The organism is Streptomyces sp. NPDC059002 (genome assembly GCF_042740435.1).
In the GTDB taxonomy this organism is placed as follows: Bacteria; Actinomycetota; Actinomycetes; order Streptomycetales; family Streptomycetaceae; genus Streptomyces.
The window spans coordinates 1-43,783 of sequence record NZ_JBHYJI010000016.1 but is presented as its reverse complement, the minus strand read 5'-3'; the positions used below and the strand labels follow the sequence as shown (position 1 = coordinate 43,783).

Sequence of the window (43,783 nt, the reverse complement as noted above, 5' to 3'; positions counted from 1 at the left end):
CCGCCTCGGACTGCGGCACGGGCTCCGCCGCAGACACCTCACCCGCCTGGGGCTGCGGCGCGGCTGCCGCCGCAGGGACCCCACCCGCCTCGTGCTGCCGCACGAGCTCCGCCGCAGGGACCTCGCCCACCCCCGACTGCCGCACAGGCCCCTCCGCAAGGACCTCACCCGCAACGAGATACGCGGCGAGATGCGCGGCGAGCGCCTCCGCCGTAGGGTGCTCGAACAGTGCGGTCTGTGCGATCCCCCGCCCCAGCCGCTCCTCGAGCCGCCCCCGCAGCCGCATCAACTGCACGGAGGTCAGGCCAAGTTCGTAGAACGGCACCTGCGCCGCCCCCGGCCGCCCCAGCACGGCGGCCAGTTCCTCCCCCACCGCACGCGCCACGCCACCGTCCCGGTCTCCGGCACCGGCACCCGCGCCCGCACTCGCGCCACCACCGGCGGCCTCCCCCGGCCCCGCCCTCAACTCCCCCTCGACGAAACGATCCCGCAGCTCGGTGCGCCGCACCTTGCCTGCGGGTGTGCGCGGGAACCGGTCCTGCGGGACGGGCAGCACGTGCGTGGCGGTCAGGCCGAGGCGGGTGAACAGCTCCGCCTTGACCTGGCGCGCGATCCGGGCGTCCTCCTCGGCCGCCCCGCCGACGAAGAACACGGCGAGCCGTTCCGTGCCGCGCCCGGCGTCCGGTATCCCGCAGGCGGCCACCTCGCCGATGCGGACCCCGGCCACCGCCGCGGCGGCCGCCTCGATCTCGTGGGCGTACACGTTGTGGCCGTCGAGGATGATCACGTCCTTGCGGCGGCCGGTGACGACGACCTGGTCGTCGGCGAGGAACGCCAGGTCACCGGTGTCCAGCCAGTCGCGGCCCCGCGGATAGGCCGCGGCATCGGCGTCCGGGTCGTCGACGTATCCCGGCGTCAGCCGCAGCGGCGCGCTCACCTGCAACTGGCCGATCCTGCCGCCCTCCAGGGGCCGCCCTTCGCCGTCGACGACCCGCAGGGCCGCGCCGTGGGCGGGCGAACCGGCCGCGACGAAGGTCACGCGGTCGCTGTCCGGCGTGTCCGCGTCCGCGCTCCGCAGCTCCCCGCCGAGGCTGGACTTGACCAGGCGGTGCACGGTGCCCGGCCGGTCGAGGCGCCCGTAGGTGATCGCGGTGACCGTCTCGGCCATGCCCCAGACGGGGACGAGGTGCCGCTCGCGGACACCGAAGTCCGCCGTGCCGTCGAGGAAGGCCCGCAGGACCGGCAGGACGATCTGCTCCCCGCCGCACAGCAGCGAGGCCAGATGGCTCAAGTCCCAGCGTCTGTCCGGTTGTTCGGCGAGTGCGTCCACCACCAGCTGGTACGCGAAGGTGGGCGCCCAGCCGTGCTGGGCGCGGTACTCGTGGAGCAGGTCGAGCCAGCGCAGCGGGTCGGTGAGGACCGTCCGGGTGGGTGCGTGCACGTTGGTGCAGGCCGTGAACACCGGGAGTACGTGGTAGAGCAGGAACGCCCCGCTGTGGTCCACCGGCAGCCAGTTGACGAAGGTGTCGCCCGTCGCCACGGGCAGGATCCGGCGGGCGCTCGCCGCGAAGTCGGCGAGCCCGGCGTGCGTGAGCCGCACCGCCTTGGGCGCGCCCGTGCTGCCGGAGGAGAGCATGAGCAGTGCGGTGTCCGACGCCTGGGGTTCGTGGTGGTCGTACGACGGCGGGTGCCGGAGCACGTCGTCGGCGACGGCCACCCGCTCGTCCCCGTCGGCGGCCGCGAGATCCGTCGCTCCCAGGGCGTCGGTGAGTACGAGGGGGTCCTTGAGCAACGCGCGGGTGTGGCGCAGCCGTTGCGCGGCCACCGAGCCGGGGGCGGGCGGGTCGGTGACGGCCACGGGCACGGCACCGGCGAGGACGCAGCCCCAGAAGGCAGGGAAGAACACGTCGAGCGGCAGCCCGCACAGCACCACGGTGTCCCCGGGCCGCACCCCTCGCGCCCGCAGCCCGGTCAGGAACCGCCGTGCCCGGTCGAGGAGTTGGGGGTACGTCAGTGTGGCGGCCCGGCCCTCGGGGCCCACCGTGACCACTCCCGCGCCCCCGTCGGCGGCCGCCGCCCCGAGCAGGGCACGCACCGCGTCACGGGGGTCGTCCCCGCCGAGTTCCGGCTCAGGCCCCCGACAAAGGGCCTGCCCCCGTACGCGTGCCATGCGCGCCCCCTTCTCCTTGAGCTGTCAGTGGTGCGGTTCCTTCGTGTGCCGGTGGTGCGGTTCCTTCAGGCGTACGTGGTGCCGTTCCTTCAGACGTCAGTGGTGCCGTTCCTTGAGATGTCGCTGGCGCCGCCCCGCCGCCGCGACGGCGGGCCGCGGCGAACGCCAGCAGCGCCAACGCCCCGCACAGGGCCGTCCCGTGGAACGCGGCGACGACCGCGAGCACGGGGAGGCCCTCCAGCGCGGCGGCCGCGGCGACCATGCCGAGGGTGAACCCGGCGGTCTCCGCGGACGCCGAGATGCCGAGCAGGCGGCTGCGTTCCCGCTCGGGCGCGGCCTGCAGCCGCGAGACGTACACGATCTCGGTGCAGCCGTCGGCGAGCCCCGCCGCGAGGGCCGCCGCGATCAGGGCGGGGGCGGGGGACCCCGCGGACACCAGCACGAAGACCAGCACGAAGAAGACCGCCATGGCGGCGGTGCCGAGCGCGAACGCCCGCTCGCCGTAGGCCTCTTCGCGCCGGAACCGCTTGAGGACCTGGTGGGAGAGGAGCGCGCCCACGGCCCAGGCCGCCCAGAACCGGGTCATGAACAGCGCCGGATTGTCCGGGGACTCCAGGTCGGCCACGATCGGCAGGGCCACATTGTGCGAGGAGGAGGCGAACGCGTCGGCGCCGCGCAGCAGGAGCGCCCCGGCCAGCAGCGCGGGAATGCCCGCGATTCCCAGCCTCACGCCCCTCCCCCGCCGCCCCGTGACCGGCTCCTTCGAGGGCTCCTCGTACGTCGTGCCCTCGGCGTCGGTGCGGGGCCGCAGCACCAGCACCACCGCCGCCGAGACCACGAAACTGGCGCTGTTGACCGCGAACGCGAGCGCGTATCCGCCGGAGGCGATGACGGCCGCCGCCGAGCCGTAGCCGAGGACGGTGGCGGCCGAACGCCCCGCCACGAGCAGCCCGTTGGCCCGCGAGCGTTCGTCGTGCCCGACGAGCACCGGCACGGCGCTGCGCAGCGCCACCGTGAACAGCGTGTTCCCCGCGCCGAGGACGACGACCGCGCCCAGGAGCAGGACGAGCGAGGGGTCGTGGGCGCCGACCGCGAGCAGCGCCATCGCGAGCGCCTGCGCCACATCGGTGCCGATCATCACGGTGCGGCGGCCGAGGGCCGTGGTGAGCGCGCCCGCGCCCAGGCCCGCCAGCATCCCGGAGAACAGCCGGAGCGCCATCACCGCGCCGATACCGAAGGCGCTGCCCACGACTTCGTAGGTGAACAGGCTCAGGGCGATCAGATTGAGGAAGTTTCCATAGGCGGAAATGGCGTAGCCGGCCACAAGCGCCCGGAAACGCCAGCTGATCGACGCTAATTCGCCTCGCCGACCCGCCCTCACAAAACCCCTCATTCATGTGACCGCCCCCCGGAGTTCAGGTAGTCAACCCGCTGGACCAAATCGAGTCAACCATTCTTTGGTCAACGTTCCCCGCTGAAGCGGAACGTCCGCTTCGAGCCACGAGGTGCGCCTGGGGCGCGCACTTCCAGAGAAAGCGGCACCAAGAGGGAATTGACGGCGCCAACGAGGTCGAACGGCGCGACTTGCCCCAACTCGCCCATACGGCGCCCGTACCACCAGCGGGAATACAGGAACCGACCAGTCCGGGAACAACGCCCTACGGAACGAAGAAGAACTTCTTCGAACGGGGCGTCGATTCCCTGCTAGCCTTCCGGATGCATGCGAGCCATGGCGCGAATTGGACGTCGCGCGGAAGTACCGTGCCGCCTTCCGCCGCAGCCGCCCGACCGAACGGGCCGCCCTCTTCACCGGGCCGCCCCATCGAGGAAACCAAGAACGGAGAGCACCCTGAAATGACGGCCCCCGACAGCACCGCGGAGGGACTGGTCCGCCCCGGGCGGCCGGGCCGCCCCGTGCTCGGGGGAACAGCCGAATTCAGCGAGTTCTTCACCATTCGCCGCGCCAGCGCGAAGGGCGCCCCCTCCGTCGGAGCGCCCTTCGGTGACTTCTTCGACCTGACCGAGGAGGCGGGCACCACGTCGATCGCGTCGCGCCGCACCTGCTTCGACGACGCCCGGGTGTGACGGACCGACACGACGAGCCCCGCGCGTGCCTTAGCCGAAAGAGCGATGCCCCATGGACATGCACAGCCCCTATGCACGTGGTGAACGCATCGAACGCGTCATCGCCCACCACGCCGGGCGCACGCCCGAAGCGGTCGCCCTGCGCCAGGGCGACCGTGCGCTCACCTACGCGCAACTGCGGCAGCAGGCGGCCACCATGGCAGCGGGGCTCCACGCCGCGGGGGTGCGGCACGGCGACTGTGTCCCCGTACGCATGGAACGCTCACCGGAGTTGGTCGTGGCGCTCCTGGCCGTCCTCGAAGTGGGCGCGACCTACATCGCCGTCGACACCGCCTGGCCCGCGGCCCGCACCGACCTGATCATCCGGCGTTCCGGGGCGTCCGTGGTGGTGTCCGATGACACCTTCGCGGACCTCGCGGCCGGCCCGGCCGAGCCAGTCGCGCTGCACCCCTTCGAGGACGGCACCGAGGCGGCGTGCGTCTTCTTCACCTCCGGCTCCACCGGGCAGCCCAAGGGCGTGATGTCACCGCACCGCGGCACCATCCGCACCCTCGTCGACTGCCCGTCCATTCCCGTGGCCGCCGACAGCGTGTTCCTCCAGGCGGCGCCGCTGCCCTGGGACGGCATGTCCCTGGAGCTGTGGGCCCCGCTGCTGAACGGCGGCTGCTGCGTCCTGCTCGACCGCGACCACCCCGCCGTGGACGCGGCCACCCTGCGCGAACTGGTGGGGCGCGGGGTGAACAGCCTGTGGCTGACCAGCTCGCTGTTCAACGTGCTCACCGAGGAGGACGTCGAGGTCTTCCGCGGCATCCGGCTGCTGCTCGTCGGCGGCGAACGCGTCTCACCCGCCCATGTCCGCCGGGTCCTGACGGCCTTCCCCGACCTGCACGTCGTGAACGGCTACGGCCCCGCGGAGAGCACCATCTTCGCCACCACGCACGTCATCCGCGCCAAGGACGTCGACGAGACCTCCACCGAGGTCCCCATCGGCCGCCCGGTGCCCCGCACCGGCGTGACCCTGGTGACGCCCTCCGGGGACCGTGCGGAACCCGGCGACATCGGAGAGGTCGCCATCTCGGGCGACGGCCTCGCCCTGCGCTACCTCGCCGACCCCGAGGCCACGGCGAAGGCCTTCTTCGACCTGGACGGCGTCCGCCACTACCGCACCGGAGACCTGGCCGTACTCGACGAGGACGGCAACTACCGCTACCGGGGCCGCGCCGACCGCGAGTTCAAGATCCGGGGCGTGCGCATCGCCCCCGGCGAGGTCGAGAAGGCCCTGGAGGCACACCCCGCCGTCGCCACCAGCTGCGTACTGCGCATCGAGACCACGCCAGGGCGGCCCCAGCTCGCCTGCGCCTACACCACCCTCGACGGCGCGCCCCTCGACCCGCGCGAACTGCGCGACGTCGCGGCCCGTACGCTGCTCGACGCGATGGTGCCGAGCCGCCAACTCCACCTGCGGACCCTGCCGTTGAGCCCCACGGGCAAGGCCGACTACGCGGCGGTCCGCGCGCTGCTCGAACAGGACGCCGCCGCTTCGGCACCCGCCCCCGCCACCCCCGTCACGGACTCCCCCGACGCCCCCGACTCGGTCGCCCACCAGCTGCTCACCGAGATCGGAGAACTCCTCGGCCAGCCCGGACCCGCGTCCCACGACGACCTCTTCCGCGCCGGGCTCACCTCCCTGGACGCGGTGCGGCTCGCCTCCCGGATCAGCTCCCGCACCGGAGCCCATGTGACGGCGGCCGACGTCTACCGGCAGCGGACCCTCGACAAACTCCTTGCCCTGAGCGGCGACCGGGAGCAGTCGGCGGACGCGGGACCGGGTTCGCTCGGCGCCGACCACGGCGACGCCCCTCTGTCGCGCGCCCAGAAGCGGTTCTGGCTGTCCGAGGAGTTCACCCCCGGCGACGCCGACAACGTGATCGTCCTCGCCTACGCCCTGACGGGCCCCCTGGACACCCGCCGGTTCGAGGCGGCCCTCGGCCAACTCGTCGCGCGGCACGCGGTGTTGCGGACCGTGTACCCCTACGAGGGCAGCGGAGCGATACAGCGCCCCCTGCCCGCCGACGTCACCACCGTGCCCCTGGAACACACGACCGCGCCGCACCCCGCGGACGGGAACGGCCTGCGCGAGCTCGCCGAGGAGATCTCCGCGGACTGGTGGGGCTGGCCCACGGACCTGGAGAAGGAGCCGTCGCTCCGGCTGCGGCTGTGCCGCGTCGACGAGCAGACGCACCTCTTCTGCCTGCGCCTGCACCACCTGGCCTTCGACGGCTGGTCGGAAACCCTGTTCATGGAAGACCTCGCCGCCGCCATGGCCCCGGACGCACCGCTGCCCGAACCGCCGCGCGTCACCTACGCCGGGTTCAGCACCTGGGAGCAGGACCGCCTCGACTCCTGGCGGGAGCACGACCTGCCGTACTGGCAAGAGGTCCTCAGGGAGCCGCCGCACCCCTTCCTGCCCGGCCCCTCCGACGACTCCCAGGGCCGCCGCGTCGAATCCGTCCTGCGGGTGTCCCCCGAAACCGTCGCCCAACTGACCCGTGCCGCCGACGCGTTCGGCGGCCCACCGGTCGCCGCACTCCTTGCCGCGGCCGGACGGTCCCTGTCACGGCTCTTCGGCGTCGACGACCTCTGCCTCGGCACCGTGTCGCCCGGCCGCCACGACCCCGAGGTCGAACCGGTCATCGGCTGCTTCGTCAACTCCCTGCCGATTCCCCTGACGTCCGTCCCCGCCCAGGACGCCGCCGACCTCCTGACCACCTGCGCCCGCACCGTCGCCGCGGCCTTCCAGCACGCCCGCACCCCCTTCGACGAACTGGTCCGCACCCTGCAGCCCAAGCGGGACCGGCACCCCTGGTTCCAGACCTGGGTCATCCTGCAGAACCAGCCCCCACGCGTCCGTCTCGGCGAATCGGTGAACGCGGAACCCCTGCGCATCCGCCCCCCTCACACCGGTTTCGAGCTGCTGATCGAGGCCGTCCCCCAGCCCGACGGCGCCTGGGAACTCCTGGTGAGCAGGCGCGCGGACGGCATGTCGGACGCGCAGGCCGAGGAGCTTCTCGTACAACTGACGGACGCCCTGCGCGAGTTGTCGACCGCCGTCTGACGTACACCCGCTGGGTCCCACCAGGCCCACGGCCATTGCGGAGCCAGGCGACGGACACCGCTCACCTTGCGCGGCGGACCGCGTATGTGGTCCACCTCGACGACCTGGACCCCGTGGGAATGCTGCACAACTCCCGCTACGCCGCCCTCGCCGGGCGCGCGATCAACGCGTACTGGGCTCCAGGGCGCCGTCCACGGTCCGCAGGCGGGACGCCGTGCGGTCGATGACAGCACGCGACGTCACCGTCGCCACGTGCGGGATGCCGTCCCTGACCGGACGTACGCCCTGTTCCCGGAGTACGACAAGGGCCTCGGTGACCAGGAACGGGTTGCCGCCGCTCGCCGCGTGGCAGGCCCGCGCGGACCCGTCGTCCACCTCGTCGTCGAAGACCTGCCCGGCCAGTGCCGCGACGTCGGCCACCGCCAGGGGCGCCACCCGGCCAGCACGGTGACCGGGTGGCGTGCCGATCCGGGTCGCGACATGGTTGAGAAGGCGCAGCGAGGCGGTGTCGGCCCATTGGAGATCGTCGACGACCAGCAGAACGGGCTCGGCCGCGGCGATCTCCGCGACCCCGGCGAAGAGCGTCCGGATCGCCTCGAACGGAGCCTTGGCACTCGTCTGCAGCAGGGTTCCACCGAACTCCGGAAGCAGCTGACGTGCGACGCCGAAGGAGAACTCATGCTCCAGCACACTGGCGTTGGCCCGCCGGACGTGGACCCCTGTGGCCCGGCCGAGCTCACCGGCGTGCAGCAGCAACGTCGTCTTGCCGATGCCTGCCTCGCCCGACGGAACAACCACCCCGCCACGCCCCCCGCCAACTCCCCGACGGCGTCGGCCAGCACCCGGGCTCCGAGGCCCGTCCCAACAGCGATTCCCCCATGCCCAGCGTCATGGTTCCTTCTGCGGACCGGCCGCTCCGGAGCGGCCGGTCCGGTTGGCGCCTTACGCCCGAGTCGCATCCGTGCCGACGGTCCCGGCCGCCGCGGGTTCGGTGAGCCAGTCGTCGAGCGGGACCCGACAGGACCTGAGGATTCCGGCGATCATCGTGTAGACGCCGACCAGGGCGAGCAGCTCCAGCATCTGGGCCGTGGAGTAACGCGCGGCCAGCCGCTGCCAGGTGGCCGCGGACAGCGTGTGGTCCTCGTACAGCTCGTCGACGGCCCGCAGCAGCGCCCGGTCGGCCTCGCCCCAGCCCAAGCCGTCCGGCCCGAGCGGGACACGGGCGATCTCGGACCCGGTGAGCCCGGCGACGGCGCCGATGTGGGCATGGTGTTCCCACTCGTAGGTCGAGCCGGTGCGGTGCGCGGCCCGAAGAATCGCCAGTTCCCGTTCGCGGGCCGGGATCACCCCCTGGGCGAGACCGGCGAGCAGGGGCGCCAGGGCGACCAGCAGGTCGGGGTGGTTGCCGATGGTCGCCAGGATGTTGAGCACCGGACGACCGGCCAGCGGTCCTGTGCCGTCGTCGGCGAGCAGCCGCGCCGGGGGTCCGTCCAGACGTGCGGCCAGAGCAGCGATGTCGGCCGAGGGCCGCGGCGCGATACGTGGGGCGGTTCGGGGAACGGTTCGGACGGATCCCGGCGCGGCGTACTCGTCCAGGCAGCCCATCAGTTCCAGCTCCGCGGGTGTGCCGTCGCCGTTCAGTTCACGGTAGACGGCGCCGATGTTGAGCACGAGGCGTTCGGGGTCGTCCCAGTCGGCGAAGCCGTCCAGGTCCATCTGCTGGGCGGCCTGCGGCACGGGTATCCCCGCCCGGTGCGTGCGGACGGCGTGGTCGCGGACACGCTCCAGGTAGTCGCGGAAGGCACGCACCTCGCGCTTGCCGATGACCGGGCCGTGCCCGGGCACGATCGTCTCGACGTCAAGCCCGACGATCAGGTCACAGGCGGCGATCCAGTTCTGCACCGGGCCGCTGTGGATCACCGGGTGGCCGCCGATGAACAGCATGTCCCCGGCGAACAGGGCGGCGGCGTCCGGCACATGGACCAGCACGTCCCCGACGGTGTGGGCGGGGCCGACCTCGATCAGGCGGACGGTGCGACAGCCCACCGCCACCTCCAGTTCGCCGCGGAAGGTACGGCTCGGCAGTGTGGGAGTGATCCCGGTGAAGTCGAAGGCCTCGCGCATCCGCTCGGCGATGCGCGGCAGCGGAACCGCGCCCGGCGCGGCGAACACCTCATGCGTCCGGTCGCGGGCCATGACGGACGCGGCGGCCTCCGAGGCGATGATCGTGGCGTCCGCGACCAGTTGGTTGCCCCACCAGTGGTCCCCGTCGCTGTGACTGTTGACCACGGTGCCGATGCTGACACGGGGCAGGGCCTGGGCCATCACGCCGAGCATGTCGCAGGTCTGGGGAACGGTGAACAGCGTGTCGACCAGCAACCCCTGGTCGCCGGAGACGACAAGACCGGCGTTGCTCAAGCCCCAGGAGCCGTTCGGTTGCAGGTAGGCGTAGGTGTCCGTGGCGATCTCGTGCAGACCACGGGTGAAGGGGACGGCCATCACATGACCTCCTCATGAGTCGTAAGGGGATTCCAGTACCAACATGTACTCCAGTACATTGACGGATTCAAGTACACTCACGATGTGAGATCGACTGCGGCACAGGAACCGGGCGAGCCGACGACCGACCGGCGCGGACGGCGCCGCACCGCGACACGGGACCGGCTGCTGACCGCGGCCCTGGAGCTGTTCGCCACCCAGGGGTACGCGGCCACCACCTACGACCACATCGCCGAACGCGCCGACGTGGGACGCCAGACGGCGTTCAACCACTTCCGCCGCAAGGAGGACTTCGTGATCGCCTGGGTCCGCCAGCGCCACGAACTCCTCGACCGGCGGGAAGCGGCGGAAGCCTCCGACAGCGGGACCGCCGTCGAGGCCCTGGCAGGCGAACTGCGCGCACTGGCGGAGCTCAACGAGCGGGACTACACCCTGGCCAAGGAACTGCACGACAACGGAGTGCTGCACAGCGCCTTCGCCCTCGGCACGGCCACGCCCCGCGCATTCGTCGCCGCCGTCACCCGCGGCCACCAGAACGGCGAGATCCGCCACGACCTCGACCCCGAGAGCGTCGCCGACCTGATCTTCGACAGCTACGTCACCGCACTGAGCCGCTGGCTGCACAGCGACGGCAACTTCCCCCTCACCGAAGCCCTGCTCGACCGCCTCGCCATCCACACCACGGGCTTCACGCCCGCGCGCGTCACGCGTGCGTCACGACGTCACTCGTAACGCACGCTCCGACCCGGAAGGCGCCATATGGCATTAAAAATGCCATACTCGTGTCATGGCTGACGACGACACCGACTTCTTCCCCGGCGATGGACCCAGCAGCGGGATCTCCGTCACCCTCACCGCGGGCACCCTGCAGGCCATTCGTGAGCGGGTCGGCAAACGCGGCGTATCCGCGTACCTGGAGAAAGCCGCTCAACGCCAGATCGAGCGCGACAACCTGGACGAGCTGATCGCCGACTTCGACCAGGTCAACGGTCCGGCCGATGCAGAGGCCGTGGCCGCCAAGCGGGCCAAGCTCACCGGGAGTTCGCCCTCTTCCGGCGCCGGGGCTGCCGCGTGAGCGGCGCCCTCGTCCTGGACAGCGAGGGCCTGGCCAAGGCCGTTCAGCGCGACCGTGAGGTCCACGAGTGGCTCACCGCCGCCCGCGACGCCGACCTCCCCGTCATCACCTCCGCCGCGGTCCTCGTCGAGGTGATTCACCCAAAGATCAACGACGCCGCAGTGAAATGGACGCTGCCCCGGCTAAGAGTCGAGCCGGTCACCCAGGCCATCGCCCAGTCCGCCGCCACCCTGCTGCGCACCGCCGGACTGCACGGCCACAAATACGCCATCGACGCCATGCTCTGCGCCACAGCCCTCGCTCACCCTGGCCGTATCACCATCCTGACCTCAGACGTTGAAGACATTGCCATACTCACCGCCAGCCACACCCGAGTCGCAACCGAGAAGGTCTAGCACCAACAGCATCGAACCCTGCGGTGGGACTGAGCACCTTGGGCGGCACTCTCGACGAGAAGTGATGCTCTGCCTACCGTGAGTTGAAGAAGACGTGGGGTGTGCTGACCTCGGGGGGCGGGATGCAGCGCAAGGAGCGGATTCGGGGCATCGTCAGCGAGTTTGGAGCTACATGTAAGCGGGCGTTGCTGCACGGGCAGAAGGAAGCCGCGATCCGCCGAGCGGTAGAAACCCTTCTCGTTGACGCGGCAGGGGTGTTGGGACTGCAGGCGGTGTTACATGCCGAGGTGGCCATCGCCACGCACCGAATACGCCCTGACCTGGCGGTGCGGATTGGAAAGTTATCGCGCAACATCGTCGGCTATGTCGAGCTGAAAAGCCCCGACAAGAGCACGATCCATCCCGGCGGCCTGAATCAGCGTGACCGACGCCAATGGGAAGGCATGGCAAAACTGCCCAACCTGATCTACACGAACGGTCAGACCTGGATCATGTACCGCTCAGGTCGGCAGTACGGCGACACCATCCACTTCGAGGGTGATCTACGCAACGCCGGCTCACGCCTACGGCTGCCGGTCGCCAGTGAGGCCGCCTTCGAAGCCATGCTCGTCGCCTTCTTCGGCTGGCAACCCCGACCGCTGACGTCAATGCGGGAAGTGGTCGCCCAAGTCGCCCCGCTGTGCACTCTTCTGCGTGATGCCGTCCACGACCGTCTCGATGTCGAAGCGGGCCTTCCACGCCACCGGCGCCCGTTCACCGACCTGGCCTCCACACTTGAGGTTGACCTCTTCCCAACCACGGATGACCGGGACAAGCGTGCCACCTTCGCTGACCGCTACGCCCAGTCCGTCACCTTCGCCCTCCTGCTCGCCAGTTCAAACACCGCTGGCGGCAGAGGCAAGGCATTGATCGGCATGAGCTTGCACGAGGTAGGTCGACACCTTGGGGCTCAGCACTCCGTGATGGGCCGCGCCCTACAAATCCTCACCGACCAGGTCGAGGGAGAATTCCGCGACAGCCTGGACATGCTCGTCCGCGTCATCGACGCCATCAACTGGAAAAGCGCCCTCGCTGGGGAACCCAGCTTCCACGTCCATCTCTACGAACATTTCCTGCAGGAGTACGACGCCGACCTACGCAAGGACTCCGGCACCTATTACACGCCAGCCCCGCTGGTGACAGAGATGATCCGTCTGGTTGATGAGGTACTGGCGACCACTCTGGACTGCCCGGATGGCTTCGCTGACCCCGGTGTGTCCATCATCGACCCGTCGATGGGAACCGGCACCTTCCTCACCGGCATCATCGACCTCGTCGCCCGCAAGCAGTCCGAAGGTGGCAACGAAGGCTTCCGCGCCGAATCCGTGCAAGAACTCGCAAGCCGCCTGATTGGATTCGAAAAGCAGATGGGCGCCTTCGCTGTCGCTCAAATGCGCGTGGGACAGATGCTCCGGCACCTCAATGCCCGGGTGCGACTGCGTGACATGCGCCTGCATCTGGCCGACACTCTCGCCGACCCGTGGCGACCCAGTGAACTCTTCGATCGCTACGGCGCCTCGTGGGGGCCTTTGCGCGACGACGCCGAGGCGGCCAGCACTATCCAGCGCAACGAGCGCATCACCGTCGTCATCGGTAACCCTCCCCACCGTGAACAGGCCGAAGGCCAGGGTGGATGGATAGAGAACGGCTCACCGGGCCGCGGCGCCCCGCCCCTGGACGACTTCCGGCTGCGCGGTGCGGCAGGCGTGTACGAGAACAAACTGAAAAGCCTGTGCACCTACTTCTGGCGCTGGGCCACCCACAAGGTCTTCGACCAGCATGGCGATCACCGTCATGGCGTCGTCTGCTTCGTCAGCACCGGGGGCTTCATCCGCGGTGCCGGCTTCCAAGGCATGCGTTCCTACCTAAGGCGCACCTGTACGGAGGGTTGGGTCATCGACCTCACACCCGAGACTAAAAGGCCGCCGCTCAGCAGCCGCTTCTTCCCTGGAGTCCAGCAGGAGTTGGCCATCGCCATCTTCGTCCGCCGCCAGGGCGAGCGGCCGGAAGACTTGGCCCCCGTCCACTACGCGGCCGTTCATGGAAACCGACAGAGCAAAGAGGAGCAACTGCACAACCTGCACATCAACAGTCCCGGCTGGCGCACTTCTCGGCCTGTCGAGCCCGCCCCTTTCACACCTGCTTCCCAGAGCGGCTGGGATGCTTTCCCAGCCCTCACTGAGCTAATGCCCTGGTGCAAACCTGGCCTCAAGCCCAACCGGAACTGGGTAATCAGTCCGTCCAAAACCGTCCTGAGCCGACGCTGGGACCTCCTCGTCCAAGAACGCAACCCAGCAACAAAACAGGAACTGTTCAAAGAGACCCGAGACCGCACCTTGGACAAGGAAGCCCTCCAGATCCCGGGGCATCCCCACCCGTCGACCCGCCTGCGCATCGAGCAAGGCCCCTGCCCCGCTCCGATACGCATCGCCCGCAGAGCCCTGGACCGTCAGTGGCTCATCCCCGACGGCCGTGTCATCGACCGCTCCCGCCCCGAGCTGTGGCAGGCCGATATCGACGGCCAGATCTTCGTAGTCGAACAACACACCCAACGCCTGCAGACAGGTGCGGGACTGCTCTTCACTGCCCTGATCCCCGACATGCACTACTTCAACGGAAACGGTGGCCGCGTCCTACCGCTCATCCACCCCGACCGAACCCCCAACATGACACCAGGGCTCTTGCCCCACCTCGCCAACTCCTACGGCCTAGAGCAAGTCCTCCCCGAGGACTTGCTCGCCTATATCGCCGCTGTCACTGCCCACCCGGCCTTCACCGAGCGGTATGCGGACGACCTCAACTCCCTCGGCGTACGTATCCCCCTGACCTCCGATCGTGACCTCTGGCACGAGGCCATCAACGTTGGGCACCACGTTTTGTGGGCCTCAACGTTCGGCACACGCTGTATCGACCCCGACAACGGACGCCCGGCAGGCACATGGAACTGGTGGCGGCGCGTACACCCCGAGATCACGTACGCCCAGGAGATCGCATCCGACTGCCTCCCATCGGCTGTCGACTACGACGTCGAGCACCAGCATCTTGCTATCGAGGGCGGTATCTTCACCGGTGTCACTCCACGCATGCGCAGCTACTCCACAGGCGGGCGCAACGTGCTCGACAGCTGGCTCGCCTATCGGAGCGACCGCACCGCCGGCAAGATAACCAGCGAACTCGACCGTGAGCGCCCTGAGCGCTGGGAACCGGAATGGAGCCGGGAACTCGTCGAAGTCCTTGCTGTACTCAGGCATCTCACGGCCTTGGAACCTCAGCAGGCAGACCTTCTCGACCGCGTTGCCGCCGCCCCGATGATCGATGTCGCTGAACTCACCCGCCGCAATGTCCTCCCGGTGCCTGACCGCGCCCAGCACGCTCGCACCGGCCCGATTCATGTACTCCTGCCCGGCATGGACACAGTCGATGGCCAACCGCCAGGCCCCGTCGAGTCCCTGTCTCTCCCGAACGACCCCGCTGATACCACGCCGCCCAAGCCCCACTCACCAGCACACCCCGCCCCACGCGCCCGACGGCGTCGCGGTCCGACCTGATTGATGGCGCCCGGATTCCCGCGGCAGCGACGAGCATCGCCTCCGCGGCAACACCCCGGGACCACTGGAGGACCACAGGCGACAGGCCCTCAACGAGCGGCAGGAGGCCGTGCTCGACTGGGCGGGCCAGGAGTATCCCGACGGAGGCCGGCCGGACAGCAGGTACAAGGTCAGCGCGCAGGCCCTGCAAAACCGAGGACTCGTCAAAGTCACCAAACGCAGCGGGCATTGGAGCGCTCACCTCACCGACAAGGGGCGGCAGCATCTCACCAAACGCGGCATCCGCCCCGTGGAGCAGAACGCTGAACCTCCTGGACACCCCGGCCGAAATCCGGCACCGTCACACCCCAAGGCAGTACCGAAGGCTCGTACGAACTTCACGGACCACGCAACCAATTGGGCATCACGGCTCAACGCCGCCCGAAAGTCCGGCAAGATCCCCCGCACACAAGAGCTCTACGGATGCCGCGCGCACCGCGGCTACGAAATCAAGCTCGTCGACATCCTCGCCTGGCGCCTCGCCGAACTCACCCCGCTGTCCGTTCCGTCCAGACTCACCAAACCCCGCTCCGTCGTGGCCGCCCTCCAAAAGCAGCCTCAACCCATGGGCCCGACCAACCCTGTCCAAGGCTGAGCTCTGTGCATCATCCAGGCCCTCATCACCGCCGCTGAAACGCAAGGTCATAGGGCAGCACTCGGAACCACGCAGCGTCGGATTCCTCGTCCTCAAGAACTGGACCGCAGCGAACACGTCCCCACTGACAAGGAGCTCGCCGACGCCAAGAAGCACTCATGGATGCGCATCGCACGCTTCGACGGCACGCCCTCAGACCTCATGCGTTTCATGCTCCGTGGCGGCAACCCGCACCGTGCCCCTCCGTGACGAAGCCGCCATGCACGAAGCGCGCGCCATGTCGCTGTCACGGACGGGAGAAGACCGAGATCGAGGCGTGGCTCGCCTTCGCAGACGCCCGCCTTCAACATCTCGCCGAGGTCGCCTCGGCGCCGAAACTGCCCAGCTCGCCGAAGCCCAGCGGCGACGGCCTCAAGCCCTTCCTCGGCCGCTGGAACCCCTACGGGCCCTGCTCCTACTGAGCCTCGACTCTCCCGCGACTCATGGAAACCGCGGGTCAGCGCCCCTTCTCGGCAGGCTCCAAAATCGCCACGCACTCCACATGATGCGTCATAGGAAACAGATCAAACGCCCGCAACGTCCGCACCTTGTACCCGCCCTCCCGGAAGTACCCCAAGTCCCGCGCCAGCGCAGCGGGATCGCAGGCCACGTACGCGATGCGGCGGGCGCCGAGGCCCGCCAGATGGCGCACCGTCTGCTTGCCCGCGCCCGCGCGGGGCGGGTCGAGGACGATCAGGTCGACCTCGGTGATGCCGGTGCGGGGCAGGACCGATTCGACCTTGCCCTGTTCGATGCGGACGCGGTCGAAGGCCGCGAGGTTGTGGCGGGCGTCCTCCACCGCGCGCTTGCCGGACTCGATGCCGAGCACCGCGCCCTTGTCGCCGACGCGGTCGGCGAGCGCGCCCGCGAAGAGGCCGACGCCGCAGTAGAGGTCGAGGGCCGTCTCGCCCTTGCGGGGGGTGAGGCCCTGCATGACGGCGAGCATCAGGGTCTCCGCCGCCTTGGGGTGGACCTGCCAGAAGCCGCCGCTGCCGACGCGGTAGGTGCGGCCGTCGGCGCGTTCGCGGACGAAGGGGCGGCCGTGGACGCGGTGGATTCCGCCGTCCTGTTCGGCGACGCGCATCACCGAGACCGGCTTGTCGAGTTCCACGATGGGCAGGCGCGCGCCCGGCTTCGGGGCGAGGATCACCTGGCGGTCCTGGGAGCCGGTCGCCGCGATCGCCTCGATGGAGGCCATGCCGGACCAGTCGCGCTCCTCGATGCCGAGTTCGGAGACGCCGGGGGCGGCGATCATGCAGTGCTCGATCGGCTCGACCTCGTGGGAGCGGTGGCGGCGCAGGCCCGCATTGCCGTCGGCGTCCACGGCGTACTGGACGCGGGTGCGCCACTGCGGGACCTCGCCGGAGGGGAGCTTGTCGCCCTCCGCCGGCATGACGGTGCCGTCCCAGCCCGCCTCTTCCGGGGTGAGGCCCGCGAGGCGCTGCAGCTGCTCGGCGATGACCTCGCCCTTGAGGCGGCGCTGGGCGCCCGGCTTGGCGTGCTGCCAGTCGCAGCCGCCGCAGCGGCCGGGCCCCGCGTAGGGGCAGGGGGCCTCGACGCGGTCCTTCGACGCCTCCACCACCGTGACGGCGTCCGCACGCAGGAAGCGCGCGCCTTCCTCGCCCTCGGTCACGCGCGCGACGACCTTCTCGCCGGGCAGCGCGTGCCGTACGAAGAGGACCTGGCCCTCGGCCGTACGGGCGATGCAGTGGCCGCCGTGCGCCACGGGGCCGACCTCGACCTCGTACTCCCGGCCGACCAGCGAGACGCTCGCCTCAGCGGCGCCCGCCCGTGCGTTCCCCGCCTGCTTTTTCTTCGGTTCTGCCTGCATGGCGGGGTGACTCCACAACGTGAAAGAGGAACGGCCGGACAACAGCCCACCAGTCTACGTGGGTGTCGTCCGGCCGCCTGACCAAAAGGATCAGCCCTGCTCGAGAAAGGATCGGCCCTGCTCGAGAAAGGGTCAGCCCTTCTTGCTCGTCTCCTTCGCGCGCTTCGGCTTCTCCACCGGGCCGCGCCGGACCGCGCCGGGCGCGTTCCACTCCTGGCGCCTGCGGGCCCGCTTCTTCGCGGCCTCGGAGGAGTCGAGCTGGTAGGGGACGGAGGTCACCATCACGCCCGGCGTGAAGAGCAGTCGGCCCTTGAGGCGCAGCGCGCTCTGGTTGTGCAGCAGGTGCTCGTACCAGTGGCCCACCACGTACTCGGGGATGATCACGCTGACCACGTCGCGCGGGCTCTCGCGGCGCAGGTTCTTCACGTACTCGATGATCGGGCGCGTGATCTCGCGGTACGGCGAGTCGAGGACCTTGAGGGGAACCGTGATGCCGCGCCGCTCCCACTCCTCCTTGAGGGCCTTGGTCTCCGCCGGGTCGACGTTGATGCTGAGGGCTTCCAGCGTGTGGGAGCGCATCAGCTTGGCGTACGCGAGGGCGCGCAGCGTCGGGCGGTGGATCTTGGAGACCAGGACGATCGAGTGGACCCGGGAGGGGCGCACGCTGTCGTCGTTGGGGGCCTCGGGGGCGGCGATCTCCTCGGCCACGCGGTCGTAGTGGCGGCGGATCGCCGTCATCGTCGCGTAGAAGATCACCATGCCGAGCAGGGCGACCCAGGCGCCGTGCGTGAACTTGGTGACCAGGACGACGACCAGGACGAGGCCCGTGAAGAAGGCGCCGAAGGTGTTGATCGCACGGGAGCGGACCATGCGGCGGCGCTTGTTCTGGTCGCGCTCGGTGGCCAGGTGGCGATTCCAGTGCCGGACCATGCCGATCTGGCTGAGCGTGAAGGAGACGAAGACGCCGACGATGTAGAGCTGGATGAGGCGGGTGGAGTCGGCGCCGTAGATGACGACGAGCAGGGCCGCCGCGCCCGCGAGCAGCACGATGCCGTTGGAGAACGCGAGGCGGTCGCCGCGGGTGTGCAGCTGGCGCGGCAGGTAGCGGTCCTGGGCGAGGATCGAGCCGAGCAGCGGGAAGCCGTTGTACGCGGTGTTGGCCGCGAGGAAGAGGACAAGGGCGGTGGCGGCGGCGAGCACGATGAACAGGAAGCTGCCGTTGCCGAAGACCGCCTCGGCGACCTGGGAGATCACCGGGTTCTGGACGTAGTCGCTGCCGACCGGGGCGCCGTTGTGGACCAGGTCGTGGGCCGGGTTCTCGGCCATTCTGACCTTGGTCACCATGGCGAGCGCGATGATGCCGCAGAACATCGTGACGGCCAGGCCGCCCATGAGCGCGAGCGTCGTCGCGGCGTTCTTGGACTTCGGCTTGCGGAAGGCGGGCACGCCGTTGCTGATCGCCTCGACGCCGGTGAGGGCCGCACAGCCGGAGGAGAAGGCCCGCAGGAGCAGGAAGACGAGCGCGAAGCCCGCAAGGCCCTGGTGCTCGGGCTTGATCTCGAAGTCGGCGGTGGGCGCCTTCATGGTGTCGTCGAGGACGATGCCCCGGAAGGCACCCCACGCGATCATGATGAAGACGCCGGCCACGAAGACGTACGTCGGGATGGCGAAGAGCTTCCCGGACTCCTTCACGCCGCGCAGGTTCATCAGCGTGAGGAGGACGATGACGGCCACCGCGCAGAGCACCTTGTGCTCGACCACGAAGGGCACCGCGGAGCCGAGGTTCTCGATGCCCGAGGAGATCGACACGGCCACGGTCAGGACGTAGTCGACGAGCAGGGCGCTCGCGACGGTGAGTCCGGCCTTGGGGCCGAGGTTGGTGGTGGCGACCTCGTAGTCGCCACCACCGCTCGGGTAGGCGTGCACGTTCTGTCGGTACGACGCCACGACGGTGAACATCAGCACCACGACCGCGACGGCGATCCACGGGCTGAAGTGGTACGCCGACACACCCGCGATGGAGAGGACGAGAAGGACCTCTCCCGGCGCGTACGCCACCGAGGAGAGCGGGTCGGACGCGAAGACGGGGAGTGCGATGCGCTTCGGCAGGAGCGTTTCTCCGAGCCGGTCACTGCGCAGTGCGCGCCCGATGAGGATCCGTTTGGGCACGTCGGTCAGTTTGGACACGCAGAGGATCGTAAGCGTTCGAATGGGCGCTCGCCCACCCACCACCCCCCAACTGCTCCGGTTATCCGTCCTGTGCGACCCCGCGCCCCGCGGAGTGACCGGAATACGGACGCTCCGTCGCCTCGGCGGGAGCCGTGTGCCGCGCCGTGGCACGGGCCTCCGCGCGGCGGATCGCGCCGGACGGCCACCAGGTGGCGCGGCCGAGCAGGAGCAGCGCCGCGGGCAGGATCATGACGCGGATCACGAAGGCGTCGAGCAGGACGGCCACCGCGAGGACGAAGCCCATCTGCTTCATCTCCAGGATGTGCAGCATCACGAAGCTCGCGAAGACGGTGACCATGACGATCGCCGCGCTGGTGACGACCTTGGCGGAGGACGCGATGCCGTCGAGGACCGCCTGCCGCGTGGGCACTCCGTTCAGGGCGGCCTCGCGGATCCGGCTGACCACGAAGACCTGGTAGTCCATCGAGAGCCCGAAGAGGATCACGAAGAGGAAGAGCGGGACGCGCGAGGAGATGCCGTCGAGCGAGTCGAAGGAGAGCAGCCCTTCGGCCCAGTGGCCCTGGAAGACGAGGACGAGCAGCCCGATCGCGGAGGCGACCGAGAGCAGGTTGAGTACGGCGCTGAGCAGTCCGAGGACGACGGAGCGGAAGGCGTACACCGTCATGGCGAAGGTCATCAGGAGCAGGAAGCCGAGGACGAGCGGCAGCTTCTGGTTCTGGTGCTCCACATAGTCGGTGCCGCGCGGCACCTCGCCGGTGACGGCCGTCTCGACGCCGGGCAGCCTGCCGACGGTCGCGGGGAGATAGTCGTCGCGGATGTGGTCGAGCGAGGCCTCTGCCTTCGTGGAGTACGTCGGGTGCGGGGAGTTCAGCTCCAGAGTGGTGGTCCTCCGGTCCTCAGAGGAGCGGAGGAGCGGAGCACCGGAGGGGTGCGCGAAGAGCGGATCGGCCCGCGCCGCGCGGTCGAGCGCCGTAAGGGCCGCGCGCACGTCACCGGCCTGCGAGGCCGCGGCCCGCACCACGACCAGGTGCCGCACGCGCTGCTCCGGGAAGGCGTCGAGCAGCCTGTCGTACCCCTTCATCGCGTCGATCTCGCGCGAGAAGCTGTCCCGCGCCGGGCTCTTGAGGTTCATGTCGAGCGCGGGCAGCGAGAGCCCGAGCAGGGCGAGCACCGCGAGGCACAGGGTGAGCGCGGGGCGCTTGCGGGCAGGGGCGAGCAGGGCGTTCCAGGCGCGTCCCGGCCGCTGCTCGCCGTACGCACGGACGGACTTGCCCCGTGCGCGGCGCTTGGCGGCGCGGCGTTCGGCCCGGTGGCCGAGCTTGACCAGGAGCGCGGGCAGCACGGTCACCGAGCTGACCACGGCCACCGCGACGACCAGGATGGTGCCGGTGGCGAGCGAGTCGAAGATGACGTCACGGGCCAGGAAGAGCGCGGTGGTGGAGACGATCACGGCGAGTCCCGAGACGACGATCGCGCGGCCCGCCGTCGCGGCGGCGGCCTCGACGAGCGCCTCCGAGGTGAGGCGGCCGCCCGCGCGGGCCCGCTCCTCGCGTTCGCGCTTGAGATAGAAGAGCGTGTAGTCGACGCCGACGGCCATGCCGATCAGCAGGATCATGCTCATGCCCACGCCGGTGTCGGGCAGCAGGTGCGAGGCCAGCATCGCGAGGCCCATGGTCGCCATGATCGAGGTGAGGGCGAGCAGCAGCGGCACGCCGACCATGACGACCGAGCCGAAGACCACGGCGAGCGTGATCAGCGTGATGGGCAGCGTGATCGCCTCGGAGAACTTCAGGTCCTTGTTGCGCTGGTCGTCGACGCCTTTGCTGACGGAGGCGTCGCCGGTCTCCTCGATGACCAGGTCCGGGTGGGCCTTCGCGGCCGCCTCGGTCTGGGCCTGGAGCGGCGGGACGTTCTTCTGGTCGTCCTGTTCGGAGCCGTTGAGTTCCACCGGGACCCGCAGGACGCGGCCGTCCGCGGAGCGCACCGGGGCCGCGACCGAGGCGACCTCGGGCAGCGCCTTCATCCGGGCGGTGACGTCCTTGACGGCGGCGTCGGCGGCGGCCTTGTCCAGGGGGCCCGACCGGGCGCGGATCAGCACCTGTTCCGTGGACCTGAACTGGACGCCGCCCTCGGTCGCGAGGGCCTCGGCCCGGCCGGCCTCGCCGACGCGGAAGTCCTCCGATGTCGCGCTGTTCATCCCGGCGGCGCTCCCGCCCACGAGGCACAGCACCACGAAGAGCAGCCAGCCGACGATCGCCCGCCAGGGGTGCAGCGCGCTCCACCGGGCCACGCGCACCGTGACCGACCGCTTCCCCGTCCCCGTGTGCGTCCTCGCCGCCGTGTGCTTCCCCGTCCCCGTTCGCAGCCTCATCCCCGTCGCACCTCTTGCCACTTCCGTCCCACCCGTTGCCGCATCCGTGCCACCCCTTCATGCTTCATGTGTAAGTGGACACTGACAGGTGAAGGAGCGGACCGTCAACCACCGTCCGGCGCCCCGAAGAAGCCGATTGACAGTGGATCACGCCATATGTAAGCCTTGACTGACAGGTTTCGGGACCAGCGCGAAGGCGGGACATGGACAGCGAGGAGCTGCTGGCTTTTCTCGCGGCGGTCGGCCATGCGCAGCGCATCCGGATCATCAACGAGCTCGCCACGGGGCAGCTGTACGTCAGCGAACTGGCCCGTCGGCTCGGGGTGTCCCGCCCCCTGCTCTATATGCACCTCGAACGCATGGAGAAGGCCGGTCTCGTCGCCGGCCGACTGGAACTCTCCGACGACGGCAAGGCGCTCAAGTACTTCGAATTGGCGCCGTTCGACGTGCAGTTGAACGTGGATACGATCGTCGCCGCCCTCCGGCAGGACCAGGCGGACGACGACGAACAGCACTCATCAAGGGGGACGTCCTAGTGGACGACGTGATCATCCCGGTCGCCTTTTTCCTGATCCTCGCCGGCGCGATCGTCGCGGTCGCCTACTTCCAGTCGCAGCGCAACCGCGAGCGCGACCGCCAGTACGCCGACGCCATGCAGGCCTACCGCGAGGCCGTCGAGCGCGCCAGATCCGAGCAGGAGGCGAACCGGCTGCAGCTCGTCGAGCTCGGCCACCGCCTGGAGATGGTCGAGGGCCTGCTCCGCAGCGTGGACTGAACCGCCCGCGGCGCGGGACCGGCCCGACCGCGGCGTGGACTGCACCACCCGCGGCGCGGCCACGGCGCCCGTCGGCCCCCGGCGTCCTAGGGTGGCTGGCCAGTCGGCCCTTTCACCGGGAGAGACACATGGCTACGCAACAGTCCGTGCTGACCTGGCAGAACGAGGAGAGCGGCGGGTTCGAGACCGCCTGGATCGACCTCACGGAGAGCGGTCTTGCGGCCCGGGGACGCGCGGTCGGCATCGTCCCGCACCCCTACTGGCTCAGCTACGAGCTCGACACGGACGAGGAGTTCGCCACCCGGCGGCTCCAGGTCACCGCCGAGGACGCCACCGGGAGCCGGAGCCTCGATCTGCGCAGGGACGGCGGCAGTTGGACCGCGAACGGCGAGCCGCTGCCGCTCGTCGAGGGTGCGCTCGACTGCGACCTCGGGCTCTGCCCGCTGACCAACACGATGCCGGTCCTGCGGCACCGGCTCCACCAGGGCACCGGCCAACGGGACTTCCTGATGGCGTGGGTGTCCGTGCCCGACCTCACGGTCCGGCCCTCGCGGCAGACGTACACCCACCTCGGCCGCGCCGGGGACGGCGCGGCCAGGGTGCGGTACGCCTCCGGGACGTACGTCTCCGACCTGGAGTTCGACGACGCGGGCCTGGTCGTCGCCTATCCGGGGATAGCGCGCCGGCTCTCCTCCTGAGGCGGGGAACCCCGCGTCACGCCGTGTACGCGTCCGCCACGGACAGCGCCTCGTCGAGTGCGGCGAGCCCCTCACGTGCCTCCGCCTCGCTCAGATTGCAGGGCGGGACCACGTGGATGCGGTTGGACGTGGCGAACGGCCACACGCCCTTCTTGCGGCAGGCGGCCATGACCTGGTTCACCGGCTCCGAGTCGGCGGGCGCCGCCGCGTACGGCACGAGCATCTCGCGGGTGTCCGGGTCGCGCACCAGCTCCAGGGCCCACATGACACCGAGACCGCGGACCACCCCCACCGACGGGTGTTTTCCGGCGAGTTCGCGCAGCCCGGGGCCGAGGACGTGCTCGCCGAGCCATGCCGCGTGCTCGACCATGCCCTCCGCCGCCATGGCCTCAAGGGTGGCGACGGCGGCCGCACAGGCCAGCGGATGGCCCGAGTACGTCAGGCCGCCCGGGTAGGGCCGGTCGTCGAAACCGGCGGCCACCCGCTCGGAGATGAGCACGCCGCCCAGCGGGACGTACCCGGAGTTGACACCCTTGGCGAAGGTCAACAGGTCCGGTTCCACGCCCCAGTTGTCGACCGCGAACCAGGTCCCGGTGCGCCCGAACCCCGTCATCACCTCGTCCGTGATCATGAGGATGCCGTACGTGTCGCAGAGCCTCCGTACGCCCGCCAGATAGCCGTCGGGCGGCACGATGACTCCCCCGGTGCCCACCACCGGCTCGATGATCACCGCGGCGATCGTCGAGGGACCCTCCATCGCGATCGTCGACTCCAGGTGTTCCAGGGCCCGTTCGCACTCCTCGCGTTCCGTCGTGGCGTGGAAGGGCGAGCGGTAGAGGAAGGGGCCGAAGAAGTGCGCGACGCCCGCGCTGCCGTTGTCGCTGGGCCAGCGGCGGGGGTCGCCGGTGAGGTTGATGGTGGTGGCGGTGGCGCCGTGGTAGGAGCGGTAGGCGGAGAGGACCTTGGGGCGTCCCGTGGTCAACCGGGCCATGCGGACGGCGTGTTCGTTCGCCTCCGCGCCGCCGTTGGTGAAGAAGACCCGGTCGAGGTCGCCCGGCGCCCGCTCGGCGATGAGCCGGGCGGCGGTGCTGCGCGGCTCACTGGCGAAGGTCGGGGCGATGGTGCACATCTGCCGGGCCTGCCGCTCGATGGCGGCGATCACTGCGGGGTGCCCGTGCCCGATGTTGAGATTGACGAACTGCGAGGCCAGATCGAGATAGGTACGGCCCTCGTAGTCCCAGAAGTACGATCCCGAGCCGCCCGCGACGGGCAGCGGATCGATGTGCCGCTGCGCCGACCAGGAATGGAAGACGTGCGCGCGGTCCGCCGCCCTGATCGCATCGGCCTGCTGCGGTGACTCGACGGCACGCGCCGCGTCGCGGGCGTGCGAAGGCTGTGTGGTCACGGTGTCCTCACTCCTGTGGCTCCGGTGGCACGAAGGGACGTGGTGGTCGCGCGGCCTTCCGCGCTGAGGAAGTAGTTGATGTCGGCGGTGATGCCCTCCGTCAGGTTCCGGGTGTCCCGGTGGCCGCGCAGCCGCCCGGCGTTGAACCTGCGGGTCCGCTCGGAGAAGGGCAGCGCGCCCGGGTCCAGATAGCGGACCGCTCCGCCGGGTTCGCGCGCCGGGAGCACCGCCGAGCGCGCGTGTCTGCTGGCGCTGAAGGGGATGTCGAGCGTGCCCGTGCGGAAGGCGGCCGCGATGTCGTCGAGCAGGCTGGCGCCCTCGAGGACCGGGGTGACCAGCTCGGTCACCTCGCGCTGGATCCAGTACATCTCCTCCTGTACGCGCGCCTCGTCCAGGCCCGCACCGGCCGCCGCGTCCGCGACGCCCCGCGCCGCGGTGCGGATGCCGTGCGCGTTCGCCGGGCCGTCCGGGACGCCGATGGCCTCCTGGTTGGTCTTGTTGATGACCTTGGCGGCGCCGCCGAGCCGGGCCACGAGCCCGCCGTAGCGGACCAGCGCGTCGGCGGTGTCCGGGTCCTTGGGGAAGACGCCCATGAACTCGTGCAGGACCGGATACACCTCCACCGACCGCGGCAGATGGCGCCGGGCGAGCGCCCTGATCGACCGCAGCGCGGCGACGTCCTGGTGGGCCTCGCCGCCCTGCGGATACGCGATGGAGAGGCAGCGCACGCCCTCGCGGGCCGCCGCGACGGCTTCGAGGAGGGTGACCGCGAGACTGATGGACGGCGGTACGAGGACCGCGGTGAGGGTGCCGAACAGCTCCCTGTCGACGATCACCCCGTCCTCGGCGAGCCGCCCGCAGGCCGCGTCGACCCGCTGCCAGGCGCGCAGCGAACGCTCCAGGGGTACGTCCTTGGAGTACGGCAGGTTGTACGCGATGCCGCCGCCCTCGAAGGAGGAGATGCCGGAGGCGACCGCCACGGCGAACAGCACCCGGGCGTCCGGCGATCCGTGTCTGACCTCGAGGGGCACGTCCACCGCCTCGTTCAGCTCGCGGCCGCGCCGCCAGCCGTGGGCGACCAGCGGATAGCCGTTCAGGCCCGCCGGATCGGTGTCGAGGACCCGCCGGGCCGTCGCGAACCGCCCGAGGCGCGTGAACGAGTCGATGGTCACCGAGAGGACGCCGGGGCGGGCCCCGCGCAGGGTGCGGAGCAGCCCGAGCATCGGCGCGTGCCCGCCCACGCCGCAGCGCGGCTGGACGACGGTGCGCCCCTCGCGGTCCGCCGCGCGCAGCACCTGCGCCACCGGGGGCTTGCGGCTGCCGCGCAGATACGCCACGGATTCGGCCGCGGTGGGCAGTGCGGCGGCGCCCTGCCCCACGTCGAGTTCATCGAGCCAGGACACGATGGACTCCCCCGCCGGGCTCGCCGGGTCCGGTGGACCGCCGCGCCCCGGCCAACAGGTCGAGCAGGAGCGGGAGTTGGGTCGCGTCGCTCAGCACGTGGTCCACGCCGAGCGCGCGCAGGCGCCGTTCGTCGTCGTCCTCGCTCTTGTGGCTGCCGACGGAGAGATTGCCGCCCACGATCACCGGGCATCCGATGCGGCCCGCGGCGCGCAGCCGGGGAAGGTCGCGCAGGTCCTCGTGCGCATGGCCGTTGAGGCTGCCGATGATGACGGCCTCGGCGTGCGGGTGCGCGTCGAACGCGTCGGCGAACTCCCGCAGCGGGGTGCACACGCCGAGGTTGAGCACCTCGATCCCGTGCCGGCGCAGCTGCATCTCGATGAGCCGGTTGGCCACGGCGTGGGCGTCGCTCTCGGCCACGCCGAGGATCACGGTGCGGGAAGGGAGCGGTTCTCCGGCGTCCATGGGGTTCCCGTCGGTAAGAACAGTCGTATGGGTCGGCTGGGGCGTCTTGGTCGTCTTGGTCGTCTTGGTGGTCTTGGTGGTCTTGGTGGTCTTGGTGGTCATCCCTGCGCCTCAGTCGTCGAACGCGGCATAGAGCTTGCGCTTGCTGACATCGGCCAGGCGTGCCACGTCGAACTCCGTGGGATCCGCCGCCGACAGCGAGTCGAAGACCGCGTTGATGGCCGGGACCAGGCCCCATACCTCGCGGTACGGGGGCCAGCCGCGGTGGCCGGAGCGTTCGTCGGCGGCGCGGGCGAAGACGTAGTCGCCCCAGACGCGGCTCATCGGATGCCGGTGGTGGTAGTCGTGGCAGACGGTGTCGCCGGTGAGGACGAGATAGCGCGACGGGAAGTGGATCAGGAGCATCCGCGTCCACCAGCGCGTCCAGGCGCCCAGGTGCGCGAGACCCGTCACCTCCCGTGCGGGCGCCCGCTCCCCGAGGAAGATCGCGTTGGTCAGGCTCGCGAAGTACGCCTTGCCGCGCCGCTCGGTGGTGTCGGGGGCGGGGAAGGTGTGCTTGACGCAGAGCCGCAGCGTATTGCTCACCTGGTAGAAGAAGGTCAGCGGAAGCACCCAGGCGACGAGCACGAACGTCCAGGCGTGCAGCCAGGTCGCGAGCGCCGCGACGAGGCCGAGGAACACGGCGGCCCCGACGCGTTCCGCCGCCGACGCGGTGGCGGCGTACGACCGGACGCGCGAGCTCAGGAAGCGCAGATGGAACACCGGTGACGCCAGCTTGCCGAGCAGTCCGCGCCACATGCGGCGGCGGCTCATGCCGGGCCGCAGTTCGAGGCTGAGCAGGAACGCCTGCACCGTGGGGTCCCGCAGCGTCATGTGGTGGACGGCGTGGTGGTCCCTGACGTGTTCGGTGCTGTACTCCTCGAAGTGCTGGACGAGGAGCAGGGCGCAGATGATCCGGCCGACGATGCGGTCGGGGCGCGGCCGGGCCCACATATTGCGGTGCGCACACTGGTGGAAGATCATCATCCGCAGATTGCGCATGCCGTGCAGGGTCATCGCCCAGCCCGGCGGCAGCAGGGCGAACAGCCAGCCCCCGAGGGCGAGGGCGGTGCCGCTGAGGGCGAGTCCGCCGACCATGGAGCACAGGGCGTTGACCAGGTGGACGGTGGGCGGGGTGCGTATCGCCCGCTGTCCGGTATGGGGTTTGCCGGTCAGGAAGGTCAGGGGCAGGGCGAGGAAGGCGGGCAGCACCCGCATCGAGTCCCGGATGCCGTGGTCGAGGGGCGGATAGCTGCCCGGGGTGGCGGGCACGGGACCGGTTTCGGCGACGTACACGGTTCACGCCCCTCCGTGCTCCGGTGCGGCGGCCGGGGCGGGCCGCGTGGCCGCCGCCTCCATGGCCCGGGCCGTGGCGATGATCCCGCCGATCACGACGTCCAACTGCCCCGTGGTGGTGGCCGGGTTGAGCAGCATCAGCTTGAGGAAGACCGGGCTGCTGCCGTCGGGGCGCGGGACGCGGGTGCGGGCGAGCAGGGCGGTGCCTTCGGCCATCAGACGGCGCCGCAGCGCTCCGTTGAAGACGTCGGCGCGCTCGGTGTCCGCGGCGCCGTTCGCGTCCGTGTGCGCGCCCGCCGCGTCCGGTGCCCATCGGAGCAGGACCGTGCTGAGCGCGGGCTCCGCCGCGAGTTCGAGGCCTGGTTCCGCGGCGATCCGGCCTGCCGCGTACCCGGCGAGTTCGTGACAGCGGTCGACCATCGCGGCCATGCCGTCCCTGCCGTAGGAGCGCAGCGTCACCGCGACCTTGAGGGCGTCGACCCTGCGGGTGGCCTGGACGGAGTCGGCGTACAGGCCGTAGTAGCCCGCCTCTTTGTCGTCGCCCGCGTTGAGCGTGGTGGTCTGCTGGGAGAGCGCGTCGAGCGAGCGTGCGCTGCGGACGAGGAAGACGCCGGTGGACGCCGGGGTCCAGCCGAACTTGTGCAGGTCCATCGTGATGGAGTCGGCGTCGGCGATCCCGTCGAGGCGTCCGCGCAGCCGCGGCGAGAGGAGCATCCCGCCGCCGTACGCGGCGTCGACGTGCAGCCATACGCCGTGCTTGCGGGCCACCGCGACCAGTTCGGGGAGCGGGTCGACCCAGCCCTCGTCGGTGGAGCCCGCGCAGGCGATGACCGCCACGGGCACGGTGTCGTCGGGCAGTTCGCCGAGCATGCGGTCGAGCTCGTCGGGTATCAGGCGCCCGGTGGGGTCGGCGGGCGCCCGCAGGATCGCGTCCTCGCCGAGGCCGGTGATGCCGACGGCGCGGCCGATCGAGAAGTGGGTCGCGTCGGAGCACAGGACCACCGGGCGCCTGCCCATACCGGCGAGCCCGTCGGCGAAGGGGGTGCCGCCCGCGGGGGTGGTCACGGTGTTGTCGCGTGCGGCGAGGACCGCCATGAGGTTGGAGAGGGAGCCGCCCGCGGTGAGCGTGCCGCCCGACTCGGGCCCGTAGCCCGCGATGCGGGCCAGTTCACGCACCACGTACCGTTCGAGTTCGAGGGCGAAGGGGCCGCTCTCCCAGGCGTGCAGGGACTGGTTGAGGGTGGCCGCGACGAGTTCGGCGGCGACGGCCACGGTGGTGGGCGGGCACTGCATCCGCGCCACGGCGGCCGGATGCGTGATGTCGACCGCCCAGTGCGCGTACGCCGCCGTCAGGTCCCGGAACACCTCGTCGGGCGCCGCGGGGTGCTCGGGCAGCAGCGGCCCTTCGAGGGCGCGGCGGGCGGCGACGGCGACGGCGGGCGGGCCGCCGGGCAGGACAGGACCGCGGCGTACGGAATGGGCGTCGCGCAGGGTGTCGATCGCCGTGTTGACCAGGGTGCGCAGATCCTCCAGGCCGTCGGGGGTGCCCGCGGGCCGGAAGTCCGTCGTTCGCTGCTCGTCTGTTCGCTGCTCTTCGACCGTGGTCATGCCACGACCTCCCTCTTGTGGTGGGTGAAGCAGAAATCGGATGCGGCAGAAACGCGCCGCATCCGATTCCAGGAGGGAGGACTATCCGTGGGCTATCGGCCCGCGATGGGGGCGGCCCCGCGCCCCGTGCCGCCGCTATCGCCCGCAGCGTTTGCCCAGGCCACGCACGTGCGCCGAGCGGCACAACCGGGTGACGAACCACTGCTGGTGCAGGCCCGCCCCATAGAGGTCGACGAGGACCGTGTCGTCGCGGTGGCGCCGAAGGACCGCACCGACGCCGAGCAACTGGCCGAGCCTGGCGGGCGGTTCGGCCATCCGTGCCGCACGCCGGCCCGGTGCGAGCGGCAGCAGCCGGGGATCGTCGACGACGAGATGGGCCACCTCCTTGTGGAGTTCGTCCGTGACGTCCTGCGGCGTCGCGTTGACCAGGACCGTGCCGCGGGCCAGCCACTCCCCCGCCACACAGGTGGCGTTCGAGGCGAGCACCACCAGATCGGCGCCGATCAGCGCGTCCTTGGCGCTGCGCATCAGGGCGAGCGCCACCTCGTCGTCACCGCCGCAGACGGTGCGCGGCGGCCGCGGCCCGTCGCCAGGGCCCGCCACCGCGTCGTCGTACAGCGCCACATGGCTCAGGCCCGGCAGCGCGCGGGAGAGCAGGACGAGCGAGGCCCTGTCCATGGCGTCGGCGCCGATCACCCCCGCCGTGATCACCCCGGGGGCGACGAACGCGTGGGCCGCCGCGGCGCACAGGCAGGCCCGCCACAGCCTGACGGCGGTCGATGCGGGAAGACGCCACTCCTGCCGCGTCACGCGGTCGAACAGGAGCAGCTCGTCCGCCGCTTCGTCGAAGAACATCACCGATTCGTCCCCCGTGGCGCCCGACGGCATGGTCAGCGCCTCCCGTACGACATCGACCGCGTCGAGGTCCCGTACGGCGCTCTCCGCTTCGCCGGTCGTCAGACGTAATCGTGGGAAGGGGGACATGACCGCTCTCCTGCCTGCGAGGGTGCAACCAGTGACTGCCGAACCTGCTCGACGAGTTCCCGGTCGCCGGTCTGCCTGGCCAGTTCCAGCGCCTGTGTCAGGGCGGTCCGCGCCGGGCGCGGCCTGCCCTGGCCGCGGCGCACCAGGCCGAGGCCGTGCAGGGCCCGCACCTCGTCGGCCCGGTCCCCGTTGGCCCGTGCGATGCGCAGCGCCCAGTGGAATCCGCGTTCGGCGGAGCCCAGCCTGCCGGTGCGCAGATGAAGTTGGCCGAAGAGCAGCCGGACGGGTGCCTCGGCCCTGCTGGACTCGGCGCGGCGGCAGGCGCCGAGCGCCTTGACCAACAGGCGCCGCGCGCGCGGGTAGTCGCCTTCGGCGAGCCGGGCCCTTGCCATGGCGCAGAGCAGTTGCGCCTGTCCGACGCGGTCGCCCGCGCGGCCGAGCGCGGTCAGGGCCGCCGCCCATTGCCGGTGGGCGGTGCCGTCGTGGCCGAGCCGTCGGCTGACGTCGCCGAGGGCGGTGAGGACGAGTCCGGCGCCGCGGTCGTCGTCGAGCGAGGTGAACAGGTCGAGTGCGGTGCCGAAGTGCACCGCGGCCTGGTGGAGCCGGCCCTGGGCGCTGTGCAGCGAGCCCATCGAGTAGTGGCTCGCGGCGCGCCCGCGCGGGCTCCCGTACTGCTCGGTGGCCCCGATCGCCGCGCTCGCGGTCTGCCGCCAGTCGGCGAAGTGCCCGCCCGCGGCGAAGAGGGTGGTCGAGGTGAGCGCCAAGTCCCAGCACATCTCGGGGAGCCGGTGGTCGGCCGCCTGCAGCACGGCGGCGGTCAGACAGCGCCGTTCGCTCTCCAGCCACGCCATCGGCCTGCGCAGCAGCCGGTCGGTGAACGCCTTGGGCAGCCGCCAGCGGGGCGCGTCGCCGTGCACGAGGAGGAAGTCGCCGCCGTACTCCTTGCGGTGCGCCTCCTCGGCGAGCGCGAGCCAGGTGCCGAGCGTCCTGCGCAGGGCCGCGCGGCGCTCCGGCTGCGGTTCCTCCTGGCGCAGCCGTTCGCGGGCGAAGGCGCGCACCAGGTCGGGGAAGCGGTAACGGCTGCCCTGGCCGCGGGCGCCGCTGCCCGCCTCGATGAGCCGGGCGTCCACCAGGACTTCGAGGAGGTCCTCCGCCTCCAGCAGGCTCCGGTCGCTCAGCGCCGCGGCGATCCAGCCGGAGAAGTCGGGCGCTTCGAGCAGGGCCAGCCTGCGGAAGAGGCTCTTGGCGGCCGGGGCGAGTGCTTCGTAGGACTCCTGGAGGCAGCCCCTGAGCTGGAGTTCGCCGTGGACGAGCTCGCCGAGCAGCTGGTCCTCGTCGCCGAGCCGCTCCACGAGCCGCCCGACGGGCCAGTGCGCGCGGGCCGCGAGCCGGGCGCCCGCGATCCGCAGGGCCAGCGGAAGGCCGCCGCAGCGGCGGGCCAGCGCGCCGAGCGCCGCGGGGTCGGCGGCGGCGCGGTCCGCGCCGAGCACCCGGGTGAGGAACTCCTCGGACTCCTTGCGGCCCAGTACGCAGAGGTCGAGCTGATGGGCGCCGGGCAGTCCGGTGAACCGGGAGCGGCTGGTCGCGATGACGGCGCACCGGCCGCTGCCCGGGGACAGCGCCATCACCTGCTGCTCGCTGACCGCGTTGTCGATCACGACGAGGACGCGGGCGGCGGCGAGCCTGCTGCGGTACAGCTCGGTGCGTTCCCGCGCGTCGTCGGGGATGACGTGCGCGGCCACGCCGAGGGCGCGCAGGAAGCCGCCCATCACTTCGTGGGCGCTGCGCGCGGGGTCGCGGAATCCGCCGAGGTCCGCGTAGAGCTGGCCGTCCTGGAACGCCTCGGAGACCTCGTGCGCGGCCCGCACCGCGAGGGTGGACTTGCCCGCGCCCGCCTGGCCGCTGATGGCCATGACGCGCGGCGCGGGAGCGCCCGTGGCGTCGCCCTGGTCGGGCAGGAGTGCGCAGCGGATCCGGGCGAGTTCGCGGGCGCGGCCCACGAAGTCGTGGATTCCCGCGGGCAGTTGGCGGGGCATGGTGACGATCTCGACGGGCCCGGGGGCGCGTTCCCCGGCGTGCTCGGCCTCCTGCGCCGCGAGGTCGAGGCGGGCGTGCCGGGCGAGGATGTCGTGGTGCAGGCGGCGCAGTTCCTCGCCGGGTTCGATGCCGAGTTCCGCGGCGAACGTGGCGCGCACCTTCTGATACGTCTCCAGTGCCTCGGCCTGCCGTCCCGAGCGGTACAGGGCGAGCATGAGCTGGGCCTGCGGGGTCTCCCTGAACGGCTCGGCGGCGGTCAGCGCATGGAGTTCGCCGATGATCTCGTGGTGCCTGCCGAGCCGCAGGTCGAGCCGGATGCGCTCCTCCGTGGCGGCCATCCTCGCCTCGTCGAGCTTGGTGGCGCCGGCCTGCACGATGCGGCTGGGGATGCCGGAGAGCGCGGGGCCGCGCCACAGCGTCAGGGCTTCGCGCAGGCTTTCGGCGGCCGCGGCGGTGTGGCCGTTGCTCGCGGCCGTACGTCCTTGGGTGACGAGGCTGTCGAACCAGTGGGCGTCGATGTTGTCCTGGGGCAGCGCGAGCAGATAGCCGGGCGAGCGGGTCACGATCACCGGTGACTCGTCGACGGCGAGGATGCGGCGCAGCGCGGAGATGCAGATGTGGATCTGGGAGCGGGCGGTGGACGGCGGGGCGTCGTCCCAGACCGCTCTGATGAGGCGGTCGAGGGGGATGACGCGGCCGGCCTCCAGGGCGAGGGCCGCGAGGACCGTCTGCTGGCGTGAGCCGCCGAGGAGCATCGGCTCGCCGCCGAGGGACGCCTCCATCGGGCCGAGCAGGCGCATCTGCACGGCGGGCCGGGGCCGGGGGCCTTCCTCCGGCGCCACGGGGCCGGCCGGTGCGATGACGGTGCGCGCACCGCAGGTCGAGGTGCCCATCACGCCCCCGACCGCAGTAAGTCGGAGTGGGCCGCACGCTCCGCGTGGCCTTCGGGGCCCGCGGCGGCCGGTCGTCGGCGTGGCGGGGCGGGTGGCGCGGGCGGCGGAGCCGCGATGCGACTGCTCTGCAGGCAGACCACGGCGACGAGCAGGACGAGCCCGCCGGCGATCTGCACCGGGGTGACGGCCTGCCCGAGCCAGACCCAGGCGAGGACCGCGCCGAACAGCGGCTCCAGGGAGATGTTCACGGCGCCCGCCTGCGGTCCGACCCGGGCGGCCGCCCACGCGTACAGCAGGAAGGGCACGAACGTACCGAAGACGCCGACCGCGACGGCCCCGGCGAGCAGCGCGAGGTCGTCGAACAACGCCGGTGCGCCGTGCGGGAGTTGGAAGACGAGCCAGGCGACGGCGGCGACCGTGAAGCCGCCGGTGTTGGCGACGAGCGCGCCGCCGGAGCCCGCGGCCCGCGCGCCGAGCACGGAGAAGGCGGCGACGCCCGCGCCCGCGAGGAGTCCGAGGAGGATGCCGGCCGCGTCGATGTCGCGCAGCGGCGTGGTGGGCAGCTCCACGACGAGGGCGACGCTGAGGAGCGCGACGACCAGGCCGACGACCACGCGGAGACTGGGTAGCGTGCGGGTCACCAGGAGCACCCATCCCACGACGAAGGCGGGAGCGAGGTTCTGCAGCACCAGCGCCACGGCCACCGGCAGCTTGTCGATGGCCAGGAACAGCGCGGCGTTCGACACCGCGACGGCGATGCCGAAGCCGAGCACCGCACGCCGGTCGACGGGCTCCGTGCGCCGTGCCGGGCGCCTTCGACGGCGTCGTACGGCGTAGAGGGCGCCGAACCCGACGAGGGCCACCCAGGTGCGGACCTCCACGACTTCCAGCGGGTCGGCGCCGTGCGCGAACAGCTGGCCCGCCGTGGTGCCGCCGAGGCCCCACAGCGCCGCCGCGAGCACCATCGCTGCCGTACCGGAATGGCGGGTCCATGACGAGGCACCTATCCGATGTGTCACGGAACCCCTGCTCCGCTCGGCACCCATGTCCGTCTCTCCCTCTGTGTGGGGGCGGCGGGCCCGCTGGTTGCCCAGCGCACCACCACGAAGTAACCTACAAAAGGTTTTACCGGTTAGTCAATGGAGGGCAGGCATGAAGCGACAGGACGCTCCGGGCGCACTGGAGCTGGTCAGGGAGTTCATCAACACCCGCGACCTGGAGACCCGCAGCGACGGCCTCGACTCCCCCGACGACCTGCGGTCCTGGCTCACCGGACGCGAGCTCATCGGCGCCGGGACCACCGTCGACGACGCCGCCTGGCAGACCGCGCTCGAGGTCCGCGAGGCCCTGCGCGCACTGGCCGCGACCCACTCCGGGCGCCCCATGGACCCGGCGGCCGCACGCACCCTCGACACGCTCGCCGCGGACACCGTGATCCGGCTGCGGTTCCGCGACGACGGCACCTCCTACGTCGGCCCCGAGGAGCGGACCGGGGTACGCACCGCGCTCGGCCGCATCCTCGCCCTGGTGGACGCGGCCGCCCGCGAGGGCACCTGGCCGCGCCTGAAGGTCTGCCCGGCCGAGGACTGCCTGTGGGTCTTCTACGACCACTCGAAGAACCGCTCGGGCACGTGGTGCCAGATGGCGGAGTGCGGGAACCGCGCCAAGGGCCGGGCGTTCCGCGCCCGCACGCGGACCCCGAGCGGCGCGGAGCCGTCGGGGTCCTGAACCTGCGCGTGCGCCCGCCCGGGGCCTGTCCCTAGGGCCTGTCCGGTGCGGTTCGGGTGCGCCCCGAAGGGGCGCGGGGAACTGCGCGACCAGCCACGACGCACCCGCAGATGTGGACCGTACTTCCCGCGGAGCGCTTAGCGCGCTATCGGCGCCACCAGCGGATCGCTGAGCGCACGGAAGTGCTCCGTGTCGAGGGCGATCGACTGGTCGAGCCGTGCCGCGTTGAAGTAGATCTCGTCGTGGACCAGCAGTCCCGGATCGACGACCAGGTGCAGCCCGGCGTCGAAGGAGAACGGGATGATGCAGCCGCTGACGCAGCCCGTGATCCGCTCCGCGAGCGACTGGTCGGCCAGTGAGGCGTCCGCCCCGCCGAACAGCCGCCGCACCTTCTTGAAGTCGACCCGCCGGTCCCCCGGCACGACGGCGAGCACCGTCACCCGCGCGTCCGTGGCCTTCTTGCGCACCTGCACCACCATGCACTTGGCCGCCTTCGCCGGTTCGTGACCGCGCAGGTCGCTGGCGCGCAGGGTGTGCCCCTCCGCCTCGTGGTCGATGACCCGGTAGTCCACGAAGGACCCGTCGAGCACGGACATCAGCCGCCGGTGGGCCGGGCTCCGCCCGGCCTCCGGCAGCGTCGTCGTCCCTGTCATGTTCGGCATGTCGGCTCCTCAGATCTCACGGCGGGAGAAGGTCAGCGCGGCGACGGCGGCCGCGACGAGCCCCACGGCTCCGAAGAGCAGCCAGGGCGCATGGCTGAGCGGATCGGCGGCGAGCCTGCTGCCGACGTAGTTGCCGACGCTGCCGCCGAGCGCCCACGACCCGGCGTACACACCGAAGAAGCTGGCGCGCGTGGAACCGCCCGCGAACGAGGCGAGGATGAGCTGCGAGGAGAAGAGGATGACCGTCTCGCCGACGGAGTACACCGCCACGCAGGCGAGCAGCCACCACGGCGACTGGCTGAGCGTCACCGCGCCGAATCCGACGGCCACCAGGAGATAGCCGAGCGCGGGCATCATGCGCGCCCCGTAGCGGTCGTGGAGCCGCTTCACGAACAGGATGCTGGTGATGCCGACGACGCCGTTCGCCAGATAGAGGACGCTGATCCAGCTGGTGTCGGCCAGCGCGTCCGAGCGCAGCGGAACCGCGACTCCCAGCTGGGTGAAGAGGAACCACCAGGGCAGCATCAGCAGCCAGAAGCCGACGAACCAGCGGTGGCCGAGCACGTTCTTGAAGTGCCGCGGCACGCTCTGCGGCGCCTCATGGCGGCCCGCCCCGGCCGGCATCGTGATCCCGCGGACCACCAGGAGCAGCAGGACGAAGAGCACCCCGCTGGCCACGAACGGCGCCCGGGGCCCCACCGCGAGCAGCGCCGCGGCGAGGGCGGGCCCGCCGATCACCCCGGCGTTCAGGAGCGCGTTCTCCATGGCGAACGCGCGGGACCGCAGGGGTTCGGGCAGCGCGGCCAGCATCGCGCTGACCGGCGCCTCGTAGATGGCCCCCACTCCGGCGAGGAACGCGGAGGCGATGAGCTGCCCCGTGCCGTGGCCGAGCCCGAGGCCGAGGAAGCCCACGCCGCGCGAGAGCGCGCCGACCGCCATGACGATGCGCGGGTCGTAGCGGTCGGCGAGCGGCCCCGCGACGACGGGCGTCAGCCGGGCGGCGAGCAGGAAGACGGTCAGGGTGGTGCCGATCTGCACGGCCGACGCGTGGTCGACCGTGGTGAGCTTCACGGCGAGGAGCGGGAAGGCCACGTAGGTCGCGGCGTTCATGACGAAGAGGGTGGCGAGGCCGAGTTTCACGGCACGCGGCAGTTCGGCGACGGCCCGGAGGCGGCCCGGCCTGCGCCCGCCCCCCTCGGCCGCGGGTCCCGCCGTGTGCGGCGCGGGTGGTTCCTGCACGCTCGTCATACCGTCCGCTCCAGGAACCGGTGGACCGCATGGCAGATGCGCCGCTGCTCCTCCTCGTCGACGAAGTACCAGCCGGGGGTGTTGTTGATCTCGACGATCCGGTAGCCGTCCGGGCTCGGCAGGAAGTCGAGGGCGGCGATGGAGATGCCCATGAGGCGGGCCGCCCTGCGGGAGACGTCGAGCAGTTCGTCGGTGGGTTCGAAGGGCACGGACCGCGCGCCCTGCATGATGTTGGCCTTCCAGTGGTCGCCGCCGACCGGCACACGGCGGCAGTTGAGCACCGGCTCGTCGCCGACCAGCGTGATGCGTACGTCCCCGTCGGGATGCGGCAGATAGGGCTGGCCGACCAGGATCGGATACGCCGCGAACAGCCGGTCGATCACGGCCCGGTCGGCCTTGACGTCGAAGACCCGCTCCACGTCCGTGCCGCCGTATCCGAACGACGGCTTCAGGACCAGCGGGCCCCACTCCTCCAGGGCGTCGGTGACGTCCGCGAGCGAGCCGCAGGACCGGGTGGGCGCGACGGGCAGGCCCGCGGCGGCGAGCCGGTGCAGGCCCTGCAGCTTGCACTCGGTGGTGAGGTAGGTGACGGCCGGGTCGAGCACGGTGACGCCGGGGACCTCGCTCAGCAGCGAGTAGCGCTCGTGATCGGCCTGGAAGGTGGCGGGCCGCAGCTCGGCCCGGGACACGATGACGTCGAAGTGCCGGACGGGGATGCCGAGTGCGGTGGGCTCCGAACCGGTGGCGGTACGGGTCAGCGCGATGTCGTCGAGCGTGAACAGCACGACGTCGTGCCCGCGCTCCTTGCCCGCGTGCAACAGTCCGACCGACTCCGTCTCCTCCCGGTCCCAGCCGAGGATTCCAATGCGCATGACGCCTCCAGGCGACAAGTTGAGATGGGGGGCCGCGCCCCGTCAGGGGCGCGGGGCTGTGACATGTGCGGCTCCGCCGCGTGGGCGCGCTCAGCCACAACGAACCCGCGGCTGCCGCGCCCACGAGAACGGTCAGGCGCCCGCCACGCAGCGCAGGTGCGCCTCGACCTCCGCTTCAAGCCCTTCGGCCTGCTCCCGGTCGACGCCGATGGAGACAAGCTCGACGGTCCCGGTCGTCTGCGTGCTGTCCGTGGCCACGATGACCCCATGACCCCGCTCCGCGGAGAACAGCCGCCCGCTCGCCCGCAGATGCGCGAGCAACTCCCCCAGACTCCGCGCGGGCAGCGAATTGTGGGAGACGACGACGTGCGTGCGCAGATAGTCCTCGCCGAGCAGCCTGCGGGCGATGACGTCGATGTTCGTGGCGCCGCCCGCCCGGCCGTTGAACTCGGTGTAGAGCATCCGTCCCCGCTGGTCGAGGACGGCGTCGATGTTGATGAGCCCGTGATAGCCGATGCGCTGGGCGAGCAGCGCGATCTGCTGGCTGTCCGCGCACAGTTGGGCGTGGTCGGTGCCCGCCAGGTCCTGCGGCGGGAAGACGTAGCCCTTCCACACCGGCTCCATGCGCATGTCGCCGTAGTTGAGCAGTACGGGCGCGGTGCGCGGCGGCACGTACAGCTCCGAGGAGAGCGTCTTGGCGTACGGGTGGTAGACCTCCACCACGATGCGCGCGCCCGCGGTGTAGCGGGGCAGCACCGGCGGCTCGGCGAGGCCCACTTCTTCGAGCGCGGCGCGGATCCGCGCCCGGTCCGTCCCGGTGATCCGCAGCACCCGGTAGGCGCCGAGGCCGACGACGTCGGGGTCGGTGGTCACCAGGACGTTGCCGTCGCCGCCGGAGTTCTGGTCCTGCTTGACGATCACCGATCCGGTGCGCGGCATCAACTCCGTGACGGCGTCGACGAGTTCCGCGCCGGGGTCGGTGACACGGCCCTCCGGGACCGGCACTCCGGCGGCCAGCGCGAGCGCCCTGAACACGGACTTGGTGTTGACCAGCTCGACCATGTTCTGCGCGAACGGCTGCGCGTCGACGTGGTTCACGCCGAGCAGGGTCTCCCAGCGGGCGACGTCCCGGTCGTGCAGATAGCAGGTGACGGTCCACGCGTCGGCGCCGACGCCGCTCGCCGCGATCCGGTCGCGCAGTTCCTCGACGAGTTCGGGGTTGCTGTCCGGGTACCAGCTCGCGGAGGTGTAGTCGCGCAGGCTCAGTACGGTGAATTCCTCCGGCAACAGGCCGAGCGTCGCGGCGAGATAGCCGAGGAAGTCCTTGTTGACGTGACCGGGAATGACGGCGATGTCACCGCTCTCCAGTGACCACAGGAGCCGGTCGCCGATGACGTCGTAGAAGGGCCGTACGTCGACGGGTATGTCCTCGGGGCGCGCCACCATGGCGCGGCTGTTGGGGTTGGCGAAGAGGATTTTCGGCATGCCCTGAATTCCTTCCGTACGGGGGCGGGGCGCGCTCAGGGGCGGTCGACGCTCTCGGGCCACTTCTGCTCTTCGGCCACCCGCGAGATCAGCGGGATGTCACGGATGTCGTCGTGCTTGAGGACCCACATCAGGAACCGCTCGACGCCCATCCCGAACCCGGAGGTCTGCATGGGGAATTCGTCCTTCATGTTCACGTACCAGGCGTAGTCGCGCTCCGGCACGTCGTGCATGGCGAGCGCCTTGCGCACGTCGCCGCTGCCGGTGTGCCGCTCCCCGGAGCCGACGACCTCGCCCATGCCGAACAGCAGGTCGGCGTTGTTGGCGCTGCGCTGGCTGCTGTCGGAGAACGCCTGGTAGAAGGGGTTGGACAGGTGGTCGAAGTGGGTGACCCAGACGAATTCGCTGACCCGCTCCATGAGCAGCTGCTCGCCGCGCTTGGTGAGCGTGCGCCAGTCGCCCTCGTCGCGGATGGTGCCCTCGTCGTTCCTGAGCAGCCGCGCGGCCTCGTCGAAGGTGAGCCGCTCGAAGCCGCCGGAGTGGGTGGCCATCCGCTCCAGGTGCGCGACGTCCCCGGCCCGCTCGGCCAGGCGCGCCCCGTACTGGTCGAGCATGCTGCCCGCGAGGTGGCGCACATAGCCCTCGACGTACTCGATCAAGTCGTCGAGCCCGCCCGGGATTTCGGCCTCGCTGTGCACGTACTGGCCCAGGTGGGTCCGGTCGGGCTGCTCGCCGCGGAACGACGGCAGGACGTTGTAGCAGCCGCCGGGCGCGAGCCGGCAGCCGTACTCCAGGAGGAACTGCATGGAGTCGGGCAGATAGGTGTCCACTCCGGAGACCGTCACCGGCACCGGCTCGGAGTCGCTGCCGAGCCCCGTCGGGCAGGTGATGGTCCGCGTCGTCATCGGCAGGTACATCGCCCGCAGCCCCCGGGAGTGGGCGTACTCCACGGTGGCCCGCAGGACGAGGTCCTCCAGATCGGCGACGAGGCCGTACCAAGGGGAGCGCAGTGCCCGGATGAAGGCGTCCGGTTCCGCGCCCCAGGTGCGCGGCGGTGCGAAGTGCCCGGCGGTTTCCATGATGCTCTTCTGCATGGTCCTCACTCCTTCTGAATCATGAATTTCTGACGCGGGGATTCATTCGCTGGGGCGGATGTTCTGATTGCCCCGGAAGAGGTTCTGCGGGTCGTACTTCCTTTTCACCTCGGCCAGTTGCCGGTAGCGGCGGTCGCCGTAGGTGTCCATGGCGCGGGAATTCCCGGCGTCCTCCTGGTAATTGACGTACACGCCGTGGTGCCGCCAGGAATCGAGCCGCCCGATGGTGCGCCGCGACCACGCGGCGTTCGGGCCGTCGTCGGCCGCGTCGGTCCAGTGCGCGGACGCGGTGCAGATGTAGGGGGCGTCGCGGTTGGGGAACGCGGAGCCTTCGCCGCCCTCGGAGATGGCGCCGCGCAGGAACTCGAAGTCGATGGTGGAGAGCGGTGCGGGGATCTCCGTCGTGGCCGCGGCGAGTTCGTCGGCGGCGGCCGCGATCCCGGTGAGATAGCAGGACTTGGTGTAGTAGCGGTGCCCGTGCGGCTCCGAGGTGTCGCCGAGTGCCTGGAGCGCGGCGTACGAAAGGACCTCCTCGGTGGCGCCCGCGGGGGCGACGGCGCCGTGCAGCGGCTGCGTCGCGGCGGGCCCCCGCTCCGGGTCGCCGAACCAGGCGGTGGACAGATACAGCGCGGGCCGCCCGTCCAGCTCCGCGGGCACCCAGGCGTTCGCCGCCGCGCGCCGCAGCGTGCCGACCGCGTGCAGATCGGTGCCCTGCCCCTCCGCGAACTCCTGGTAGGCGGCGAGCACGGGACCCGCCTGGGCCACCGGGTACACCGCGCGCCGGAAGTACCCGGGGGCGACCGGCCGCAGCCGCAGCGTGAAGCGGGTGACCACGCCGAAGTTCCCGCCGCCGCCGCGCAGCGCCCCGAGCAGCTCGGGGTGGGTGTGCTCAGTGGCCTCGACGACGCTCCCGTCCGCCAGGACGACCTCGGCGGCGATCAGGTGGTCGCAGGTCAGCCCCCACTTCCGGGCGAGCCAGCCATAGCCGCCGCCCAGGGTCAGACCGCCGAGCCCGGTGTGCGAGACCACCCCGGCGGGGCAGGCGAGGCCGTACGGCGTGGTGGCCGCGTCCAGGTCGCCGAGGAGACAGCCGCCGCCCGCCGTGGCGAGCCCCGCGGTGGCGTCGACCGTCACCTCCCGCATCGGCGACAGATCGATCAGGAGCGCCCCGTCGGCGACCGCGGTGCCCGCGACGTTGTGCCCGCCGCCGCGCACCGAGACGGGCAGCCCCTCGGCCACCGCGTACCGCAGGGCGGCACCGACGTCCCCGGCCGCCCGGCAGCGTGCGATCAGCGCGGGCCGCCGGTCGACCGTGCCGTTCCACACCCGGCGCGCCGTGTCGTACTCCGGGTCGCCGGGTCCGAGCACGACCCCGGTGAAATCTCCGCCAAGCCTGTTCGCCACCATGCCCGCCGTCCTCGTCCGACCCTCGGCGCGTCGCCGCCCTGTCCCGATCCATTGCAGGGACGCGGGCTATCGGGCGCCTATCAGCCCGCGATCGGGCGGACGGCGGCGGGGGACCCGTCCCCCGCCGGGCCCTTTCGCGGCTACGCGGGTGAGTGCAAGGGCCCGGTTGCGGCTTAAGCTCGTCTCTTGGCAACGCCGCACGCTGTTGCCCCGTTGTTGCCAGCAGACTGAGAGAGAAGAGTGAGCACGATGTTTTCGCAGGTCAGCGGGATGACCAGGAGTGCGGGGTAAAGGACAGGTGCACATCGTCATCATGGGCTGCGGGAGAGTCGGGTCCGCTCTCGCGCAGAACCTTGAACAACAGGGGCACACGGTCGCCGTGGTCGACCAGGACCCCACGGCCTTCCGCCGCCTCGGCTCCGGCTTCGGCGGCCGCCGCGTCACCGGTGTCGGCTTCGACCAGGACACCCTGCGCGAGGCGGGCATCGAGGAGGCGGGCGCCTTCGCCGCCGTCTCCAGCGGCGACAACTCGAACATCATCGCCGCGCGGGTGGCGCGCGAGATGTTCGGCATCGAGAACGTCGCGGCCCGCATCTACGACCCGCGCCGCGCCGAGGTCTACCAGCGCCTCGGCATCCCGACGGTCGCCACGGTCCGCTGGACCGCCGACCAGATGCTGCGCCGGCTGCTCCCGTCCGGCGCCGAACCGCTGTGGCGGGACCCCACCGGTGGGGTGCAGCTCGCCGAGGTGCATGCCTCGCAGTCCTGGATCGGGCACAAGATCAGCCGCCTCCAGGAGGAGACCGGCGTACGCGTCGCCTTCCTCACCCGGCTGGGCGAGGCGGTCCTGCCCACCTCCCAGACGGTGCTGCAGGAAGGCGATCTGGTGCACGTGATGATGCGCACCGGCGACGTGGACAAGGTCGAGGCGGCGTTCGCCGAAGGCCCCGAGGAAGGCGGTCACTGATGAGGGTCGCCATTGCCGGAGCAGGCGCGGTGGGCCGTTCCATCGCCGGTGAGCTCCTGGAGAACGGCCACGAGGTCCTTCTCATCGACAAGGCGCCGACCGCCATCTCGGTCGAGCGCGTCCCGCAGGCCGAGTGGCTGCTCGCCGACGCCTGCGAGATCACCTCGCTCGACGAGGCGGCGCTGCAGCGCTGCAACGTCGTGATCGCCGCGACCGGCGACGACAAGGTCAACCTCGTCGTCTCGCTGCTCGCCAAGACCGAGTACGGCGTCCCGCGGGTGGTCGCCCGCGTGAACAACCCCAAGAACGAGTGGCTCTTCAACGAGTCCTGGGGCGTCGACGTCGCGGTCTCCACGCCGCGCCTGATGTCCGCGCTCGTCGAGGAGGCGGTGAGCGTCGGCGACCTGGTGCGCCTGCTCCGCTTCAGCCACGGCGACGCGAACCTCGTCGAGCTGACGCTGCCGCCCGAGTCGGCCCTCGCGGGCACGCAGGTCGGCGACGTCCAGTGGCCCGAGGACACGTCCCTGGTCACGATCATCCGCGGCACGCGCGTCCTCGCGCCGACCGCGGACGACTCCCTGGAGGCGGGCGACGAACTCCTCTTCGTCGCGGCCCAGGCCCGCGAGGAGCAGCTCGAGGACCTCCTCTCGGTACGCCGCGACGACGTGGCCCCGTAAGGGCCCCGTCAGGGGCGCGGGGAACTGCGCGCTCAGCGCACGAAAAGCCGC

34 protein-coding genes and 1 pseudogene are annotated in these 43,783 nt (G+C 71.1%); 14 read left to right on the top strand and 21 right to left on the bottom strand.

Annotated features, from left to right (window positions below; translation table 11 throughout):
• Both ACFWZ2_RS17085 and ACFWZ2_RS17080 read right to left on the bottom strand, forming a co-directional pair.
• On the bottom strand, positions 1-2,170 hold a 2,170-nt coding region (locus tag ACFWZ2_RS17085), incomplete at its 3' end, for a non-ribosomal peptide synthetase (protein ID WP_384546328.1).
• Positions 2,130-3,494 carry an MFS transporter gene (locus tag ACFWZ2_RS17080; RefSeq protein WP_384546326.1) on the bottom strand — a complete coding sequence of 455 codons (1,365 nt, stop codon included), beginning with the start codon at positions 3,492-3,494 and terminating at the stop codon, positions 2,130-2,132. The genes ACFWZ2_RS17085 and ACFWZ2_RS17080, both read right to left, overlap by 41 nt.
• 530 nt (positions 3,495-4,024) lie before the next feature.
• Between ACFWZ2_RS17080 and ACFWZ2_RS17075 the strand changes: the two genes are divergently transcribed.
• Together ACFWZ2_RS17075 and ACFWZ2_RS17070 are read left to right on the top strand one after the other, a co-directional pair.
• On the top strand, positions 4,025-4,255 hold the full coding sequence (locus tag ACFWZ2_RS17075) for a hypothetical protein (protein WP_384546325.1): 231 nt from the start codon (positions 4,025-4,027) through the stop codon (positions 4,253-4,255).
• A 52-nt stretch (positions 4,256-4,307) separates the two neighbouring features.
• Positions 4,308-7,370, top strand: a complete 3,063-nt coding sequence (locus tag ACFWZ2_RS17070) for an amino acid adenylation domain-containing protein (protein ID WP_384546323.1) — start codon at positions 4,308-4,310, stop codon at positions 7,368-7,370.
• A 162-nt stretch (positions 7,371-7,532) separates the two neighbouring features.
• On the opposite strand, the pseudogene ACFWZ2_RS17065 reads toward ACFWZ2_RS17070, so the two are convergent.
• Together ACFWZ2_RS17065 and ACFWZ2_RS17060 are read right to left on the bottom strand one after the other, a co-directional pair.
• Positions 7,533-8,177 (bottom strand): annotated as a pseudogene (locus tag ACFWZ2_RS17065) (ATP-binding protein); the annotation flags it as partial.
• A 135-nt stretch (positions 8,178-8,312) separates the two neighbouring features.
• On the bottom strand, positions 8,313-9,869 hold the full coding sequence (locus tag ACFWZ2_RS17060) for an MBL fold metallo-hydrolase (RefSeq protein WP_384546321.1): 1,557 nt from the start codon (positions 9,867-9,869) through the stop codon (positions 8,313-8,315).
• A gap of 84 nt (positions 9,870-9,953) precedes the next feature.
• Here ACFWZ2_RS17060 and ACFWZ2_RS17055 point away from each other — a divergent pair, with 84 nt between their 5' ends.
• The 6 genes from ACFWZ2_RS17055 (at position 9,954) to ACFWZ2_RS17030 (ending at position 16,021) form a co-directional block, all read left to right on the top strand.
• Positions 9,954-10,601, top strand: coding sequence for a TetR/AcrR family transcriptional regulator (locus ACFWZ2_RS17055; RefSeq protein WP_384546320.1), 648 nt, complete (start codon positions 9,954-9,956; stop codon positions 10,599-10,601).
• Between the two features lie 55 nt (positions 10,602-10,656).
• Positions 10,657-10,944 carry a hypothetical protein gene (locus ACFWZ2_RS17050; protein WP_384546318.1) on the top strand — a complete coding sequence of 96 codons (288 nt, stop codon included), beginning with the start codon at positions 10,657-10,659 and terminating at the stop codon, positions 10,942-10,944.
• A complete protein-coding gene (locus ACFWZ2_RS17045) occupies positions 10,941-11,339 on the top strand; it encodes a type II toxin-antitoxin system VapC family toxin (RefSeq protein ID WP_384546316.1) in 399 nt (132 codons plus the stop codon). The genes ACFWZ2_RS17050 and ACFWZ2_RS17045 overlap by 4 nt, the downstream gene beginning before the upstream one ends.
• 122 nt (positions 11,340-11,461) lie before the next feature.
• Positions 11,462-14,926, top strand: a complete 3,465-nt coding sequence (locus ACFWZ2_RS17040) for a type ISP restriction/modification enzyme (protein WP_384546314.1) — start codon at positions 11,462-11,464, stop codon at positions 14,924-14,926.
• A gap of 109 nt (positions 14,927-15,035) precedes the next feature.
• Positions 15,036-15,560, top strand: coding sequence for a hypothetical protein (locus tag ACFWZ2_RS17035; RefSeq protein ID WP_384546313.1), 525 nt, complete (start codon positions 15,036-15,038; stop codon positions 15,558-15,560).
• Positions 15,561-15,805: 245 nt separating this feature from the next.
• The gene (locus tag ACFWZ2_RS17030; RefSeq protein WP_384546311.1) at positions 15,806-16,021 is read left to right on the top strand and encodes a hypothetical protein; all 216 of its coding nucleotides are present in this window, start codon (positions 15,806-15,808) and stop codon (positions 16,019-16,021) included.
• Between the two features lie 35 nt (positions 16,022-16,056).
• Here the strand turns inward: ACFWZ2_RS17030 and ACFWZ2_RS17025 are convergent, their stop codons facing one another.
• From ACFWZ2_RS17025 to ACFWZ2_RS17015, 3 genes are all read right to left on the bottom strand, one after another.
• The gene (locus ACFWZ2_RS17025; protein WP_384546309.1) at positions 16,057-17,430 is read right to left on the bottom strand and encodes a class I SAM-dependent RNA methyltransferase; all 1,374 of its coding nucleotides are present in this window, start codon (positions 17,428-17,430) and stop codon (positions 16,057-16,059) included.
• A 132-nt stretch (positions 17,431-17,562) separates the two neighbouring features.
• Complete coding sequence (locus ACFWZ2_RS17020) at positions 17,563-19,617, bottom strand: APC family permease (protein ID WP_384546307.1); 2,055 nt, start codon at positions 19,615-19,617, stop codon at positions 17,563-17,565.
• Between the two features lie 61 nt (positions 19,618-19,678).
• A complete protein-coding gene (locus ACFWZ2_RS17015) occupies positions 19,679-21,910 on the bottom strand; it encodes an MMPL family transporter (protein WP_384546485.1) in 2,232 nt (743 codons plus the stop codon).
• A 284-nt stretch (positions 21,911-22,194) separates the two neighbouring features.
• On the opposite strand from ACFWZ2_RS17015, the gene ACFWZ2_RS17010 reads away from it, so the two are divergent.
• The 3 genes from ACFWZ2_RS17010 (at position 22,195) to ACFWZ2_RS17000 (ending at position 23,464) form a co-directional block, all read left to right on the top strand.
• The gene (locus ACFWZ2_RS17010; protein ID WP_384546304.1) at positions 22,195-22,527 is read left to right on the top strand and encodes an ArsR/SmtB family transcription factor; all 333 of its coding nucleotides are present in this window, start codon (positions 22,195-22,197) and stop codon (positions 22,525-22,527) included.
• Positions 22,527-22,766 (top strand): hypothetical protein, encoded by a 240-nt coding sequence (locus ACFWZ2_RS17005; RefSeq protein WP_384546303.1) that lies wholly within the window; start codon positions 22,527-22,529, stop codon positions 22,764-22,766. The genes ACFWZ2_RS17010 and ACFWZ2_RS17005 overlap by 1 nt, the downstream gene beginning before the upstream one ends.
• 128 nt (positions 22,767-22,894) lie before the next feature.
• Positions 22,895-23,464 (top strand): putative glycolipid-binding domain-containing protein, encoded by a 570-nt coding sequence (locus ACFWZ2_RS17000; protein WP_384546302.1) that lies wholly within the window; start codon positions 22,895-22,897, stop codon positions 23,462-23,464.
• Between the two features lie 16 nt (positions 23,465-23,480).
• On the opposite strand, the gene ACFWZ2_RS16995 is transcribed toward ACFWZ2_RS17000, so the two are convergent.
• From ACFWZ2_RS16995 to ACFWZ2_RS16960, 8 genes are all read right to left on the bottom strand, one after another.
• On the bottom strand, positions 23,481-24,869 hold the full coding sequence (locus ACFWZ2_RS16995; protein WP_384546301.1) for an aspartate aminotransferase family protein: 1,389 nt from the start codon (positions 24,867-24,869) through the stop codon (positions 23,481-23,483).
• Complete coding sequence (locus tag ACFWZ2_RS16990; RefSeq protein ID WP_384546299.1) at positions 24,866-26,272, bottom strand: methylaspartate mutase; 1,407 nt, start codon at positions 26,270-26,272, stop codon at positions 24,866-24,868. Before ACFWZ2_RS16990 ends, ACFWZ2_RS16995 begins: the two co-directional genes overlap by 4 nt.
• Complete coding sequence (locus ACFWZ2_RS16985) at positions 26,256-26,837, bottom strand: cobalamin-dependent protein (protein ID WP_384546297.1); 582 nt, start codon at positions 26,835-26,837, stop codon at positions 26,256-26,258. Before ACFWZ2_RS16985 ends, ACFWZ2_RS16990 begins: the two co-directional genes overlap by 17 nt.
• Positions 26,838-26,846: 9 nt before the next feature.
• Positions 26,847-28,070 (bottom strand): fatty acid desaturase, encoded by a 1,224-nt coding sequence (locus tag ACFWZ2_RS16980; protein WP_384546295.1) that lies wholly within the window; start codon positions 28,068-28,070, stop codon positions 26,847-26,849.
• A gap of 3 nt (positions 28,071-28,073) precedes the next feature.
• Complete coding sequence (locus tag ACFWZ2_RS16975; RefSeq protein ID WP_384546293.1) at positions 28,074-29,678, bottom strand: pyridoxal phosphate-dependent decarboxylase family protein; 1,605 nt, start codon at positions 29,676-29,678, stop codon at positions 28,074-28,076.
• A 135-nt stretch (positions 29,679-29,813) separates the two neighbouring features.
• Positions 29,814-30,662 carry a hypothetical protein gene (locus ACFWZ2_RS16970; RefSeq protein WP_384546291.1) on the bottom strand — a complete coding sequence of 283 codons (849 nt, stop codon included), beginning with the start codon at positions 30,660-30,662 and terminating at the stop codon, positions 29,814-29,816.
• Positions 30,635-33,592, bottom strand: coding sequence for a BTAD domain-containing putative transcriptional regulator (locus tag ACFWZ2_RS16965; protein WP_384546290.1), 2,958 nt, complete (start codon positions 33,590-33,592; stop codon positions 30,635-30,637). The genes ACFWZ2_RS16970 and ACFWZ2_RS16965 overlap by 28 nt, the downstream gene beginning before the upstream one ends.
• Entirely contained in the window at positions 33,592-34,611 is a 1,020-nt protein-coding gene (locus tag ACFWZ2_RS16960; protein WP_384546289.1) for a DMT family transporter, read from the bottom strand. The genes ACFWZ2_RS16965 and ACFWZ2_RS16960 overlap by 1 nt, the downstream gene beginning before the upstream one ends.
• A gap of 133 nt (positions 34,612-34,744) precedes the next feature.
• On the opposite strand from ACFWZ2_RS16960, the gene ACFWZ2_RS16955 reads away from it, so the two are divergent.
• Complete coding sequence (locus ACFWZ2_RS16955) at positions 34,745-35,320, top strand: CGNR zinc finger domain-containing protein (RefSeq protein ID WP_384546287.1); 576 nt, start codon at positions 34,745-34,747, stop codon at positions 35,318-35,320.
• Positions 35,321-35,457: 137 nt separating this feature from the next.
• On the opposite strand, the gene ACFWZ2_RS16950 is transcribed toward ACFWZ2_RS16955, so the two are convergent.
• The 6 genes from ACFWZ2_RS16950 to ACFWZ2_RS16925 all read right to left on the bottom strand — a co-directional run bounded on the left by ACFWZ2_RS16950 (position 35,458) and on the right by ACFWZ2_RS16925 (position 42,088).
• Positions 35,458-35,982, bottom strand: a complete 525-nt coding sequence (locus ACFWZ2_RS16950; protein ID WP_384546285.1) for a YbaK/EbsC family protein — start codon at positions 35,980-35,982, stop codon at positions 35,458-35,460.
• Positions 35,983-35,991: 9 nt separating this feature from the next.
• On the bottom strand, positions 35,992-37,230 hold the full coding sequence (locus ACFWZ2_RS16945; protein ID WP_384546283.1) for an MFS transporter: 1,239 nt from the start codon (positions 37,228-37,230) through the stop codon (positions 35,992-35,994).
• On the bottom strand, positions 37,227-38,102 hold the full coding sequence (locus tag ACFWZ2_RS16940) for a RimK family alpha-L-glutamate ligase (RefSeq protein ID WP_384546281.1): 876 nt from the start codon (positions 38,100-38,102) through the stop codon (positions 37,227-37,229). The genes ACFWZ2_RS16945 and ACFWZ2_RS16940 overlap by 4 nt, the downstream gene beginning before the upstream one ends.
• 132 nt (positions 38,103-38,234) lie before the next feature.
• Complete coding sequence (locus tag ACFWZ2_RS16935) at positions 38,235-39,587, bottom strand: peptide ligase PGM1-related protein (RefSeq protein WP_384546279.1); 1,353 nt, start codon at positions 39,585-39,587, stop codon at positions 38,235-38,237.
• Positions 39,588-39,622: 35 nt separating this feature from the next.
• Positions 39,623-40,681 (bottom strand): amino acid--tRNA ligase-related protein, encoded by a 1,059-nt coding sequence (locus ACFWZ2_RS16930; RefSeq protein WP_384546278.1) that lies wholly within the window; start codon positions 40,679-40,681, stop codon positions 39,623-39,625.
• 42 nt (positions 40,682-40,723) lie between these two features.
• Entirely contained in the window at positions 40,724-42,088 is a 1,365-nt protein-coding gene (locus tag ACFWZ2_RS16925) for an FAD-binding oxidoreductase (protein WP_384546277.1), read from the bottom strand.
• Positions 42,089-42,386: 298 nt separating this feature from the next.
• Here ACFWZ2_RS16925 and ACFWZ2_RS16920 point away from each other — a divergent pair, with 298 nt between their 5' ends.
• Both ACFWZ2_RS16920 and ACFWZ2_RS16915 read left to right on the top strand, forming a co-directional pair.
• The gene (locus ACFWZ2_RS16920) at positions 42,387-43,055 is read left to right on the top strand and encodes a potassium channel family protein (RefSeq protein WP_384546275.1); all 669 of its coding nucleotides are present in this window, start codon (positions 42,387-42,389) and stop codon (positions 43,053-43,055) included.
• Positions 43,055-43,732, top strand: coding sequence for a potassium channel family protein (locus tag ACFWZ2_RS16915; RefSeq protein WP_384546273.1), 678 nt, complete (start codon positions 43,055-43,057; stop codon positions 43,730-43,732). The genes ACFWZ2_RS16920 and ACFWZ2_RS16915 overlap by 1 nt, the downstream gene beginning before the upstream one ends.
• Positions 43,733-43,783 lie beyond the last annotated feature (51 nt).

Coding starts and splice junctions, on each gene's coding strand:
- ACFWZ2_RS17000 (WP_384546302.1), top strand. CDS start 22,895: ATGGCTACGCAACAGTCCGTGCTGACCTGGCAGAACGAGGAGAGCGGC.
- ACFWZ2_RS16930 (WP_384546278.1), bottom strand. CDS start 40,681: ATGCAGAAGAGCATCATGGAAACCGCCGGGCACTTCGCACCGCCGCGC.
- ACFWZ2_RS17070 (WP_384546323.1), top strand. CDS start 4,308: ATGGACATGCACAGCCCCTATGCACGTGGTGAACGCATCGAACGCGTC.
- ACFWZ2_RS17040 (WP_384546314.1), top strand. CDS start 11,462: ATGCAGCGCAAGGAGCGGATTCGGGGCATCGTCAGCGAGTTTGGAGCT.
- ACFWZ2_RS16940 (WP_384546281.1), bottom strand. CDS start 38,102: ATGCGCATTGGAATCCTCGGCTGGGACCGGGAGGAGACGGAGTCGGTC.
- ACFWZ2_RS16945 (WP_384546283.1), bottom strand. CDS start 37,230: ATGACGAGCGTGCAGGAACCACCCGCGCCGCACACGGCGGGACCCGCG.
- ACFWZ2_RS17060 (WP_384546321.1), bottom strand. CDS start 9,869: ATGGCCGTCCCCTTCACCCGTGGTCTGCACGAGATCGCCACGGACACC.
- ACFWZ2_RS17010 (WP_384546304.1), top strand. CDS start 22,195: ATGGACAGCGAGGAGCTGCTGGCTTTTCTCGCGGCGGTCGGCCATGCG.
- ACFWZ2_RS17050 (WP_384546318.1), top strand. CDS start 10,657: ATGGCTGACGACGACACCGACTTCTTCCCCGGCGATGGACCCAGCAGC.
- ACFWZ2_RS17025 (WP_384546309.1), bottom strand. CDS start 17,430: ATGCAGGCAGAACCGAAGAAAAAGCAGGCGGGGAACGCACGGGCGGGC.
- ACFWZ2_RS16975 (WP_384546293.1), bottom strand. CDS start 29,678: ATGACCACGGTCGAAGAGCAGCGAACAGACGAGCAGCGAACGACGGAC.
- ACFWZ2_RS16955 (WP_384546287.1), top strand. CDS start 34,745: ATGAAGCGACAGGACGCTCCGGGCGCACTGGAGCTGGTCAGGGAGTTC.
- ACFWZ2_RS16985 (WP_384546297.1), bottom strand. CDS start 26,837: ATGACCACCAAGACCACCAAGACCACCAAGACCACCAAGACGACCAAG.
- ACFWZ2_RS16925 (WP_384546277.1), bottom strand. CDS start 42,088: ATGGTGGCGAACAGGCTTGGCGGAGATTTCACCGGGGTCGTGCTCGGA.
- ACFWZ2_RS17075 (WP_384546325.1), top strand. CDS start 4,025: ATGACGGCCCCCGACAGCACCGCGGAGGGACTGGTCCGCCCCGGGCGG.
- ACFWZ2_RS16915 (WP_384546273.1), top strand. CDS start 43,055: ATGAGGGTCGCCATTGCCGGAGCAGGCGCGGTGGGCCGTTCCATCGCC.
- ACFWZ2_RS16970 (WP_384546291.1), bottom strand. CDS start 30,662: ATGTCCCCCTTCCCACGATTACGTCTGACGACCGGCGAAGCGGAGAGC.
- ACFWZ2_RS16935 (WP_384546279.1), bottom strand. CDS start 39,587: ATGCCGAAAATCCTCTTCGCCAACCCCAACAGCCGCGCCATGGTGGCG.
- ACFWZ2_RS16965 (WP_384546290.1), bottom strand. CDS start 33,592: ATGGGCACCTCGACCTGCGGTGCGCGCACCGTCATCGCACCGGCCGGC.
- ACFWZ2_RS16950 (WP_384546285.1), bottom strand. CDS start 35,982: ATGCCGAACATGACAGGGACGACGACGCTGCCGGAGGCCGGGCGGAGC.